Annotated in this window: 52 protein-coding genes and 1 pseudogene (2 of these 53 only partly in view); 30 read left to right on the top strand and 23 right to left on the bottom strand. The window is 69.6% G+C overall.

Annotated features, from left to right (window positions below):
- Nucleotides 1–234, bottom strand: partial view of a hypothetical protein gene (locus OG828_RS34160; RefSeq protein ID WP_328365273.1) — the beginning only. It extends 633 nt beyond the left edge of the window; the window shows 234 of its 867 coding nt (coding positions 1–234); its start codon is at nt 232–234; the stop codon falls past the left edge of the window.
- Nucleotides 235–506: 272 nt separating this feature from the next.
- Here OG828_RS34160 and OG828_RS34155 point away from each other — a divergent pair, with 272 nt between their 5' ends.
- Nucleotides 507–3,074 (top strand): M14 family zinc carboxypeptidase, encoded by a 2,568-nt coding sequence (locus OG828_RS34155; protein ID WP_328440872.1) that lies wholly within the window; start codon nt 507–509, stop codon nt 3,072–3,074.
- Nucleotides 3,071–4,225 (top strand): serine hydrolase domain-containing protein, encoded by a 1,155-nt coding sequence (locus tag OG828_RS34150; RefSeq protein ID WP_328503333.1) that lies wholly within the window; start codon nt 3,071–3,073, stop codon nt 4,223–4,225. The genes OG828_RS34155 and OG828_RS34150 overlap by 4 nt, the downstream gene beginning before the upstream one ends.
- A gap of 173 nt (nt 4,226–4,398) precedes the next feature.
- On the opposite strand, the gene OG828_RS34145 is transcribed toward OG828_RS34150, so the two are convergent.
- Nucleotides 4,399–4,815, bottom strand: coding sequence for an organic hydroperoxide resistance protein (locus OG828_RS34145; protein ID WP_328365266.1), 417 nt, complete (start codon nt 4,813–4,815; stop codon nt 4,399–4,401).
- Nucleotides 4,816–5,006: 191 nt separating this feature from the next.
- Between OG828_RS34145 and OG828_RS34140 the strand changes: the two genes are divergently transcribed.
- Nucleotides 5,007–6,167, top strand: a complete 1,161-nt coding sequence (locus tag OG828_RS34140) for an alpha/beta hydrolase family protein (protein ID WP_328503332.1) — start codon at nt 5,007–5,009, stop codon at nt 6,165–6,167.
- Between the two features lie 71 nt (nt 6,168–6,238).
- Here OG828_RS34140 and OG828_RS34135 read toward each other — a convergent pair whose 3' ends face one another.
- The gene (locus tag OG828_RS34135) at nt 6,239–7,237 is read right to left on the bottom strand and encodes an NADP-dependent oxidoreductase (protein ID WP_328503331.1); all 999 of its coding nucleotides are present in this window, start codon (nt 7,235–7,237) and stop codon (nt 6,239–6,241) included.
- Nucleotides 7,238–7,377: 140 nt separating this feature from the next.
- Between OG828_RS34135 and OG828_RS34130 the strand changes: the two genes are divergently transcribed.
- Nucleotides 7,378–7,830, top strand: coding sequence for a MarR family winged helix-turn-helix transcriptional regulator (locus OG828_RS34130; protein WP_328365258.1), 453 nt, complete (start codon nt 7,378–7,380; stop codon nt 7,828–7,830).
- 119 nt (nt 7,831–7,949) lie between these two features.
- Here the strand turns inward: OG828_RS34130 and OG828_RS49650 are convergent, their stop codons facing one another.
- Nucleotides 7,950–8,921, bottom strand: a complete 972-nt coding sequence (locus OG828_RS49650; protein ID WP_443062457.1) for an SCO2400 family protein — start codon at nt 8,919–8,921, stop codon at nt 7,950–7,952.
- Nucleotides 8,922–9,207: 286 nt separating this feature from the next.
- Between OG828_RS49650 and OG828_RS34115 the strand changes: the two genes are divergently transcribed.
- From OG828_RS34115 to OG828_RS34080, 8 genes are all read left to right on the top strand, one after another.
- Nucleotides 9,208–10,368 carry a mandelate racemase/muconate lactonizing enzyme family protein gene (locus OG828_RS34115; RefSeq protein WP_328440865.1) on the top strand — a complete coding sequence of 387 codons (1,161 nt, stop codon included), beginning with the start codon at nt 9,208–9,210 and terminating at the stop codon, nt 10,366–10,368.
- Nucleotides 10,365–11,369: a zinc-dependent alcohol dehydrogenase gene (locus tag OG828_RS34110; RefSeq protein ID WP_328365246.1), complete on the top strand. Its 1,005-nt coding sequence runs from the start codon at nt 10,365–10,367 to the stop codon at nt 11,367–11,369. Before OG828_RS34115 ends, OG828_RS34110 begins: the two co-directional genes overlap by 4 nt.
- A gap of 111 nt (nt 11,370–11,480) precedes the next feature.
- On the top strand, nt 11,481–12,449 hold the full coding sequence (locus OG828_RS34105; RefSeq protein WP_328365243.1) for a hypothetical protein: 969 nt from the start codon (nt 11,481–11,483) through the stop codon (nt 12,447–12,449).
- A gap of 142 nt (nt 12,450–12,591) precedes the next feature.
- Nucleotides 12,592–13,701 carry a multiple monosaccharide ABC transporter substrate-binding protein gene (chvE, locus tag OG828_RS34100; protein WP_362949667.1) on the top strand — a complete coding sequence of 370 codons (1,110 nt, stop codon included), beginning with the start codon at nt 12,592–12,594 and terminating at the stop codon, nt 13,699–13,701.
- A 36-nt stretch (nt 13,702–13,737) separates the two neighbouring features.
- Nucleotides 13,738–15,288, top strand: coding sequence for a multiple monosaccharide ABC transporter ATP-binding protein (gene mmsA / locus OG828_RS34095; RefSeq protein ID WP_328503329.1), 1,551 nt, complete (start codon nt 13,738–13,740; stop codon nt 15,286–15,288).
- Nucleotides 15,285–16,529 carry a multiple monosaccharide ABC transporter permease gene (gene mmsB, locus OG828_RS34090; protein ID WP_210573987.1) on the top strand — a complete coding sequence of 415 codons (1,245 nt, stop codon included), beginning with the start codon at nt 15,285–15,287 and terminating at the stop codon, nt 16,527–16,529. Before mmsA ends, mmsB begins: the two co-directional genes overlap by 4 nt.
- A 54-nt stretch (nt 16,530–16,583) precedes the next feature.
- Entirely contained in the window at nt 16,584–17,732 is a 1,149-nt protein-coding gene (locus OG828_RS34085; protein WP_328503328.1) for an aldose epimerase family protein, read from the top strand.
- A 162-nt stretch (nt 17,733–17,894) separates the two neighbouring features.
- Nucleotides 17,895–19,535 carry a pyridoxal phosphate-dependent aminotransferase gene (locus tag OG828_RS34080; RefSeq protein WP_328365228.1) on the top strand — a complete coding sequence of 547 codons (1,641 nt, stop codon included), beginning with the start codon at nt 17,895–17,897 and terminating at the stop codon, nt 19,533–19,535.
- 114 nt (nt 19,536–19,649) lie between these two features.
- Here OG828_RS34080 and OG828_RS34075 read toward each other — a convergent pair whose 3' ends face one another.
- Nucleotides 19,650–20,618 (bottom strand): arabinan endo-1,5-alpha-L-arabinosidase, encoded by a 969-nt coding sequence (locus OG828_RS34075; protein WP_328503327.1) that lies wholly within the window; start codon nt 20,616–20,618, stop codon nt 19,650–19,652.
- Nucleotides 20,619–20,681: 63 nt separating this feature from the next.
- Nucleotides 20,682–21,146, bottom strand: a complete 465-nt coding sequence (locus OG828_RS34070; protein WP_328503326.1) for an ATP-binding protein — start codon at nt 21,144–21,146, stop codon at nt 20,682–20,684.
- A gap of 130 nt (nt 21,147–21,276) precedes the next feature.
- On the opposite strand from OG828_RS34070, the gene OG828_RS34065 reads away from it, so the two are divergent.
- Together OG828_RS34065 and OG828_RS34060 are read left to right on the top strand one after the other, a co-directional pair.
- Nucleotides 21,277–22,110 (top strand): helix-turn-helix domain-containing protein, encoded by an 834-nt coding sequence (locus OG828_RS34065; RefSeq protein WP_328503325.1) that lies wholly within the window; start codon nt 21,277–21,279, stop codon nt 22,108–22,110.
- Complete coding sequence (locus OG828_RS34060) at nt 22,107–22,361, top strand: DUF397 domain-containing protein (RefSeq protein WP_328503324.1); 255 nt, start codon at nt 22,107–22,109, stop codon at nt 22,359–22,361. Before OG828_RS34065 ends, OG828_RS34060 begins: the two co-directional genes overlap by 4 nt.
- On the opposite strand, the gene OG828_RS34055 is transcribed toward OG828_RS34060, so the two are convergent.
- From OG828_RS34055 to OG828_RS34035, 5 genes are all read right to left on the bottom strand, one after another.
- Entirely contained in the window at nt 22,338–23,171 is an 834-nt protein-coding gene (locus OG828_RS34055) for an NACHT domain-containing protein (RefSeq protein WP_328503323.1), read from the bottom strand. The genes OG828_RS34060 and OG828_RS34055 overlap by 24 nt on opposite strands.
- A 178-nt stretch (nt 23,172–23,349) precedes the next feature.
- Entirely contained in the window at nt 23,350–24,708 is a 1,359-nt protein-coding gene (locus OG828_RS34050; protein ID WP_328503322.1) for a WD40 repeat domain-containing protein, read from the bottom strand.
- 73 nt (nt 24,709–24,781) lie between these two features.
- A complete protein-coding gene (locus tag OG828_RS34045; protein ID WP_328365210.1) occupies nt 24,782–25,438 on the bottom strand; it encodes a DUF4360 domain-containing protein in 657 nt (218 codons plus the stop codon).
- A gap of 261 nt (nt 25,439–25,699) precedes the next feature.
- Entirely contained in the window at nt 25,700–26,839 is a 1,140-nt protein-coding gene (locus OG828_RS34040; RefSeq protein ID WP_328503321.1) for a hypothetical protein, read from the bottom strand.
- Between the two features lie 132 nt (nt 26,840–26,971).
- On the bottom strand, nt 26,972–27,880 hold the full coding sequence (locus OG828_RS34035) for a LysR family transcriptional regulator (protein WP_328503320.1): 909 nt from the start codon (nt 27,878–27,880) through the stop codon (nt 26,972–26,974).
- Between the two features lie 141 nt (nt 27,881–28,021).
- Here OG828_RS34035 and OG828_RS34030 point away from each other — a divergent pair, with 141 nt between their 5' ends.
- Both OG828_RS34030 and egtA read left to right on the top strand, forming a co-directional pair.
- On the top strand, nt 28,022–28,768 hold the full coding sequence (locus tag OG828_RS34030) for an SDR family NAD(P)-dependent oxidoreductase (protein WP_328503319.1): 747 nt from the start codon (nt 28,022–28,024) through the stop codon (nt 28,766–28,768).
- Between the two features lie 206 nt (nt 28,769–28,974).
- Nucleotides 28,975–30,219: an ergothioneine biosynthesis glutamate--cysteine ligase EgtA gene (gene egtA / locus OG828_RS34025; RefSeq protein ID WP_328503318.1), complete on the top strand. Its 1,245-nt coding sequence runs from the start codon at nt 28,975–28,977 to the stop codon at nt 30,217–30,219.
- A 123-nt stretch (nt 30,220–30,342) separates the two neighbouring features.
- On the opposite strand, the gene OG828_RS34020 is transcribed toward egtA, so the two are convergent.
- The 6 genes from OG828_RS34020 to OG828_RS33995 form a co-directional block, all read right to left on the bottom strand.
- Nucleotides 30,343–30,801 (bottom strand): RrF2 family transcriptional regulator, encoded by a 459-nt coding sequence (locus OG828_RS34020; protein WP_328365206.1) that lies wholly within the window; start codon nt 30,799–30,801, stop codon nt 30,343–30,345.
- A 28-nt stretch (nt 30,802–30,829) separates the two neighbouring features.
- Entirely contained in the window at nt 30,830–32,344 is a 1,515-nt protein-coding gene (arfA, locus tag OG828_RS34015) for an arabinosylfuranosidase ArfA (protein WP_328503317.1), read from the bottom strand.
- Nucleotides 32,345–32,408: 64 nt separating this feature from the next.
- Entirely contained in the window at nt 32,409–33,380 is a 972-nt protein-coding gene (locus OG828_RS34010; protein ID WP_328503316.1) for an arabinan endo-1,5-alpha-L-arabinosidase, read from the bottom strand.
- Nucleotides 33,377–34,231: a carbohydrate ABC transporter permease gene (locus OG828_RS34005; RefSeq protein ID WP_328503315.1), complete on the bottom strand. Its 855-nt coding sequence runs from the start codon at nt 34,229–34,231 to the stop codon at nt 33,377–33,379. The genes OG828_RS34010 and OG828_RS34005 overlap by 4 nt, the downstream gene beginning before the upstream one ends.
- Complete coding sequence (locus tag OG828_RS34000; protein ID WP_328503314.1) at nt 34,228–35,169, bottom strand: carbohydrate ABC transporter permease; 942 nt, start codon at nt 35,167–35,169, stop codon at nt 34,228–34,230. The genes OG828_RS34005 and OG828_RS34000 overlap by 4 nt, the downstream gene beginning before the upstream one ends.
- Nucleotides 35,166–36,524: an extracellular solute-binding protein gene (locus OG828_RS33995; protein ID WP_328503313.1), complete on the bottom strand. Its 1,359-nt coding sequence runs from the start codon at nt 36,522–36,524 to the stop codon at nt 35,166–35,168. Before OG828_RS33995 ends, OG828_RS34000 begins: the two co-directional genes overlap by 4 nt.
- Before the next feature lie 214 nt (nt 36,525–36,738).
- Between OG828_RS33995 and OG828_RS33990 the strand changes: the two genes are divergently transcribed.
- Genes OG828_RS33990 through OG828_RS33980 form a run of 3 tightly spaced genes read left to right on the top strand, consistent with a single transcriptional unit; the run spans nt 36,739 to nt 40,024 of the window.
- The gene (locus OG828_RS33990; RefSeq protein WP_328503312.1) at nt 36,739–37,344 is read left to right on the top strand and encodes a toxin-antitoxin system, toxin component family protein; all 606 of its coding nucleotides are present in this window, start codon (nt 36,739–36,741) and stop codon (nt 37,342–37,344) included.
- Between the two features lie 32 nt (nt 37,345–37,376).
- Nucleotides 37,377–38,615, top strand: coding sequence for an MAB_1171c family putative transporter (locus tag OG828_RS33985; protein ID WP_443060301.1), 1,239 nt, complete (start codon nt 37,377–37,379; stop codon nt 38,613–38,615).
- Nucleotides 38,616–38,671: 56 nt separating this feature from the next.
- Complete coding sequence (locus OG828_RS33980) at nt 38,672–40,024, top strand: NAD(P)/FAD-dependent oxidoreductase (protein ID WP_328503311.1); 1,353 nt, start codon at nt 38,672–38,674, stop codon at nt 40,022–40,024.
- Nucleotides 40,025–40,045: 21 nt separating this feature from the next.
- Here OG828_RS33980 and OG828_RS33975 read toward each other — a convergent pair whose 3' ends face one another.
- The 4 genes from OG828_RS33975 to OG828_RS33960 all read right to left on the bottom strand — a co-directional run bounded on the left by OG828_RS33975 (nt 40,046) and on the right by OG828_RS33960 (nt 43,326).
- Entirely contained in the window at nt 40,046–40,894 is an 849-nt protein-coding gene (locus tag OG828_RS33975) for an SMP-30/gluconolactonase/LRE family protein (protein ID WP_328503310.1), read from the bottom strand.
- Nucleotides 40,891–41,664 (bottom strand): IclR family transcriptional regulator, encoded by a 774-nt coding sequence (locus tag OG828_RS33970; protein ID WP_328365178.1) that lies wholly within the window; start codon nt 41,662–41,664, stop codon nt 40,891–40,893. The genes OG828_RS33975 and OG828_RS33970 overlap by 4 nt, the downstream gene beginning before the upstream one ends.
- A gap of 109 nt (nt 41,665–41,773) precedes the next feature.
- Complete coding sequence (locus OG828_RS33965; protein ID WP_328440853.1) at nt 41,774–43,015, bottom strand: PucR family transcriptional regulator; 1,242 nt, start codon at nt 43,013–43,015, stop codon at nt 41,774–41,776.
- Nucleotides 43,016–43,173: 158 nt separating this feature from the next.
- Complete coding sequence (locus tag OG828_RS33960) at nt 43,174–43,326, bottom strand: hypothetical protein (protein ID WP_210574061.1); 153 nt, start codon at nt 43,324–43,326, stop codon at nt 43,174–43,176.
- Between the two features lie 213 nt (nt 43,327–43,539).
- Here OG828_RS33960 and OG828_RS33955 point away from each other — a divergent pair, with 213 nt between their 5' ends.
- The 10 genes from OG828_RS33955 (at nt 43,540) to OG828_RS33910 (ending at nt 56,046) form a co-directional block, all read left to right on the top strand.
- A complete protein-coding gene (locus OG828_RS33955) occupies nt 43,540–44,529 on the top strand; it encodes a DUF3068 domain-containing protein (protein WP_328503309.1) in 990 nt (329 codons plus the stop codon).
- 278 nt (nt 44,530–44,807) lie between these two features.
- Complete coding sequence (locus OG828_RS33950) at nt 44,808–45,962, top strand: glycosyltransferase family 4 protein (protein WP_328503308.1); 1,155 nt, start codon at nt 44,808–44,810, stop codon at nt 45,960–45,962.
- A gap of 74 nt (nt 45,963–46,036) precedes the next feature.
- Complete coding sequence (locus tag OG828_RS33945; protein ID WP_328503307.1) at nt 46,037–46,762, top strand: class I SAM-dependent methyltransferase; 726 nt, start codon at nt 46,037–46,039, stop codon at nt 46,760–46,762.
- On the top strand, nt 46,759–51,132 hold the full coding sequence (locus tag OG828_RS33940; RefSeq protein WP_328503306.1) for an alpha-(1->3)-arabinofuranosyltransferase: 4,374 nt from the start codon (nt 46,759–46,761) through the stop codon (nt 51,130–51,132). The genes OG828_RS33945 and OG828_RS33940 overlap by 4 nt, the downstream gene beginning before the upstream one ends.
- Complete coding sequence (locus tag OG828_RS33935; RefSeq protein WP_328503305.1) at nt 51,129–52,703, top strand: condensation protein; 1,575 nt, start codon at nt 51,129–51,131, stop codon at nt 52,701–52,703. Before OG828_RS33940 ends, OG828_RS33935 begins: the two co-directional genes overlap by 4 nt.
- Nucleotides 52,700–53,446, top strand: coding sequence for a class I SAM-dependent methyltransferase (locus tag OG828_RS33930; protein ID WP_328365159.1), 747 nt, complete (start codon nt 52,700–52,702; stop codon nt 53,444–53,446). Before OG828_RS33935 ends, OG828_RS33930 begins: the two co-directional genes overlap by 4 nt.
- Before the next feature lie 3 nt (nt 53,447–53,449).
- Complete coding sequence (locus tag OG828_RS33925; RefSeq protein ID WP_328365156.1) at nt 53,450–54,382, top strand: hypothetical protein; 933 nt, start codon at nt 53,450–53,452, stop codon at nt 54,380–54,382.
- Nucleotides 54,379–54,594 (top strand): Trm112 family protein, encoded by a 216-nt coding sequence (locus OG828_RS33920; protein ID WP_328365153.1) that lies wholly within the window; start codon nt 54,379–54,381, stop codon nt 54,592–54,594. The genes OG828_RS33925 and OG828_RS33920 overlap by 4 nt, the downstream gene beginning before the upstream one ends.
- A complete protein-coding gene (locus tag OG828_RS33915) occupies nt 54,591–55,559 on the top strand; it encodes an FkbM family methyltransferase (protein ID WP_328503304.1) in 969 nt (322 codons plus the stop codon). The genes OG828_RS33920 and OG828_RS33915 overlap by 4 nt, the downstream gene beginning before the upstream one ends.
- Nucleotides 55,447–56,046, top strand: a complete 600-nt coding sequence (locus OG828_RS33910; RefSeq protein WP_328365147.1) for a hypothetical protein — start codon at nt 55,447–55,449, stop codon at nt 56,044–56,046. Before OG828_RS33915 ends, OG828_RS33910 begins: the two co-directional genes overlap by 113 nt.
- 85 nt (nt 56,047–56,131) lie before the next feature.
- Here the strand turns inward: OG828_RS33910 and OG828_RS33905 are convergent.
- Nucleotides 56,132–56,346 (bottom strand): annotated as a pseudogene (locus tag OG828_RS33905) (helix-turn-helix domain-containing protein); the annotation flags it as partial.
- Nucleotides 56,347–56,442: 96 nt separating this feature from the next.
- Here OG828_RS33905 and OG828_RS33900 point away from each other — a divergent pair.
- Nucleotides 56,443–56,772 carry a hypothetical protein gene (locus OG828_RS33900; protein WP_328503303.1) on the top strand — a complete coding sequence of 110 codons (330 nt, stop codon included), beginning with the start codon at nt 56,443–56,445 and terminating at the stop codon, nt 56,770–56,772.
- Here OG828_RS33900 and OG828_RS33895 read toward each other — a convergent pair.
- A protein-coding gene (locus OG828_RS33895; RefSeq protein ID WP_328372409.1) for a GNAT family N-acetyltransferase crosses the window boundary here: on the bottom strand, nt 56,763–57,278 show its 3' portion. 6 nt of this gene lie beyond the right edge of the window; only the last 516 of its 522 coding nucleotides appear in the window; its start codon lies off the right edge, out of view; it ends in the stop codon at nt 56,763–56,765. The genes OG828_RS33900 and OG828_RS33895 overlap by 10 nt on opposite strands.

Here is a 57,278-nt window from a genome sequence, read left to right as displayed (position 1 = left end):
GCGGTAGAACGCCTCCTGGGCCTGCGGGGAGGCGCTGGCCTCGGCGAGTTCGGCGGTGGTCTCGCGCAGGACGCGCAGCGCCTCCGCGCCCGAACCGTCGCGTGGGTCGAAGGTGTTGATGGCGATTCTGGTGATGTTCCCGGCCGTGTCCAGGAGTTGGCCGGTGATGTCGGTCGTGCTGCGGGCCATGCGCAGCATCTCGTCCCTGCTGGGGAGCGAAGGGATCGTCGCCATGAACACTCCTCGCGTAGGCGCTCCGCTGGAAGGCCGGTGACTCGGCTGCGGGTCCGTGGGGGCTGGTGCGCAGTTCCCCGCGCCCCTTTGGGGCGCTGCAGAACCGCCAGACCTCTCCCAGGGCACACCGCCGGGCCCCCTCAGCATGCCCCGTTCACCGGGTCGGCGATGCGCCATCCGGGGCATCGGCGACACGGACTCCCCCTTGTTGCCGTTGAGTCGAACAGGTACATCTCGCCGTACCGATCTCAGGAAGCCCGGAGGAGGTACGCGTGCGCACCACGAGAATTACCCCTGCGAGACCCGTCCTGATCACCGTCCTGGCCGTCACCACGGCGGGCTCACTTCTGCTCACCCCCGGCAGCGCCGGGGCCGACACCGAGCCCGTCACCCGCGAGGGCCCCGCCGTCGACCGACAGGCCGCCCTGACCCCGGTGAGCGCGGCCGAACGGGCCCTCGCCACCACCGTCGGCAGAACCGATTCCGCAAGCGGCTATCCCCGCGAGCAGATCCTCACCCCCGACCCCGAGAACCCCGCCGACAAGTCGATCAAGCTGGGCCTCACCCCGTACCACGCGATCGCCCCCAAGCTCAACGCCTTACAGTCCCTGGGCGATCGAGTGAGCGTAGAGGTCGCGGGCCGCTCGGCAGGCGGGCACCGTCTGTACCTCGTCACGGTCACCGCCCCGGAGTCCGCCCGTCAGACCCGAGCCCAGGAGCGGATGCGCGAGCTGATCGAGAAGGCACCCGCAGCAGCCGCCAAATCCCCCGAGATCAAAGCGCGTTACAAGATCCCGCTGTTCGTGAACAACAACATCCACGGCAACGAGTGGGAGGGCACCGACGCCTCCCTCGACCTCATCGAACAACTGGCAACGGCGAACGACACGCGGACCAAGGACCTCCTCTCCCGCTCCCGCCTCTACTTCAACATCACCGCCAACCCGGACGGCCGTATCGCCGGAACCCGCGCCAACGCCAACGGCTTCGACATGAACCGGGACTTCGTCACCGCCTCGCAGCCCGAGGTGCGCGCGATGCGCCAGATCCAGATCGACAAGCAACCCGCCGTCATGCTCGACCTGCACGGCTACGTCAACGGCACGCTCATCGAGCCCACCACTCCCCCGCACGGCGAGAACTACGAGTACGACCTCTTCCTCAAGAACACCTACGCCAACGCCTTGCGCATGGAGTCGGCAGTCAACGGCCTCGGCTACACACCCGCCCAGGACGGCGTGGAGCCCGCCCAAATCCCCTTCCGTGACCAGCAGGAGGGCTGGGACGACTGGCCGCCCATCTTCACCCCGCAGTACGCGGCCTTCCAGGGCACGGTCGCAGCGCACACCATAGAGATCCCGCTCGCAGTGAACAACGAGGAATACGACACCCTCCCGACCACGGAGCTACGCCGTAGGTCCGCGATCAACGTCGACGTAGCGGGCGCCGCCCTCCGCGCCAGCCTCGACTTCACGCGCACCCACCGCGGTTCACTGATCGCCGACCAGATCGAGGTCTTCCGGCGCGGCGCGGCAGGCGAGGCACAGATCCCGGTGTCGGAGGAGACGGTCCCGGGCGTCCCCGGCATCGGCCCCGAGGACGTCTACACCACGGACTTCCCCCGTGCATACGTCATCCCCACCGGGCCGTCCCAGCGCTCGGCGACCGCAGCCGCACGCCTCGTGGACCACCTCCTCGCCAACGACGTCACCGTCACCCGCTCAACGCGCCCCTTCCACCTGGCCGGAAAGACGTACCCCCAGGGCTCCTACGTCATCGACATGCACCAGTCCAAGCGCGGCCTCGCGAACGCCCTCCTCGCCGACGGCACCGACATCAGCGACAAGGTATCGGTGATGTACGACATCTCGGGCTGGAGCCTGGGCCGCCTCTGGGGCGCCACGGTGAAGTCCGCACAGAGGGGCAGCCTGCCGTACGGCGTACTGCGCACCATCGACAGGGCCGCACCCGTCGCCCACGTAGCCCCGTACGGCCCCCTCCGCCTCCGCCTGGACACCCCCCAGGAGATCGCGGCCCTCAACGACCTCCTCCAGCAGGGCATTTCCATACGCCAGGCCCCGGACGGCAGCGCGATCCTCCCGCCCTCGGCACGCAAGGCGGCAGTCACCGCGGCCCGCATCCACGACGTGACCTTCGAGGCAACGCACACGCGCGGCACCACGAAACTGCGCCGACTCCGCCTGTCCGCCGCCGTCACGGCGGGCGAGCTGTTCGCGCTCCGGGAGATGAACTTCGAGGTCACGCCCGTCTCCACGGCCGTACTGAACGCGGGCTTCGACTGGTCGAAGACGGACGCCCTGTTCGTCTCGGCCGGACTGTCCTACGAAGCCCTGAACCCGGCGGCCCGCAACGCACTGGACACCTTCCTCACCACCCACCACGGCGGGCTGGTCGGCCGAGGCGCCACCGGCGCGGACCTCACCTCCGCGACCGGCCTGCTGGCCGCCAAGCCTGTAGAGGGCAACGGTGACGCCAACGGCGTAGTGCAAGTCGTCAACGAAGCCGGGCGGATCACCGGCGGAGCTCCGGACCACAGCTTCGTCTACGCGCCCGTCTGGTTCACCGACCTCGGCCCAGAAGTGCGGGTCGAGCAGTCGTACGCAACCGGTAACCCCCTGCTCTCCGGGCACTGGAGGCCCTTGGAGGACGGCAGTGGCGGTCCGGAGGCGGCGGCCGGACAGGCCTCCGTCATCAGTGGTCCAGGTGCCGTGCTGTTCGGCACCGAGCCCCTCTTCCGGGATCATCCGAAGGGGGAATTCGCGCAGGTGGCGCGGGCATTGTTCACCGTGGCACAGGCGAGTCAGGAGAGTGGTGGATGACGACGAAGGAGATTCACGGCACGGTAGCGGAGGGTTTCGACGCGGTGCGCGACGAATTCGCCGCGTTCGTGGCGAGCGAACGGGACGACTACGAGGGCCAGTTGTGCGCGTACGTCCACGGCCGCAGAGTCGTCGACCTGTGGACCGGCGACGGCGCCGACGCCACATCCCTCTACGGCGTGTACTCGTCCACCAAGGGCGCCGCCCACCTCGTGGTGGCGCTGCTCGTGCAGGACGGCACGCTGGAACTCGACCGCAAAGTGACCTACTACTGGCCGGAGTTCAGCGCCGAGGGCAAGGCCAACCTCACCCTGCGCGACCTGGTGACCCACCGGGCAGGCCTGATCGGCCTCGACACCGGCTTCTCCCTCGACGAGCTGGCCGACGACCGCATGATCGCCGAACGGCTCGCGGACCAACGCCCGTTCTGGCGCCCCGGCACCGCCTTCGGCTACCACGCCCTGGTCATCGGCGCCCTCGCCGGCGAGGTGGCACGCCGCGCGACGGGACGCACTCTCCAGGAACTGTTCGAGGAACGCGTACGCGCCCCGTACGCCCTCGACTTCCACCTAGGGCTCCCCCAGCCACTCGAGCCCCGCTTCCGCTCGGCGCAGCCCATGCTGCCGACCCCGAAGCAACAGGCCGTACTGGACGCAGCCCCGACCGGCCCGCACACCCTCACGTCGATCGCGTTCAACGCCCATGTCCCGAACCCCGGCGAATTCACCGACTTCGCCAACTCCCGCACCGTACGCGCCAAGGGCCAGACCTCAGCGGGCGGCGTGGCATCCGCGCGCGGCCTGGCCGGCATGTACGCGGCGGCGATCAGCGAGATGAACGACCGCCCACCCCTTCTCAAGCCCGACACCGCAGCCGAGGTGGGCCAGATCCACTCCATCGGCTACGACCTGGTCACCCGCACCCACCGCTCCTACGGCCTGGGCTTCCAGGCCACCGCCGACACCTGGTACCCCTTCCTGGGCGCCGGCGCCTTCGGCCACAGCGGCGCCCCAGGCTCCCAGGCCTTCGCCGACCCCCGCAGCGGCCTGGCCTACGGCTACACCCGACGCCGATTCGCCTACCCAGGCGGAGCAGCACCGGAGAACGAGCGCTTCGTAAGGGCGGCCCACAAGGCAACGCTGGCGACCTGACCGCAAACAAGAGCAGAGGGCAAGGGCCCACCAACAACAACTGGTCCGACGCGCTGGCCGCGAGGGAGCCGCAGGGGGCGCGCCGGTGTCGAGAGACCGAGCGCGCGGAGGCGCGCAGCGCCGAGCACGGTCGGTCTCTCGACACCGGCGCGCCCCCGAAGACGACCGAGCAATCAAACGCGCACGGTGATGTTGCCGCGTGTCGCCTTCGAGTAGGGACACACAAGGTGGGCTTTCTCAACGAGAGACCGGGCCGTTTCCCTGTCGACGTTGGGGATGTCCGCCAAGATCTCAACGATGATCCCGAACCCGTCCGAGTTCTTCCCGATCCCCACCTTCGCGGTGACCGTCGACCCAGACACGTCCACATTCTCCTGCCGGGCAACAACCCCCAACGCCCCCTGAAAACAAGCGCTGTACCCAGCGGCGAACAACTGCTCCGGGTTGGTACCGGAGCCGCTGCCGCCCATCTCCTTGGGCGGGTTGACGACGACGTCGAGCTTGCCGTCGTCGGTGGCGACGCGGCCGTCGCGGCCGTTCTCGGCGGTGGCGACGGCGGTGTACAGGACCTCGGACTGCTGGATGGGCATGCGGTTGTCTTCCTCCTCGTCCGCCGCGACTCGCGCCCACGATCGACGGCGGTTTCGGAAAGAAGTTACCGCATCCCGAAAACCAAAGGTAGAGCTCAGGGTTCAGGGATACCCCGTAGATCCTGAGGACTACGGCGGATCACCACGCAGAGTGACGCGGTCTACATTCCCGGACTCCTAGCCTCATCAGCATGAATCGTCTGCCTCGCGGCGCTACGGCCGCGTTACTCGGCCTGTCCTTGACCCTCCTCGGCACAGGCACGGCCGTGGCCGCACCCATCCACACACCCACCCCTGCTCCCACCCAGAACGACCAAGTACGCCTGGAACTCCCCCGCCCCACAGGCCAGTCGGCCATAGGCCGCGACACCCTGCATCTGGTCGACAAGACCCGCCCCGACCCATGGGTCCCGGAGGCGGGCGCCCGAGAGCTGATGGTGTCGCTGTACTACCCGGCCCGCCCCGGACACGGCAGGCCAGCCCCGTACATGACCACCGGCGAGGCGAGAGCCTTTCTGGAGGACCGCGACCTCGCCGACGCCGTACCCGCCGAGACGCTCAGCGGCACCCGCACCCGCACCCACGCCCGCCCGGGCGCCCGCCCTGCCCAGGGGAAGTTCCCGTTGGTCGTGCTGTCGCCCGGGTTCAGCGTCAACCGCTCGACCCTGACGCTGCTCGCCGAGGAGCTGGCGAGCCATGGGTATGTGGTGGCCTCCGTCGACCACGCCTATGAGTCGGTGGGTACGGCGTTCCCCGGCAACCGGCTGCTGACCTGCGTCGCCTGCGAGAAGGCGCCCCAAGTCGGTTACAAGACCGTGGCCACCGGCCGCGCCCAGGACGTCTCCTTCCTGCTCGACCGGCTGACCTCCCGCAATTCGGCCTGGCGCCACGCCGAGTTGATCGACCGCACCAGGATCGGCATGGCCGGTCACTCCATAGGCGGCGCTTCCACCGCGTCCACCATGGTCGGCGACCAGCGGGTCCGGGCCGGGGTCAATCTGGACGGCTCACTGTTCGACCCCGTGCCCGCGAGCGGCCTGGACGGGCGGCCGTTCATGCTGCTGGGCACCGAGGAGGACGACGCCTCCTGGGTGCGCGACTGGCCGCACCTCGACGGCTGGAAACGCTGGCTGGCCGTGAAGGGCTCCGGGCACTTCACCTTCACCGACACACCGGTGCTCGCCGACCAGTTGGGGCTCCTGCCCCCGGAGGAGCCCCTGTCGGGTGAGCAGTCGCAGCGAATAACGCGCCGCTACGTCACGGCCTTCTTCGACCTCCACCTCAAGGGCGCCAGCCGGCCCTTGCTGGACGGCCCGTCACCGGAGTTCCCGGAAGTGCTCTTCCACAAGTGACCTACGGGTGACCGTTCTACACATGACCTACGGTGACCGTCGACAAGTGATCTACAGGCGACGGGCGACCCTCAGAGCTTGACGATCATCTTCCCGGTGTTGTCGCCGCGCAGGACGCCGAGGAAGGCCTCCAGGTTGTTCTCGATGCCCTCGACGACCGTCTCGCGGTACTTGAGCGCACCCGAGGCGACCCAGGGGCCGACCTCCTGGACGAACTGCGGCTGGAGGTCGTAGTGATCGCCGACCAGGAAGCCCTCGATGCGGCCGCGGGTCTGGATGAGGCGGGCGAGGTTGCGCGGGCCGGGGGCAGGCTCGGTGTTGTTGTAGACCGAGATCATTCCGCAGACGGCGATCCGGCCGTCCCGGTTCAGCTGCCCGATCGCCGCTTCCAGGTGATCACCGCCGACGTTGTCGAAGTAGACGTCGATCCCGTCCGGGGCGGCCTCCCGGAGCTGGTCGCTGACCTTGCCGTTCTTGTAGTTGAACGCGGCGTCGAAGCCGTACTCCTCCACGAGCAACTTGACCTTCTCGTCCGAGCCCGCGGACCCGATCACCCGGGAGGCACCCTTCAGCTTGGCGATCTGCCCGACCTGGCTGCCGACAGCCCCGGCCGCACCCGACACGAACACGATGTCGCCCTCCTTGAAGGAGGCGGTGCGCAGCAGACCGGCATAGGCGGTGAGGCCGGTCATGCCGAGCACACCGAGGTACGTGGACAGCGGCGCGGCGTCCGGGTCGACCTTGACGGCGTTCTTCGCGTCCACGGCGGCGTACTCGCGCCAGCCGAGGAAGTGCAGGACGTGGTCGCCGACGGCGATGCCCTCCGCGTTGGAGGCGACGACCTCGCCGACGGCGCCGCCCTGCATGACCTTGCCGAGCTCGAAGGGGGCGACGTAGGACTTGGCCGCCGACATGCGTCCGCGCATGTACGGGTCGACGGAGAGGTACTTGTTCCGGACGAGGACCTGGCCTTCGCCCGGCGTCGGGACCTCACTCTCGACCAGGGCGAAGTCCTCGGGCTTGGGCCAGCCGACGGGGCGGGAGAGGAGGTGCCATTCGCGGTTGATCATGAGGGGAGTGCCTTTCCGAGCGAGCGAGAAAATGCTTCGGTGCCAGTACTTCGACTACTTCGACGTCGATACTTCAGCACCTGAAACAACCATGCTCCTGAATATTTCATGATGTCAAGTAACGGGGTACGCTGAGTCCCATGGCCACTGACCAGAAGACCCGCCGCCCCGACGCCCTCACCATGGAAGTGGTCGAGCTGATCGGTGGCGTCGTGGCCCGCTACCACGAGGACTTCGACGTCGCCGCCGCCGACCACGCCCTGACCGGCGCGCAGGCGCGGCTGCTCAGCCTGCTGTCCCTGGAGCCGCTGCCGATGCGCAAGCTGGCCCAGAAGCTGAAGTGCGAGCCGTCGAATGTGACCGGGATAGTGGACCGGCTGGAGTCCCGGGGGCTGGTGGAGCGCCGCCCTGACCCGAAGGACCGGCGGGTGAAGCTCGCGGCCACGACGGACGAGGGTCGGCGGGTGGCGCGCGGCCTGCGGGAGTCGCTGCGGTTCGCGCGGGAGCCGTTGGCGGGGCTCTCCGAGGATGAGCGATTGGCGTTGCGGGATTTGCTACGGCGCATGCTGAGCGCTTCGCCGGACGGGCCGTGATGCGTTGTCGTTCGGCTGCGGCGCCGTCATGGCTGGTCGCGCCCGCGCGGCGGAGCCGCAAATTGATACAGCCCCGCGCCCCTTTGGGGGCGCTGCCGAGCCGTAGCCGATTGGCCGGGCTAAGCGCACCACCACAAGAAACGCTCGCACGTCTCCGAAGGTGAGGGATCCGGTGTCGGGTCCGAGGTGGGCGGGTTCGCGCTGGGGGCCGGGGTTTCGGCGGGGGACGAGGGGGCGGGGTCCGGGGTGGTCGGGTTCGGTGCCGGGGCCGCTGTCGCGGACTGGGCGTCCTGCTCGGTCTCTTCCTTGGTCGGCTTGTCGTCCTTCGCGGACTTGGACGGCGAGGGGGAGGTGGAGCCGGACGGGCTCGCGGTATCCGTCGATCCGGTGGTGCCCTCCGCGTCGCCTGTCGGCTCGGCCGTCTCGTCCGCCTCCTTCGACGTGCCGCCCTCGGCGGACGCGTCGCCGCCTGCGGCCGCCGGTTTCGAAGGCGAACCCGGGGCGTCTATGCCGAGTTCCGCGAGGCTCAGGCCGGCGGCGGCGAGGATGAAGCCCGCGGATATGAGCACGGTCCGGCGACGGCGGCGACGATGGGCCGCAGCCTTGCGGTCGCGACGACTCACGCCTCCGGCGGCCGGGTCCTCGTCGTCGTCATCGCTGTCACGACCGTCGCCGTACTCGTCATCACTGCCGTCGCCGTACTCGTCATCGCGTCCGGCGTCGTCCACTGCCTCACGATCGTCACCGCGGGCGTCACCCTCACCGGCGTGTGAAGCCTCGTACGCCACACCGGAAGCCTCGTACGCCCCACCGGGCGCCTCGTACCCACCACCGGGCGCCTCGTACCCACCACCGGGCGCCTCGTACGCACCACCGGGCGCCTCATAGAACCCCCCAGAAGCCCCGGGCGCGTCATAGCCTCCCGCTCCCCCATACGCCCCCTGCGGAGCGCCATACGCCCCGCCCGGAGCCTCATACGCCCCCGCGTACGCCGCGCCCGCGCCCGCGCCGAGTGAGTCGGCCGGTGCGCCGCAGCCCGGGCAGGTCAGGGCGCCGTTCAGGTGCCTTTGGCAGGGGTGGCAGTAGTTCATGACGCGAGGAGACTAAGTTCCTCAGACGCAACGTTCATAGTCACAGCTGTGAAAGTTGTGTAGGGAACTTCCGCTTCCGGTATGGCGCGTTGACGCGGGGCATCGAAAGCTCTTCTCGAAACTGTCGAAACTGTTATGTGTTCGACCCATTGACACCCAGACCGCCCCGTCCTTACTGTCACGCCAGCATTTCGAACGAGTGACGAAATATCGAACACGCGAGAACAGCCAGCACAACCAAGCACAACCAAGAACAGAGCCGTCGACGCAGCAAGGGGCAACTGCAGTGCGCATCACCGGAATCAGCACATACGTGGTCGGAACGCCGTGGCGCAATCTGACGTATGTCCAGGTGCACACCGACGAGGGGATCACGGGTGTCGGCGAGACCCGGATGCTGGGCCACACCGACGCGCTGATCGGCTACCTGCGGGAGGCCGAGAACAACCACATTCTCGGCTCCGACCCGTTCGCCACGGAAGACCTCGTGCGCCGGATGAAGTACGGGGACTACGGGCGGGCCGGCGAGATCGTGATGTCCGGGATCGCCGTCATCGAGATGGCCTGCTGGGACATCAAGGGCAAGGCGCTCGGCGTCCCCGTGTGGCAGCTGCTCGGCGGCAAGGTCACCGACAAGGTCAAGGCCTACGCCAATGGCTGGTACACGACGGAGCGGACGCCGGAGGCCTACCACAAGGCCGCCCTGGAGGTCATGGCCCGCGGGTACAAGGCGCTCAAGATCGACCCCTTCGGGACCGGGCACTTCGAGCTGGACCACCAGCAGACCCTGTACGCCGTGTCGCTGATCGAGGCCGTGCGCGACGCCATCGGGCCGGACTCCGAGCTGATGCTGGAGATGCACGGCCGGTTCTCGCCCTCCACCGCCGTCCGTCTCGCGCACGAGCTCGCGCCCTTCAAGCCCGCCTGGCTGGAAGAGCCCGTGCCGCCGGAGAACCTGAAGGCGCTCGAAAAGGTTTCGGCGAAGGTGGACATGCCCGTCGCCACCGGTGAGCGCATTCACGATCGCATCGAGTTCCGTGAGCTGTTCGAGAGCCAGGCCGTCGACATCCTGCAGCCCGATGTCGGCCACATCGGCGGCATCTGGGAGACCCGTAAGCTCGCCGCCACCGCCGAGACCCACTACATGCTGGTAGCGCCGCACAACGTCGGCGGCTCCGTGCTGACCGCCGCCTCCCTCCAAGTCGGCTTCTCCACGCCGAACTTCAAGATCCTGGAGCACTTCAACGACTTCGCCGACGCGGAGATCAAGAAGGTCGTCAAGGGGGCGCCCCAGGTCGTGGACGGGTACTTCGAGATCTCCGACGCGCCCGGTCTCGGCGTCGAGCTCGACACCGACGCGGCGGCCGAATTCCCGCAGCAGCAGGCCCGGTTCGATCTGTGGGCCGAGGGCTGGGAGCAGCGCAAGCCGAAGGGCAGCGAGAAGTGAGCACCGCGGTCGTCATCGAGGCGCCCGGCGAGCACCGGCTCACCGAGCACACGCCACGTGAGCCCGGTCCCGGCGAGGCGCTCGTCGGCGTGCACGCCGTCGGGATCTGCGGCAGCGACCGCGAGGTCTACCAGGGCAACCGGCCCGAGGGGTACGTCCGTTACCCGCTCACCCCGGGTCACGAGTGGTCCGGCACCGTGCACGCCGTCGGCGCCGGTGTGCCGGAGTCGATCGTCGGCCGCAAGGTCGTCGGTGAGGGCTTCCGGAACTGCCAGGTCTGCGACCGCTGCCACGCGGGCGAGACGACCCTGTGCACGGCCGGCTACGAGGAGACCGGGTTCACCCAGCCGGGAGCCATGGCCACCACGCTCACGCTTCCGGCCCGGCTGCTGCACGTCCTGCCGGACGACTGCGACCTCACCGCGGCCGCCCTGCTGGAGCCCGCTGCCTGTATCGCCGCTGCAGCGATCAAGGCAAACGCGCGGCCCGGCGAGCGGGTCGCCGTCGTGGGCACCGGCACGCTCGGCATGTTCGCCGTGCAGTTCCTGAAGGCGGGCTCCCCGGGCGAGCTGCTGGTCGTCGGCACGCGGGGCGACCGCGAGGCGCTGTCGCGCCAGTACGGCGCCACCGACTTCCGTACGAAGGACCAGCCGCTCCCCGACGACTTCGACGTGGTGATCGAGACCGCCGGGTCCGCGTCCGCCGCGCGCACCGCCGCCTCCCTGCTCAGGCGCGGCGGACGCCTGGTCCTGACGGGCATCCCGGCGCCGGGCGCCGAGGGTCTCGACCCGACCGATCTGGTCGTACGGCAGCTGGAGGTGCACACCGTCTTCGGGGCGCCGCCGGACGCCTGGGCGCACACGGTGCGGGTGTTCGCCGCCGGGCTGCTCGATCCGTTGCCGCTCGTCTCGCACGAGCTGCCGCTGGCCGAGTTCGCGCAGGCCATCGAACTGGTGGGGTCCGGTGATCCGAAGGTCGGCAAAGTGCTCCTGCGCCCCTAGTCGTACGCCGGTACGGGGGCAACCTGACGGCTTCCGTACCGGCGTACACCCAAGCCCCCCGCACCCTGAGCCGCGAACCTCGTCCGACATATCGAACAAGAAGGACAGCTTGTGACCGACGCTTCCGATACGGCAGCCCGCCGACCCGGTGAGCAGGCCCTCACCACGCTCGGCCTGGGTGCGCCCGCCCTCGACCCCGCCGACGCCTCGCCGCACTCCTTCCCCGGTGGCGGCGGCTGGCGCACCGAGGTCCCCTCGTGCGAGGGGCCCGAAGCGCTGGCCGTGATCCTCAAGGAGTCCTCACGGCTCGATGTGCCGATCCACCGGATCAGCCAGGGCAGCGGCGTGTGGATGCTGACCGACGCCGAGATCACCGAGATGGTCGACGCGACGAACGCTCGTGACATCGAGCTCTGCCTGTTCACCGGCCCGCGCGGGACCTGGGACATCGGCGGATCCACCCGGACCGACTCGCGCGGCGGCGGTCTGCGCGCCCGCGGCCATGACGCCGTCGCCGGCTGCGTCGAGGACGCCGTCCGGGCGACGGAGCTGGGCGTCAAGTGCCTGCTGGTCGCCGACGAGGGCGTCCTGTGGACCCTGCACCGGGCCCGTACGGCGGGCATCATCCCCGCCGACACCACCCTCAAGGTCTCCGCGCTGATCGGGCCGGTCAACCCGGCTGCGTACGCGGTCTACGAGAATCTGGGCGCCGACTCGATCAATGTGCCCAGCGATCTGACGCTCGACCATCTCACCGAGATCCGGCGGGTCTCCGCCGCACCCATGGACATGTACATCGAGGCCCCCGACGATCTCGGCGGCTATGTGCGCATGTACGAGGTCGCCGAGCTGATCCGGCGCGGCGCACCGATCTACCTCAAATTCGGCCTCTCGAAGGCGCCCGGTATCTACCCGTACGGGCACCATCTGCGCGACCTGACGCTGACCACGGCCCGGGAACGGGTGCGGCGCGGACGGCTCGCTCTGGACCTGCTCGCGCGGCACGGAGCGGACGGCGACATGGCGCCGCTCGGCTCCCGGCTGCCGGGTGCGCTCCGTCGTTTCGAAACACCCTCATAACGTTCCGGCCGTCACCTCTTCACAAAAGAAGACGCAGCCGAACACAATCCCACACACCCTCTCTTCGGTCGTACCGCACCACCCGACGGGGCCTCACCGCACCGCCAGACCGAGTCAGTCACAGACATCAAGGATGATGATCATGCGTACTCGCCGAGCCGCACTCGCCGCGATAGCCACGGCCGCCTCCCTCTCCCTCACCCTCACTGCCTGCGGTCAGAGCGGCGAGGGCGGCAGCGAGGAGGACTCCGGTAGCACCAAGGGCGCCACCATCGGCATCGCGATGCCCACGAAGTCGTCGGAGCGCTGGATCGCCGACGGCAACAACGTCAAGAAGGAACTGGAGTCCAAGGGGTACAAGACCACGCTGGTCTACGGCGAGGACGACCCCGACCAGCAGGTCTCCCAGATCGAGAACCTGATCACGCAGGACGTGAAGGCGCTGATCGTCGCGGCCATCGACAACAAGTCGATGAACAACGTGCTCCAGCAGGCCAAGGAAGCGAACATCCCGGTCATCTCCTACGACCGCCTGATCCTCGGCACCGAGAACGTCGACTACTACGCCTCGTTCGACAACGAGAAGGTCGGCGAGCTCCAGGGCAACTACATCGTCGAGAAGCTCGGCCTGAAGGACGGCTCCGAGAAGGGCCCGTTCAACATCGAGCTGTTCGCCGGCTCCAACGACGACAACAACACCCGCTACTTCTTCGGCGGCGCGATGAAGGTCCTGCAGCCCTACATCGACAAGAAGCAGCTCGTCGTCCGCTCCGGCCAGACCAAGCTGACCCAGGTCACCACCCTGCGCTGGGACGGCGGCACCGCCCAGAAGCGCATGGACGACATCCTGACCGGCTCCTACAAGTCCGAGCGGGTCGACGCGGTCCTCTCGCCGTACGACGGCATCTCCATCGGCATCCTGTCGGCCCTGAAGTCCGACGACTACGGCTCCAAGAGCAAGCCGCTGCCGATCGTCACGGGCCAGGACGCCGAGCTGGCCTCGGTGAAGTCGATCATCGCGGACCAGCAGTCGATGACCGTCTTCAAGGACCTCCGCGAGCTCGCCAAGGTGGCCTCGAACATGGTCGACGCGGCGCTCAACGACAAGGAGCCCGAGGTCAACGACACCAAGACCTACGACAACGGCTCGAAGGTCGTCCCCGCCTACCTGCTGGAGCCGGTGGCCGTCGACAAGGCCAACTACCAGAAGGAACTGATCGACTCCGGCTTCCTCAAGGCAAGCGACCTCTAAGACAACCGCCGCACCTAGGGATTGGAAGGCACGACCATGGCGGGACCCGTCCTGGAAATGCGCTCGATCGTCAAGACCTTTCCCGGCGTCAAGGCGCTGTCGGACGTCACTCTGACCGTCCAGCAGGGCGAGGTCCATGCCATCTGCGGGGAGAACGGCGCCGGCAAGTCGACCCTGATGAAGGTCCTCTCCGGCCTCCATCCGCACGGGACGTACGACGGTGAAGTCCTCTTCGAGGGAGAGATCTGCAAGTTCAAGGACATCAAGGCCAGTGAGCATCACGGCATCGTGATCATTCACCAGGAGCTGGCCCTGATCCCCTACCTCTCCATCGCGGAGAACATCTTCCTCGGCAACGAGCACGCCACCCGCGGGATCATCAGCTGGACCGAGACGCTGCGGCACGCCACCGAGCTGCTGCGGCGGGTCGGTCTCAGCGATCACCCGGACACCCGCGTCGCCGACATCGGCGTGGGCAAGCAGCAGCTCGTGGAGATCGCGAAGGCGCTGTCGAAGAAGGTGAAGCTGCTCATCCTGGATGAGCCGACCGCCGCCCTGAACGACGAGGACAGCGGCAAACTCCTCGATCTCATCCTGGAGTTGAAGAAGCAGGGCATCACCTCGATCATCATCTCCCACAAGCTCAACGAGATCCGCACCGTCGCCGACTCGGTGACGATCCTGCGCGACGGCCGCACCATCGAGACGCTGAACGTGAAGGCCCCGGAGACCACCGAGGACCGGATCATCAGCGGCATGGTCGGCCGGGACCTGGAGCACCGCTTCCCGGAGCGGACGAAGCACGACGCCGAAGTGGGCGCCGCGGCGGCTCTGGAGATCCGCGACTGGACCGTGTTCCACCCCATCGACCAGCAGCGCAAGGTGGTCGACGATGTGTCGCTGTCCGTGCGGCGCGGGGAGATCGTCGGTATCGCGGGCCTGATGGGCGCCGGCCGCACCGAACTGGCGATGAGCGTCTTCGGGCGCACCTACGGCCGGTACGCGGGCGGTTCGGTCTTCAAGGACGGCCGGGAGATCCGTACGAAGACCGTGGCGGAGGCCGTGAAGCACGGCATCGCGTATGTCACCGAGGACCGCAAGCACTACGGCCTCAACCTCATCGACACCATCGGCCGGAACATCTCGCTCAGCGCCCTGGGCAAGGTCTCCAAGCGCGGGGTGGTCGACGAGCACGAGGAGCGGCAGGTCGCCGAGGGCTTCCGCAAGTCCATGAACATCAAGGCGCCGACCGTCTTCGAGCCGGTGGGCAAGCTGTCCGGCGGCAACCAGCAGAAGGTCGTCCTCAGCAAGTGGATCTTCGCGGGTCCGGATGTGCTGATCCTGGACGAGCCGACGCGCGGTATCGACGTCGGCGCCAAGTACGAGATCTACACCGTCATCGACCAACTCGCCGCGCAGGGCAAGGCGGTGGTCTTCATCTCCTCCGAGCTGCCGGAGCTGCTCGGCATGTGCGACCGCATCTACACGATGGCCGCGGGCCGGCTGACCGGTGAGTTCTCGCGGGCCGAGGCCTCGCAGGAAACGCTGATGCGTCAGATGACCAAGGACAAAGAGGTAACCCGATGAGCACGGATGTGACCGCCAAGACGCCGGCCCCCGCGCCGGCCGGAAAGGGCGGTTCGAGCACAGGCGGCGGCCTGTTGCAGCTGATGCTGGACGGCATGCGCCGCAATATGCGGCAGTACGGCATGCTGTTCGCGCTCGGCCTGATCGTGGCGCTGTTCGCCGTGTGGACCGACGGCGACCTGCTGCTGCCGCGCAATGTCTCCAACCTGGTGCTGCAGAACAGCTACATCCTGATCCTCGCGATCGGCATGATGCTCGTCATCATCGCGGGCCATATCGACCTGTCGGTCGGCTCGTTGACGGCGTTCATCGGCTCGATGGCCGCCGTGTTCATGGTGAAGAACGACCTGCCATGGCCGGTCGCGGTGATCCTCTGCCTGGCCATGGGCGCGGTCGCCGGTGCGGCACAAGGGTTCTTCATCGCATACGGCGGCATACCGAGCTTCATCGTCACCCTCGCGGGCATGCTGATCTTCCGCGGTCTCACCGAGATCTTCCTCGAGGGCCAGACGCTGGGCCCGTTCCCGGAGGGGCTGCAGAAGGTCTCCAACGGCTTCATGCCGGAGGTCGGGCCGGAGACCAACTATCACAACATCACGTTGTTGTTGGGCATCGGGCTGATCGCGTTCGTGGTCTTCCAGGAGTTCCGCGACCGCCGCCGGCAGCAGGAGTTCGACCTCGACGTCCTGCCCACCAAGCTGTTCCTGCTGAAGCTGGTCGCGCTGGGCGCCGCCATCCTCACGGTGACTTTGATGCTCGCCAGCTACAAGGGCGCCCCGATCGTGCTGCTCATCCTCGGTGTGCTGCTGGTCGGCTTCGGCTACGTGATGCGCAACGCGATCATCGGCCGCCACATCTACGCGATCGGCGGCAACCTCCCGGCGGCCAAGCTGTCGGGTGTGAGGGACAAGAAGGTCACCTTCCTTGTCTTCGTGAACATGGGCATGCTCGCGGCCCTGGCGGGTCTGGTCTTCGCCGCCCGCTTCAACGCGGCCTCGCCCAAGGCCGGACTGAACTTCGAGCTCGAGGCGATCGCGGCCTCGTTCATCGGCGGCGCGTCGATGAGCGGCGGCGTCGGCACCGTCCTCGGCGCGATCATCGGCGGTCTGGTCCTGGGCGTGCTGAACAACGGTATGAACCTCGTCGGCATCGGCACCGACTGGCAGCAGGTCATCAAGGGCCTGGTCCTGCTGGCGGCGGTCGGCTTCGACGTGTGGAACAAGCGCAAGGTCGGTTCGTAAGTCGTCCCGGGCCCCGCTCACAGAGCGGGGCCCCTCCATTTGCAGGAGCCGCACATGGACATGAACAGACGAACGGTCATCGCCGGAGCAGCGGCGGCGGGCATAGCCGCCACCACGCTCGGCGGCACCGCGCACGCCACGGGAGGCAAGAAGCCGGTGAAGTCGCTCTTCGGCAAGCTCGCCGACGGCACGAAGGTCCACAGCTGGTCGCTGGAGAACGGGGGGACGCGGCTGAAGGTCCTCTCCTACGGCGGCATCGTCCAGTCCCTGGAGATCCCCGACCGGCGCGGGCGCTACACCAACGTGTCGCTGGGCTTCGACAACATCGAGGACTACGTCGCCAACAGCCCGTACTTCGGCGCGCTGATCGGCCGTTACGGCAACCGCATCGCCATGGGCAAGTTCACCCTGGACGGCAAGAGCTACCAGCTCTCCGTCAACGACGGTGAGAACAGCCTGCACGGCGGGACCAAGGGCTTCGACAAGGTCGTCTGGAACGTCGAGCCGTTCACCAAGGGTTCGGACGTCGGCCTGTACCTGTACTACACGAGCGTCGACGGCGAGATGGGCTACCCCGGAACGCTGAAGACCAAGGTGACGTACACCCTCACCCGGCGCGGCGACTGGCGCATCGACTACGAGGCCACCACCGACAAGGCCACCGTCGTCAACCTCACCAGCCACGTCTACTGGAACCTCGCGGGCGAGAGCAGCGGCACCATCTACGACCACGAACTGTCCATCGCCGCCTCCCGCTACACGCCGGTCGACTCGGGGCTGATCCCCACGGGCGAGCTGGCGAGGGTCGGGGGCACCCCCTTCGACTTCCGCTCCACCAAGACCGTCGGCGAGGACATCCGCGTCGCCCACCAGCAGCTGCTGTACGGCAAGGGCATCGACCACAACTGGGCGCTCGACAAGGGCATCACGGCCAGGCCGCAGCACGTCGCCACCCTCCGCGACCCGTCCTCCGGCCGCACGATGAAGATCGCCACGACCGAGCCCGGCCTGCAGTTCTACTCGGGCAATTTCCTCGACGGCAGCTTCGCCGGCACCGGCGGCAGCATCTACCGGCAGGGCGACGCGCTGTGCCTGGAGACACAGCACTTCCCGGACTCGCCGAACCAGCCGTCGTTCCCGTCGACAACGCTGCGACCTGGGCAGACGTACCGTTCGACCACGGTTCACTCCTTCGGTAAGTGACCCTGCTTCACAGTAGCTTCACAAGTTTCCATCGAATCCACAGCGGTTGAACAGCGCCTCATAGGCATCCGTATCTAAGGGCGGCCCGCGCTCCCCCGCGCGGGCCGCCCAAAGACGACGGACCCGGTCGTCCCCACCGGGTCCGCCCCATACGGAGGTTCCATGGCTGAGAACGTCACCTCGCTGTTCCGCAGCACGGCGGCGCACAGCCCGTCGATGGCGGCGCTGACCCGCGAGGGCGGCGACGGAGCCGGTCCGATCGACTTCTGTATCCCGTGCAACCCGTACTTCCCCACGCCCGCGATGTTCGACGACATGGCGGGCCGGTTGCGCGACATCATCACGTACTACCCCAGCAGCGCCGACACCATCACGGCCGAGCTGTGCAACCTCCTCCAACTCCCGCCGCAGGCCGTCGCGATGGGCAACGGCTCGACCGAGCTGATCACCTGGATCGACCACCTGATGGTGCGTGAGTCCCTCGCCATCCCCGTCCCCACCTTCGGCCGCTGGACCGACCAGCCGATGGAGACCGGCAAGCGGGTCGACATGTTCCCGCTCCAGGAGTCCAGCGGTTTCGCCCTCGACCTCGCGCAGTACGCCGAGTTCATCCGGGCCCGCGGCACCCGCGTCGCCGTCATCTGCAACCCGAACAACCCCGACGGCGGCTATCTGCACAAGCACGCGCTGGTGCAGTTCATGGACGCGATGGCCGACCGGGACCTGATCGTCATCGACGAGTCGTTCCTGGAGTTCGCGGACGCCGAGCAGGAGCCGTCGGTCGTCCAGGAGGCGATGCTCCGCCCGAACGTCATCGTCCTGCGCAGCCTCGGCAAGAACTTCGGCCTGCACGGCATACGCTTCGGCTATCTCGTCGCCAATCCGGCGCTCGCGGGCCGGGTCCGCTCGATGCTGCCGAAGTGGAACCTCAACGCCTTCGCCGAGCACGTGGTGTTCATGCTGAAGAACCACGGCCAGGAGTACGCCCAGAGCCTGCACCAGGTGCGCCGCGACCGCCTGGACATGGCCAGCCAGCTCTCCGCCCTGCCCGGCCTCACGGTCTACCCCTCCCAGGGCAACTTCCTCTTCGTGCGCCTTCCCGTGGGCGCGGAAGGCACCGTGGTCCGGGACCGACTGCTCACCGAGCACCGGATCCTGGTCCGCGAGTGCGGCAACAAGATCGGTTCGTCCAGCCGCTTCCTGCGGCTCGTGGTGCGCCCTCAGGTCGACGTACGTCGCCTGGTGTCCGGCCTGGAACAGGTGCTCTACGGGACCAGGAGGGGAGCCGCCGTGCCCGAGCTGAGTACAGGGACCAACTACAGCTCGGGTACGGCGGCAGTGGACCGGCTGATCGGACAGACCAACGGGGCGGGTGTGCAGGGCCTCGCGGCGCAAGCGATGGCGTCCGGCGGCGGTATGCCGCAGCCTCAGCCGGCTGCCGCGCAGACGTACCCGCAGCCTGCCGCCGCGCAGGCCTACCCGCAGCCTGCCGCCGCGCAGACGTATCCGCAGCCGGTGCCTCCGTCGCCGCCGACGCCGGCGCAGATGCCTCAGCCGATTCCGGCACCACAGCCGATTCCGGCGCCGCAGCCCATCCCTGCGCCCCAGCAGCCCGTCCCCGCCCAGTTCCCGGCGGCTGCGGCGTCTGCGGCCCAGCCGACGGGGCCCACGCCGGTGGGGGTTCCGGCGCGGGGTGGGCTCACCGCCGCGCAGGTGCGGGGGACCAATGGGCTGACTCCGGCGCCGGCCACGGGGTGGCCCAATGCGGGGAGTTGGCCCAGTGCGGCGGGGCAGGCGGGGTAGCGCCTGTTCGCCGTAGGGGTGCGGGGGGTTGGCGACTGACGGTTCGTTGTGGCTTGTCGCGCAGTTCCCCGCGCCCCTGTCGGCGTTGCAGTCAGGGCGAGTTCAGGCTCCACGTCAGTAGGCGACGGGCCATCCGCTGGTCCAGTTCAGTAGGTTGATGCCGAGTTTGGGTGTGCCGTTGTCCTGGGCGTCGTAGTAGTGGTAGACGATCAGGTCTCCGTCGGCGTCGTTCATGATCGACTGTCCGCCGGGGCCGATGTAGCGGCCGTGAGACTCGAGGACGGGTGTCCCGCCGTTGTTCATCATCGCGACGCCGTTCTTGTCGTGGTACGGCCCGGTGACGCTGGTGGCGCGGCCGACCTTGACCTTGTACGTGGAGCTGGTGCCGGCGCAGCAGGTGTCGTACGAGGCGAAGAGGTAGTAGTAGCTGCCGCGCTTGACGATGTAGGGCGCTTCGACGGCCTTGGTGCCGGTCGGGCGGGAGGCGAGCGAGTACCGGGTGGTGTTGCCGGCGAGCTGCTTGCCGGTGGACGGGTTGAGCTGGATCATCTTGATGCCGGTCCACCAACTGCCGAACGACAGCCACCACTTGCCGTCGTCGTTCACAAAGAGGTTCGGGTCGATGGCGTTGTAGTCGGTCGACGAACTCGAGGTGTAGACGATGCCCTGGTCGCTCCAGCTGCCCGGCCGGCCGGTGCTGGAGGTGGCGAGCCCGATGGCCGAGGTGTTCGAGCCGAACTTCGAGACGGAGTAGTACAGCAGGTACTTGCCGCCGTGGTACGAGATGTCCGGCGCCCAGGCCTCCGGCACGGAGGAGTACGTCGACCACCAGCCCGGGCGGGAGGAGAAGGCGTCGGCGCCCGCGTCGAAGGCGATGCGGTTGCCGGACGTCTTGCTGGCGATGCCGCCGCCGGTGGCGTACAGCAGGTACTGGCCGGACGAGGTGCGGATCATCGTCGGGTCGTGGGTGACGAGGGAGCCGGTGACGGTACCGGGGTTGGGGTAGGCCGACGCGCTGGACGGGACGAGGGCCAGCAGGGCGGCGGCGGGGAGGGCGAGAAGAGCGGTTCTGGTGCGGCTCACGTGAACGCTCCTGTTCTGTATTTCGAACAACGATCGTCACTTCGGACGGAACGTAGAATCGAATCACTTGCGCGTCAATGACCCGCGCGGAAGGTCCACCTCCGCGAGGACGGTCTTGCCGGGAGGGTCCCGATCCAGCACCTCCCACCGGTCGGCCAGCGCCTCCACGAGGACGAGTCCACGGCCGTGTTCGTCGAGGAGACCCGGAGGCGGTACGTCGCCCGGCTTCGGGACGCCGGCTTCGGCACGGGTGTCACTGACCTCGACCCGGATGCTCCCCGTCGGCAGCGACAGCCGCAGCTCGAAGTCCCGTCCGGGGACCCGGCCGTGAGTCACGGCATTGGCTGCCAGCTCGGCGACGATCGCAGCGACGGCGTCAGAGACGGCACTGCCGTACGGGATGCCCCATTCGTGGAGCTGGTTCAGGGCGAGATGCCGGGCGAGACGGGCGCCGCGTGGGGTGGCGCTGAGGCGCAGGGTGAACATACGTACGGTAACCGGGGGTTGGGGGGTGAGCGGTGCGTGCATGTGCTCAATCTGGCGGCTTCGGCGGGCAGTTCACCAGGTCGGCGGCGCGTACGGTGCGGGAGCGTACGCGGTTACGGGGTGGACAGTACGCGTGACTGGCCGTGACCATGTGTGCGGGAGGTGACCGACAGTGGTCGATGCGGCGGTGGGTGGCGGTGAGCCGGAGGCGTCCGACAGTCTGCGGACGTTCGGAGCGGTGGTTCAGGCGTTGCGTGAGCACGCGGGGCTGAGCCGGGAGGAGTTCGGGGAGCGGGTGGGGCTGTCCAAACACACCGTGGCTTCGGTGGAGTTGGGGCGGCGGATGCCGGATCCGACGTTCGCGGAACGGTCTGAGGGGGTGCTGGGAAATACGGGGGCCGTGCGGAACGCGGCCAAGCATCTGGCTCGGCAGCCGGGGTTGGCGGCGTGGTTCCGGCGGTGGGCGCAGCTTGAGGCCACGGCGATCACGCTGTACACGTACGAATGCCGGTTGATTCCAGGGCTGTTGCAGACGGAGGCGTATGCGCGGACCCTGTTCACGAACCAGTTGCCTCCGCTCAGCGACGAGCAGATCGAGGCGCAGTGGGTAGCACGGGCGGAACGGCAACGACTGCTGCGGGAGCGGCCGAACACGGCGTTCGCCTTCATCCTGGAGGAGCACCTGTTCCGGCGGCGAACGGGCGGTGCGGAGGTCACGCGGGAGCCGATCGACCACGTGCTGGAGATCTCCGAACTGCGGAACGTGGAGATCCAGATCATGCCGACGGAGCAGGAGACCCACGCGGGACTGGACGGTCCCATGCGACTGCTGGAGACACCGGAGAACAAGTGGTTCGCCTACTGCGAGGGGCAGGAAAGCGGCCAGTTCATCGCCGACCCAAAGGTGGTCAGCATGCTTCAGATGCGGTATGCCAGGATGCGCTCACAGGCTCTCACTCTCAAAGACTCCATGAGCCTGTTGCAGCGGATGCGAGGAGACCAATGAGCACGTCCGACCTGGCCTGGTTCAAGAGCAGTTACAGCGGAGGCTCCGGCGACGACTGCGTCGAGGTCGCCCTCTCCTGGCACAAGTCCAGCTACAGCAGCGGCGGTGACGGGGACTGCGTAGAGGTCGCCCTCACCCCCGCCACCATCCACATCCGCGACTCCAAGGACAAGCAGGGCCCTCAGCTCACCCTCTCCCCCACCGCCTGGGCCGGATTCCTCGCCGGATCAGTCGGGGCTGAGCGCCCCTGACGCCCAGGGTCGGTCGCCGAAGGCCTCCGCTCCGATGATTCGGGCCGGGACGTCGCCCCAGAAGTCCAGATCCAGGTCGGGCTTCTCGCCCAGGTCACGTAGATCGAGCGCCCGGGAGCCGTCGCCCACCAGGCCCGCAGCCAGCTTTCTGAGGCGGGGGAAGGTGCGGCGCAGCAGTCCCATGTGGGTGTAGTCGCGCAGGCCGGTGATCCTGAGGTATTCGATGCGAGGGTTCGGGGTGAGGGCTGCCAGGTCGTCTAGGGAGTCGATGCCCAGGACGAGACCGGTGAGCCGGGGTGCGCGCAGGGCGGCCCGGAGGACTCCCAGCAGGGGGGTGCGGGCGAGGTCGCGCAGCGCGGTGTTCTGTTCCAGCTGCTGCAGCAGGTCCCCTTCCAGGGAGGCGAGGAGCTCCTTCTCCTCACCGCCGCGGCGGGTGTCGTAGAACTGCTCGCATTCGACGCGGGCGGCCTTGTGCCAGGTGCGGACGAAGGCGCGGATGTCCTCGTCGCTCATGGGCAGCAAGGTGAGTTCGACGAAGCGGTCCGTGCGGAGCCAGTCCTTGTCGACCGCGTTGGGGCGGACGGTCGCCAGGCACCGGGTCTGCGGGTAGCGGTCGAGGAGGGTGGAGAGCCAGCGCCGGGCCTCTTCCCGCTCCGCCGCGGGCACTTCGTCGAGTCCGTCCACCAGGAGCAGACCCCGTCCGGTCTCCATGACGCGGCGGCACCGGCCGTCGGGCGGGTCGTCGGTGATGGACCGCCGGCGGAGAACAGCCTCCGCGGCACCGAGCACCGTTACCGGCGGTCCGCTCACCCTTGCCGAACTCTCACGGCGTCCCTGCCGCGCGCTCGACGACGAGGACCTCCGTTCCACCGAGCTGCCCATCTTCACCGACCCGGTCGTGGACCCCCCGGGCCCGGACGGCCCCACGCCGGCCACTGATTTCGCGAAGGCGATCCTGGCGCACCTCCGGTGAGAGCCTCGGGCCAGGTCATGCCTCGCGGGCCTCCCCGGGCGCGAGGTGGCGCCCGAACATGACGAACGCGCCGCCACGGTCGTCGTAGGTGTTGGGCACCACCCGGTGCTCCACGCCGAGCAGATGCCCGAGATCCTGCCCGAACAGGAGCGCTTCGATCAGCCCCCGGTCGCGGGCACTTCCGGTGTCGGCGAACCACAGGCCGACGATCTCGCCGTCGCTCGCGCGCACCTTCGCGTAGTTGCCGTCGTCGCGTCGCGCCGGGGCCGGCCCGGGACGCTGACCGGCGACCAGGTCGTCCTCGTCGAGCGGAGCCGAGATGAGCACGCTGCCGTCGTTGGCGGCGCTGGCCACCCGGGTCGTGCCGTCCGGGCAGGCGATGGCGACGACGTCGTTGATCCTCGCGCTGCCGAAGGAAGGGTCGCCGAATGCCGGGCCGTGTTGGTTGAAGGGCGCGCTGAGGGTGGTCGGGTGCCGCGGGTCCCAGAGTTGGACCCCACACTCGCCGTACTCGCGAAAGGCCCCCGCGATCACCGTCCGCCCGCCCAACGGCACCGGTGCGAGCCGCTCGTAGGGGATGTCCAGGTCGCCCCGCGCGGTGCGCTCGCCGGTCTTCAGGTCCCATACGTCGATGCCGCGGCGGGCCGGGATCGCAAGACGGGTGCCGTACGCCGTGAAGTCGCCGGCGCCAAGCGCCATGAGCGAGAAGGGCCCTTGGTGCCAGCCGCGCCCGCCCGGCGCCCAGACCTCCAGCCCGCCGCCGTACCGGGCCGCGGCGAAGCCCGCCGTGTCGTCGTCCAGGCGGACGCCGACCAGCCGGTGGACCTGATCGCCCACGTGCCCCTTCGGATGCGGCGGCTGACGGAAGTCGAACACCTGCCGCCCGCTCGCCGGGTCCATCACCCTGACCGCCTTGGCGTCGGCGAGCACGATGAGGTGCGGCTCGCCCGGGATGACCGCCAGCGCCGCCGCGCGGGTGTCGAGGAGCCGCCGTGGTTCGTAGTCCGGCCGGCCCATCCGGAGCGGGTCCCACAGCGTGACGCCGTCGGAGCCGGTGCACGCCAGCGCCCAGCCGTCGGCGCCGAGGTCGACCGCGGCGAGGTCCGCCACATGGACGCTGTCGACGGTGACCGGTCCGGCGACGTGCGCACCGGTGCCGGCGTCCCACAGCAGTACGCCGCCCTCGGTGTCGCCGCTGGCCAGCAGCAGGCCGTCGGCGGTCGGCACGGTGGCCAGGCGATACACGATCGAGCTGTGCCCGCGCAGCTCGTGCTCGCCGCCGGGGCGGGTCGTGCTGCTCGGCTCAGGGCGTTGCGGCGGTTGCCGAGCTGCCGTCGAAGGCCTGCGCCGCCGGAACGGGTTGGGTAGCTTCATGCCCGCTTCTTAGCAATGCTTCGACGGGACCGGTCCCGGCGGCCCCGAGGGTCACGTGGGGCCGCCGGCAACCTCACTTACCCGGGCACTCCTTCCAGGCCAAGTGGTAGGTCGTGCTGATGTCGCCGTCGGTCGAGTCCATCGTCATGAAGCTGGAGCTGCCCGGTGTCGACGTGCCCGCGCTCACGCGCAGCTCCGTGTTGATGTTGAAGTTGCGCTCGACCCCGCAGGGCGACCAGACGATCTGGGCGTACTCCGTCTGGTCCGTGGCCTGCCAGTTGTCGTTGTACAGGCCGCTGAAGTTGTGGGTCTTGGACGCCGTGTTCGACGAGCCCTGGAAGTAGTACGAGGCCTTCTGCATGCCGGTCGCGCCGCGCTGGAGCGAGGCGAAGCCCCGGTAGTCCGCGCTGGCGATGCCGTAGGTGAAGCCGCCGGGGACGTGGACGATCAGGTTGAGCTGGCAGTTCTTGCGGAACGCCGTCGGGTCGGCGTTGCCGCCGACCTTGGCGAGGTAGTCGCTGTAGGTGACGGTGAAGGCGGTGTTGTCCGGGGAGACGGCCACGGCAGCCGTGCCCAGCGGGCAGCCCGAGCCGTTCACGGTGGCGATCTTGATGACGACCTTGTCCGCGGGCGGGTCGTCGAACGAGGAGGTCGGGGCGGCGTGCGCGGGGAGCGTGGCCGTGAGGAGAGCGGCCAGCGCGCCGCCGCTCAGCAGGAGTCCACGAGACATGGTCTCTCCAAAGAGTCGGGGGGTGGCTGTGTGCCTCAAGTCTTCGTTGACTTTTGAAGAAACTGTGAGGTTTCTGTGAAGACGAGAGGCGTTCGCATCGTACGAGCCGCGCGCACGGCCGTCATGGGCGAACTCCAGCCATTTACAACCCAGTTGAGCGAGCAACGCAGCCCGTACAGCGAAGTGCTCAGCCCGCACGCAAACGCCCGGCTGGGAAAGCCCCAGCCGGGCGACGGTCCCTGGCCCGGGCCAGGGGCGGGTTCAGCGGGTCGAACGCTGGATCAGTTCGTACTGGGCGGAGGTGGACTCTCCGGTGATGAGTCCGTAATTGCCGACGGACCAGAACTGTCCGGTGCGGCCGGTGGGCGCGAGGGCATCGATGTCGTACGCCTGGGTCTGGCCGCCGGGGACGGCGTCGCCCTCGACGGAGGTCCAGACGCCGCCGCGCAGGCGCCAGTAGAGGGCGGTGCCCTCGTAGCCGTAGCGGTCGCCCGAGACCCAGACGGTGCCCTTGCCGTCGCCGGTGATGGCACTGGCCCACAGCCCGTCGACCGGCCCGGTGACGTCGCGCCAGCTGCGGCCGTCCCAGTGCAGCACCTTGCTCTGCTGCGGTTCGTCCTCGGTGTACGGGCTGAGTGCGGTGACCCAGACGCTGCGGGCGGACTCCTGGTACACGGACGTGACCGTGAGATCGCTGCCGGCCGGCGCGACGTCGGTCCACGAACTGCCGTCCCAGTGCATGAGCACGGACCGCCCCGGCTGGCCGACGTGCGCGAACTGCCCGACCGCCCAGGCGTCGCGGGAGTTCCGCGCCTCGATGGCGTTGATGAAGACGCCGCTCTGGAGGGGTGTGCTCTGCCAGACACCGTTGGCGTAGGAGTTGATTGCGGTGTCGCTCACCAGCCAGACCTTGCCGGGGACGGCGGCGAGCTTCGCGAAGCCGTAGCCCTTCTCCGCGGGCAGCGGCATCTGCGTCCACCGCTTGCCGTCGTAGTGGGCCAGGGTCTCGCCGTCCTGGCCCCAGCCGTACGCCCAGACGTCGTGCGCCGACACCGCGTCCACGGCGTACCACACACCGGTCCCCGGCACACCGGGGGTGGACTGCTGCTGCCAGGTCCTGCCGTTCCAGCGCAGGATGACGCCCTTGCCGATGCCGTCGATGTACTGGTGTCCCACGGCCCAGGCGGCGTTCGGACCGGCCGACGCGATGTCGGACAGCGCGGAGTTGTCCGAGAGCGTCCCCGCCAAGGAGGTGCGCCAGGCCGGAGCCGAGGCCTGGCCCGGGGCCGACGCGGCGGGAGCCGCACGGTCCGCCGCCGATACCGCGGCCGGGGCGACGGCCACGGTGGCCGCCGTTAACGCCGTGACGATCGCGATCTTGAGATACGTGCCTGTCTTCATGACTGCTCCCCGTTGTCTGCCGGCTACGGGGGTGCCCCGTGGATCCTGCGACTTCGCCCCCCGTGGTCAGTTGCTCACTCATGAGACCGCTCGCCCGGCCGGACGGTTGTGCCCATCACGGGTCAGGCCGGCTCAATCAGTTGTGGGCCGGCCGAGGAGGCTTGTACCGCACCAGTTCTGCTGGTGGAGATGGTCGAGCATGGCCGTTTCCGCCGAACCCGGATTGCGCCGGACGCCGACGAGGACGGGCTCGGTCAGGGAGGGCAGTAGTGGGCAGGCCAGTTCTTCGAAGCCTTCGGGGATGGCCGAGGCCGGGACCACGGTGACGCCCAAGCCCTGCGCCACGAGCCGCACCGCGGTGGAGATCTGTGACGCTCGGGCCACCGTGTGTGGGCTGAGGCCCGCGTCGGCGAGCAGGCGGGCGAGGTAGTCGTCGAGCAGGCTGGCGCGCCGGAACCGGATCCACCCCTCTGAAGCCAGGTCTTCCAGGCTCAGGGCCGCGCCGTCCGAGAGAAGCGGGTGCCCCTTCGGCAGGACGGCGACGTAGGCTTCCTCGCCCAGCGGGTGAGTGTCGAAGGTGCACCCGGCGGGGATGCGGTGCACGAGGAGCATGTCGAGGGTTCCCTGGCGGACCAGTCGTTCCAGGTCCGCGGGATCGGGTTCCTCGTGGAGAGTCACCTGCAGCTTCGGGTGGCGATTGCGCAGCTGCCCCAATACCTGGGGCAACTGGCGTGATCCCAGGCCCATGTGGACAGCCATGATGAGTTCGCCTGCCAGTTCCCCGTCGGCGGCGCGGGCGGCCGTGATGGCACGCCGGGACGCGGTCGTCGCGATCTCCGCCTCCGCGAGGAAGGCCCGCCCTGCCACCGTCACCGTCACCCCGCTCGGGGTGCGGGTGAACAGCTGCACCCCGAGGTGCTTCTCCAAGGCGCCGATCTGCTGCGACAGAGAGGGCTGAGTGACCCCGAGACGTTCTGCTGCCGCTGTCATGGAGCCCTCCTCGGCGACGGCCAGGGCGTATTCGTATTGGCGCAGGTTCATTCGAAATCCAACCCTCGACATGACATAGGCGATGTCAATGCAGGATATACGTTGCCACTATTTGCCTCTATGTCAGGCCGGTCCTACCGTGGTGCGCACCCGGCGCGCTGCCAGGCATCTTTTCTTTTCGAGGAGCACACCATGGATTTCGCGGGCAAGAGCGTTCTGATCACGGGTGCGGGGTCGCGAGGAGGTATCGGCGCCGCGACGGCGCACGCGTTCGCACGCGACGGAGCGTCGGTGGTGATCACCGGCCGCGACGCCGAGCGCGGGGCCGAGGTGGTGGACGACATCACCGCCGACGGAGGAAAGGCCCGGTTCATCCTCGCCGATCTGAGTGATCTCGCCGACGTCGAGCGGCTGGCCGAGGAGGCGGGTGAGGTCGACGTGCTGGTCAACAACGCGGCAAGCTACAGGGCCAGCATCAAGCCGACCCTCGACCAGGACATCGAAGCGAACGCGGAGTCGTGGGACACCAACGTGCGCGCCACCTTCGTCCTCAGCACACGACTCGTCCGGGGGATGATCGAGCGGGGCCGCGGCACCATCGTCAACATCAGCAGTATCGCCGCCGCGATCGCCATGCCGCACATGGCGACGTATGGAGCGCAGAAGGCGGCCGTCGAATCCTTCACCCGCAATTGGGCCGCGGAGTGGGGCCGTTACGGCATACGCGTCAACGCGGTGGCTCCTGGGAACGTGAACAGCGACAACGTGGTGGACTTCATCGGCGCCGACCAGTTCACGGCGTGGTCCGAGGTCAACCCGCTCAAGCGCAACGCCACGCCCGAGGAACTCGCCGAGGTCATCGCGTTCGTCGCGAGCGAGCGCGCGAGCTTCGTCACCGGCCAGGTGATCGTGGCCGACGGTGGTCGCCTCGCCGTCTGAACGACGCGGCGACCACCGCCACCGCGAAGATCTCCGGCCGCCCGTCCGTGTGCGGCCGGAGACCGAGCCGGGTCACGACGCCGACCACCAGCCGGGCCGACGACGCATCCGCCGCAGTGCCTGAGGTTTTCGAGAACTCAGCCACCCCTGCGCCCGGCCCGACACCCACCTGACCCGCACCGGATTGTGCGAGAGGAGGGACAGAAATGACCGAACTCACCCTTGAAGAGGCGGAAGCGTATGTGCTCGGCGAGTGTTTCAAGACGGGCCCCCCTGAGCGGATCGGTGTGGAGACGGAGTGGCTGGTCCAGGACCGCCACAACCCTCTGCTACCGATATCCGTCGACCGGCTGAACGCCGCCCTCGCGCCGATCGAGGTGACCGGCGCCCTGCCCGGGGGCAGCAGGCTCACCCGTGAACCGGGCGGCCAGCTGGAGCTGAGTTCCCCGCCGGCCCTCTCGCTCGGCGCGTGCGTCGAGATGATGGCCGCGGATCTCGCCGTACTGCGCACGGCAGTCGAGCAGGCCGATCTGGCACTCGTCGGCCGGGGCCTCGACCCCTATCGTGAACCGCCTCGCGTGCTCGACCACCCCCGCTACCGGGCCATGGAGAGCTTCTTCGACCGCGAGGGCCCCTGGGGTCGCGACATGATGCGCCGCACCGCATCCGTACAGATCAACCTGGACTCCGGCGAGGACTCCCGCGGCGTGGGCGGCTACCGCTCCCGCTGGGAACTCGCCCACCGTATCGGTCCCGTGCTCGTCGCCGCCTTCGCCAACTCCCCGATCCAGGACGGGTGGCCCACCGGGTGGCTGTCCAGCCGGCAGGACGTCTGGTCCCGGATGGATCCCGGTCGTACCCGCCCGCCCCGCCACCACTGCGATCCACGTGTGGCCTGGACCCGCTATGCGCTCGACGCGCAGGTGATGTGCATACCGGGCGACCTCGACGGGGACTGGTCCGCGCCCTCCGGCTTGACCTTCCGCGCCTGGCTGCGAGGCGTACCCGAACTGCGGCCGCCGACCCTGGCCGACCTGGACTACCACCTCAGCACTCTGTTCCCGCCGGTCAGACCGCGCGGCTGGCTGGAGTTGCGGATGACCGACGCTCAGGACGGCGACGACTGGGTCGTGCCGACTGTGCTGGCCGCGACGCTCCTGAACGACGCGGTGGCGGCCGATGCCGCCTACGCGGCAACCGAGCCACTCTGCCCAAACTCGCAGCACCCCGTCCCCACCCACGACGTCTGGCTGCGGGCGGCCCGCAGCGGCCTCGACGACCAGGACCTCGCCAAGGCCGCCCGCGTCTGCTTTGCCGCGGCAGACAGCGCCCTCGCCGTTCCCGGCACCCCGGCGGTCCTGCGGCATGTCCTGACCAATTTCGCCGAGCGCTACACAGAGCGCGGCCGTTCCCCGGCCCATGACCATCTGGACGCGCTCCGCCGCACCTGACCCCCGCCTGCCCTACTGAAACACCTCCCGTATGAGTACGGCCTCTCCGTGAGGCTTGGTGATGTCGCGCCGTGCGCCGGGCTGGGCCCTGCGGCGACCGAGGACGAGCCGATCCCGTGAGCGCTACGGGTTCTCCCATGCCGCCGGTTCCGCCGCCAGCTCCTTCACCGCCACCGGCAGGGCGTCCGCCGCGACGTCCGCGATCGTGACGCCCTCCAGGATCCGGCGGACGTTGGCGCGCAGCGCGATCCACAGCGGCAGCAGCGGCTCGGCCGACCCGGCGTAGGACAGGCCCGTCGGGCGGACCCCGCGCACGGAGACGATGGGGCCGTCGACGGCCCGGATCACATCGGCGACGGTGATCGCCGCCGCGTCCCGGGCCAGCCGGTAGCCGCCGTTGCCGCCGCGCCGGCTCTCGACCAGCCCGGCGCGGCGGAGGTCGCCGAGGATACCCTCCAGGAACTTGTGCGGGATGTCCTGGACCGTGGCGATGGTCTCCGCCTTCACCGGACCGTCGCCATGGCGCACGGCCAGCTCCAGTACCGCCCGTACCGCGTAGTCCGCCCGTGCCGAGATCCTCATACGACCATTGTCACCGGTCCTGCCCGCCTCAGCGCAGCCGGATCACGTTCCAGGACAGCGGTTCCAGTACGGCGGTGAGGGTGCCGTCAGTGAGTGCCGTGCCCTCGACGGGGTGCGGGGTGACGCGCTCGGGGTCGTCGAGGGTGTTGCGGGCGTCCGGATCGGCGTCCGCGAGGGCGCTGTGCTCGACGACCGACGTCAAGTCCAGGGCGTTCAGGGCGACTTCGAGCGGGAGCGCTTCGGTGCGGCTGCGGTTCACCGCGAACACGGTGACCGAGCCGTCGTCGGCGCGTACGGCGGTGGCGTGCAGCAGGTCCGCCTCGCCGTACTTCTTCGTCTCGTACGTCGGTGAGTCCGCCCGTACGTCCAGGACCTGCCCGCGTCCGTACTTCGACGCCTGCGCGAACGGGAAGAACGTCGTCTGCCGCCAGGCCGCGCCGCCCGGCTCCGTCATGATCGGCGCGATGACGTTGACGAGCTGGGCGAGGCAGGCGACGGTGACGCGGTCCGCGTGGCGGAGCAGGGCGATGAGGAGCGAGCCGAAGACCACGGCGTCGGTGACGCTGTAGTTGTCCTCCAGGAGACGGGGTGCCTCGGGCCAGTCGTCCTGCTCGAACGCCTTCGCCCGCGCCTCCCACTCGGGCAGGTACCAGACGTTCCACTCGTCGAAGGACAGGTTGATCTTCTTTTTCGACTTGAGCTGTGCTCCCACGTGGTCGGCTGTCGCGACGACGTTGTCGATGAAGGACTCCATGTCGACGGCGGAGGCGAGGAAGGAGTCGATGTCGCCGTTCTCGGGCCAGTAGTAGGCGTGCAGCGAGACGTAGTCGACAAGGTCGTACGTCTCCTTGAGGACCGTCGCCTCCCACTGTGCGAAGGTCGGCATGGACTGGCTGGAGGAACCGCAGGCGACGAGTTCCACGGTGGGGTCCAGCTGGCGCATGGCACGGGCCGTTTCGGCGGCGACGCGGCCGTATTCCTCGGCCGTCTTGTGGCCCGTCTGCCAGGGGCCGTCCATCTCGTTGCCGAGGCACCAGAGCTTGATGCCGAAGGGGTCCTTGTCGCCGTGGGCGATGCGCTTCTCTGCGAGGGCGGTGCCGGAGGTGTGGTTGGCGTATTCCTGGAGCTCCAGGGCTTCCGCCACGCCTCGGGTGCCGAGGTTGACCGCCATCATGGGTTCGGACTGGGGGCCGATCTTGCGGAGGAAGTCGATGTACTCGGAGAGGCCGAATCGGTTGGTCTCGGTGGAGTGCCAGGCGAGGTCGAGGCGGCGGGGGCGGGTTTCGGCGGGGCCTACCGAGTCCTCCCACTTGTAGCCCGAGACGAAGTTTCCTCCGGGGTAGCGGATGGCTGTTACGCCGAGTTCGCGGACCAGGTTGAGGACGTCTTGGCGGAGGCCTGCGTCGTCTGCGGTGGGGTGGTCCGGTTCGAAGATTCCTGTGTAGACGCAGCGGCCGAGGTGTTCTACGAAGGAGCCGAAGAGGCGGGGGTTTACCTGGCCGATGGTGAATGCGGGGTCCAGGGTGAAGCGGGCGGTGCGCATGGGGTCCTTTCGGTTGTGAGTATGTGCGGGTGCGTGGGGGCTGGTCGCGCAGTTCCCCGCGCCCCTAAAAAGCCTGGGGCCAGCCGTTTCTTGTCCAGTTCAGTTTGTTCAGGCCCAGCTTGGGCGTGCCCTCGTCCTCTGCGTCGTAGTAGTGATACGCCAGCCAGTCCTTACCCCTGTCCCTGAACACCGACTGGCCTCCCGTGCCGATGTACCTGCCATGTCCCTCCAGCAGCAGGTCGCCGCCGCCCTCCAGCATCGGCTTGCCTGTGCTGTCGGTGTATGGGCCCGTGATCTTCGTGGCGCGGCCTACCTTGATCTTGTATGTCGAGTTCACGCCTGCGCAGCAGGTGTCGTAGGAGGCGAAGAGGTAGTAGTGGCGGCCGTGTTTGACGATGTACGGGCCTTCTACCGCGTACGGCGCGTCGGGGCGGGTCGCCAGGTGGTGGACCGGGGTGTTCGGTGCCGCCTTGCCGGTCCTCTCGTCGATCTCGATCATGCGGATGCCTGTCCAGTACGAGCCGAAGGACATCCAGAGTTTGCCGTCCGCCCTGGTCGGGGCGGGGTCGATCGCGTTCCAGTGGTCGGTTGTCCCGGAGGTGAAGGCCTTGCCGTGGTCGGTCCAGGTGCCGGGGAGGCCGGAGGGGGAGGTGGCGACGCCGATGGCGGAGTGGTTGGTGCCCCAGCTCGATACGGCGTAGTAGAGCCAGTAGCGGCCGGCGCGGTAGGAGATGTCGGGGGCCCACGGGTCGCCGGTGTCGTTGTACTCGTACCACCAACTCGGGGGCTCGGCGAAGGCGTTGCCCGCGTCCGTCCAGTGGGTGCGGTCCTTGGAGACGCGGGCGCCGAGCACGCCGCCGGTCGAATAGGCGACGTAGCCGCCCTTCTTGAGGCGGATGACGGTCGGGTCGTGGATGATCTGCTGGCCGGTGATCGGCTGAGGGTCGGGGTAACTCCCGGCTGCTTGGGCCGTGTTGGGGAGGAGAGTCAGGAGAACCGCCGTCAGTACGGCCGTCACCGCTCTGTGCGCTCTCACTGTCCCGCCAATCCCGTGTGGGCGACGCCCGCGACGATCTGCCGTTGGAAGAAGACGAAGACGATGATCAGGGGCAGGCCGGCCATCAACCCGCCCGCCATCAGCTGCGCCCACTGGATGCCGTAGGAGTTCATGACCGTCGCGATGCCGTTCGGCATCGTCATCAGGTCGGGGTTGTTGGTCACCATGTACGGCCACAGGAAGTTGTTCCATGAGGCGATGAAGGTGAAGATGCCGACCGCCGCGAGGGAGGGGCGGGCGAGGGGGACGACGATGGTGAAGAAGACGCGCCAGCGGCCCGCGCCGTCGATGAAGGCGGCTTCCTCCAGTTCGCGCGGGATGCCCTGGAAGAACTTGTAGAGGATGTAGACCATGGCGGCGGGAGCGCACTGCGGCAGGATCATGCCCCAGTACGTGTCGACCATCCCCATCTGCTGGACCGTGGTGAAGAGGGGCACGCCGAGGACCGCGGGGGAGATCATCAGGCCCGTCATGACGACGGCCATGAGAACGCCCTTGCCGCGGAACTCCGTGCGGGCGAAGCCGTATCCGGCCAATGCGCTCACCAGCAGTACCACTGACGTCACGCAGACCGAGACGACCAGGGAGTTCACGAACCAGTTGGTGATGTTGCCGGTCTCGAAGAGGGCCGTCCATGCCTGGCCGGTCCAGTCCTCCGGGAGCCAGTGCGGGGGTACCTCGACCGCCTCGGTCTCCGACTTGAGGGAGGTGAACAGGCCCCAGGCGAGCGGCGCGAGGAAGACGACGGAGACGGCCGTGCCGAGGAGGGTGAGGATGATCTGGCTGGGGGTCCACGCCTTGCGCGGCTTCATCGGTACGGCGGTCGTCATCGGACGGCGCCCTCCTCACGGTTGCGCAGCAGCCACATCCGGGCGAGGGCGACGGCCGCGATGATCACGAAGAAGATGATGGAGATGGCGGAGGCGTAGCCCACGCGGTAGCTGGTGAAGCCCTCTTCCAGGGTGTACTGGACGAAGGTGCGGGTCGCGCCCTCGGGGCCGGGAGTGAAGTCCATCATCACGACCGCCTGGTCGAAGACCTGGAGCGAGGCCAGGATCTGGAGCGCGATGACGAGGCCGGTGATGTTGCGGAGCATGGGGAGCGTGATGTGGATCATCCGGTGCCACGCGTTCGCGCCGTCCAGCTTCGCCGCCTCGTAGAGGTGATCCGGGATGGACTGGAGCGCGGCGAGGTAGAGCAGGAAGCTGAAGCCGACCGTCCACCACAGGGTGGCGATGACGATGGCGAGCAGGGCGTACGACTTGTCGGTCAGCCAGGGTGTCTCGATGCCGAAGACGTGGTTCATCATGCCGGTGCCGGGGTTGAACAGCCACTGCCACAGGTTGCCCGCGACGGTGGAGGGCAGGAGGAAGGGCGCGAAGAAGCACAGGCGCCACAGCCACTTGGCGCGTTCGATGTGGTGGGCGAGCATCGCGAGGAGGAAGGCGAGGACCGTGATGCAGGGCACGACCAGGAGCGTGAAATACGCGCTGTGGCCGAGGGTGTCCCACATCAGGGGGTCCTGGAGGGCCTCGCGGTAGTTGTCGAGGCCGACGAAGTTCGCGCTGTCGCCGGAGATGTTGGCGTCGGTGAAGCTGAGGTAGAGGCCGCGGAGAAGTGGCCAGATGACGAAGAGGGCGAACAGGACCAGGAACGGGGCCACGAACCAGCCGCCGTGCTGGAAGCCCTGCCTGCGGCGGACGGTGGCGCTGTCGGCGGCGGTCTTCGCCCGCGCCGGTGCGAGCACGGTCTGAGCGCTGGTGGTCATGCGACCGCACCTCCCTGCGCGGCGGTCCTGCCGTCCATGGGGTTCTTCGTCGCCAGCAGCCTGGTGAGCTCGCTCTTCATCCGGCGGGCGGCGGCGTCCGGCTTGGCGGAGCCCGTCGTCGAGGAGACGACGATCGGGCCGATGTCCTGGGCGAGGATGCCGGTCGAGCCCGCGAACCACACCTTGGGCTCGGTGGCCTGGTGGTCCATGGCGGAGACGTACTCGTTCTGCGGGGTCATCTTTTTGTACGCGGCTGTGGACAGGATCGGCCGGTAGGCGGGGATGTGGCCGCCGAGCGCCCACTGCCGGGCGTCCTTGACGATGTAGGCGGCGAGTTGGTGTGCGGCCTCGTTGGCGGGGCCGCCGCGGTCGGACTGGTGCGGCAGGACGAAGGCGTGCGACTCGGCGTGGGTGGCCTGCTTGCCGAAGACGGGCGGCAGCGGGGTGGCGCCGTAGTCGACTTTCGCGGCGTCGAAGACCGGTACCGACCAGTTGCCCTCCCAGACGAACGGGGAGCCGTTGACGAACTGTTCGGCGCCCGCGCCGCCCCCGAAGTTCGGGTCGGCGTATCCGTCGGTGATGTGCCGGCGCAGGAACTCCAGGACCTGGGTGGCCTTGTCGGTGTCGAAGGTGACCTCGGTGCCGGCGTCGTTGAACCAGGTGCCGCCGAGCTGGGTGTAGAAGGCGACGAAGAACCACCACTGGAAGTTCTGGTCGCTGTGCCAGAAGCCGAAGGTCTGCAGGCCCTTCTTCGTGGCCCTCTTGGCCTCCTTCAGCACGTCGAACCACTCGTCGGCGGAGGTGACCGGGACCATCCGGCCGTCGTCGCCGAGCAGCCCCGCCTTCTTCAGTACGTCCCTGCGGTAGAAGCAGAGCTGGACGTGGATGTCGAGCGGGACGGCGTAGAGCTCGCCGTCGATGACGCCGCGGTTCCACAGCTGGGGGTTGAAGTCCTGCTGCCGCACGCCGTACTTGGCGAGCAGGTCGACGTCCCAGGCGTCCAGGAGGCGGCCGGGCGAGAACCCGGTGACCCGGCCCATGTGCATGACGCCGAGGTCGGGTGCGCGGCTGCCCGCGGCCGCCATGGCGAGCTTGGTGTAGAAGGGGCTGCCCCACTGGAGGGTGGAGTCCTTCACCGCGATGTCCGGGTTGTCCTTACGGAAGGCGTCCAGCATCGCGATCATGTTGTAGCCGTCGCCGCCGCTGAAGAGGTTCCAGTAGCGCACCCGGGTGTCCGCGCCGGAGGCGAGCGCGTCGGCGCCCGTGCCGAGTGCGGCGAAGCCGAAGCTGCCCGCGACCGCCAATCCGCCTGCCGCGGCCAGAAGTTGCCTGCGATTCAGGCCGGGTTGTCCCATGTGCCCTGCCCTCACTGTTCGACATTTCGGATTATGCTCGTAACTTCGAACGGGACCGTAAAATGTAAGCGCTTGCACGTCAATGAGTTGCACAGGACTTTCGGTCGGCGCCGGTCGTTTCCCGTTGCACAACGGTCGGCCGATCGCATGACGTGGACAGTTCCGGGCGCGTAATCTCGGACGGGCTGCCGAACGGCGGTGAGAAGGGGGTCCGATGGGCATCGCGGGCGCGCGCAACAGTGCGGGGCGGGTCGCCACAGCACTGCGGCGCGCGAGAACCAGCTCCGTGATGCGCGAACTCGCCGGCGAACTCGGCGCCGCGGTACGGGCCAGGCCCCATCCACCTTCCGGGGTGCACGAGGTGTGCCGGGCGCTGTGCGAGGAGATGAGCGTGCGCCGCGGCGGACGGCCCGTCGAGCTGCGCTTCGAGCGGTTCCCCGAGGAGATCGAAGTCACCGGTCTGTGGGTGGAGTTCCAGGACTTCGACCTGGTCATCGTGGAGGAGCGGGCCGAGGCGGTGCAGCAACTGGTCATCCTGGGCCACGAGTTGTGGCACCTGCACGCCGGGCACCGCCACCACCACGGCATCGGCACGGCCGCCGCCCATGCCCTGGCCGGACCCCGCGGCTGGGACGACCTCGCCCTGACGGTCGCTGCCCGCAACGGCTCCCGGCAGACGGACGAGGCGGAGGCGGACGACTTCGGGCACCGGCTGGCGGCGGCGTTCCGGCCGTATCTGTCGGGCCAGGGCGGCAGGCCGTCCCTCGACCCGCTGGAGCGGTCCATGGGCTACCGCGGGCGCAGAGGCACGAAGCGGTGACGTACGTCTTCTCCGCTCCGGCGGGCGCCGGCCTGGCGGCGGGAAACGTCCTCAGCGACCTGCACATCTCCTACTGGCTCCCGACCGCCGTGCTGACCGCCGCCCTGGCGATCAAACTGCCCAGCATCCTCAAGCTGTGGCGGGACCCGCTGCTGCGCGCCGTCGGCGGACTGCTCCTGTTCGCCTGCGCGGTGTTCGTCTTCGCGGCCCCCAGCACCATCGCCTGGACCAACCGGGTCACCGGCGTCCCCAACATCGCGGCCCCCTGGGTGTACTCCCTGCTCACCGCGCTCTCCGCGTCCTGGCTGCTGCTGGTCGTCCACTGGCGCAACGGCCGTACCGAGCGCCATGCGCAGACCCGGCGCGCGACCCGGTGGGTGGTCTCCGTCTACGCGGGTGTGGTCGTCGCGCTGTGGGTGCTGTTCGCGCTCGCGGACGTACCCGTGGAACAGATCCGGGACCTGGACACCTACTACGCCAACACGCCCTTCATGCGCGAGGAGATCCTCCTCTACCTCATCGCGCACACCGTGGCCTGCTCGATCACGGCCCGGCTCGTCTGGAACTGGATCCGCACCGACGGCCTGGACGGCTGGCTGCGCTGGGGACTCAGGTTCCTCGGGGTCGGCTATGCGACGAACCTGCTCTTCAGCGCCGCCAAGCTCACGGCCGTCGTCGCCCGGTGGACCGGCCACGACCTGGACTGGCTGAACACCAACATCGCACCGTCGGCCGCCTGCATCGCGGCCACCCTGGTGGCGACCGGCTTCATCGTCCCGCATGCCGGCCAGTACCTGCAGGAACGCTGGCTGGTGCGCCACCGCCACCGCAGCCTGAAACCCCTGGCCCGCCTGATGCGGACGGTCTCGGGCCGCCGCGAGCCCTTCGCCCTGCGCGCGACCCCCGAGATGCGCCTGATCCGCCGCGAGACGTTCATCCGCGACGCGCTTCTCCAGCTCTCCCGGCACCTCGACGAGGACCTGCGTGGACGGTCCTACGACGCGGCCCTCACCCTCGGTTTCGAACCCGGCCGGGCCCATGCCCTGGCCGCCGCCGTGACGATCCTGGACGCCATGGAGACCGAGCGGCGCTCCCCGGACGGCGACGGCACGAGCACCCCCGACACCACATATCTGCTGCAGGAGATCCAGGCCGTGTCCGAGGCCCTGCGCAAACCCGAGGAGATCAAGGCGGTACGCGCCCGCGCGGCCGTCCCGGCAGAAAAGCAGGTCGGCAAGGATGACCGCCGTGACATCGCGAGGCAAGCTTGAGTGAACGTCCCTCCCCCGCCAGAGTCGCCGTTGTCCTGGGGGGATCCCACACAGGCATGCTCGCGGCCCGGGCCCTGGCCGGCCTCGCCGACCGGGTCGTGGTCGTGGAACGCGACGAGCTGCCCGAGGAGTCCGCGCCCCGCAAGGGGCTGCCGCAGGCGCGCCATGCCCACATGCTGTGGTCGGGCGGCGTCCGGGCGCTGGAGGGGCTGGTGCCGGGCGTCACCGGTGCGCTCCGGGAAGCCGGGGCGCGGAGGGCGCCGGTCACCACGGACTTCGTCGCCCTGTCGGCGCACGGCTGGTTCCGCCGCTGGCCGGAGTCCCACCACGTCATCCTGGCCGGGCGGGACCTCCTCGACGCGACGATCCGGGCCCGGGTCCTCGCGGACGAGCGGATCGAGGTGCTCGGCGGCACGGAAGTGCTGGGGCTCCTGGGCGGCCCGGCGGCCGTCACCGGGGTCCGGGTACGCGGGCACGACGGCCGGGAACGCACCGTCGAGGCCGGCCTGGTCGTCGACGCCACCGGCCGGGGCTCCGGGGCGCCCCGCTGGCTGACGGCGCTCGGGCTGCCCGCACCGCGGCGGCGCGAGGTCGACTCCGGCCTGGCGTACGCCAGCCGGCTCTACCTCGCTCCCGAACAGGCCCGCGGCGGCTTCCCCGTCATCAACGTGCAGCCCGACCCCCGGGACGGCGGCCCCGGCCGGGCGGGCTTCCTCCTGCCCATCGAGAACGGCCGCTGGATCGTCACCCTGAACGGCACCCGCGGCGGCGAACCCACCCCCGCGAACGCCTCCTCCGACGACTTCGTCCGCTTCGCCCGCGAGGAACTGCGGCATCCGCTCATCGGCGACCTGATCGCACGGGCCGAGCCGCTGTCCGACGTGGCGTTCACCCGCACCACCGTCAACCGGCGCTACTTCTACGAGCGGATGCCGGCCTGGCCCGAGAACTTCCTGGTCCTCGGCGACGCGCTGGCCGCGTACAACCCGGTCTACGGCCACGGGCTCGCCGTCGGAGCCCAAAGCGCCCTGATCCTGCGCGATATGACCCGCCGTCACGGATGGGGCGCACCCGGGCTGTCCCGTCGTATCCAGAAGGCGGTGGCCCGGCCGGTCGCGGCGGCGTGGGATCTGGCGACCGGGCAGGACGTGTTCTACCCGGGAGCGACGGAGAACGGGCCGACGCTGCGGGACCGCGTGCTGACCGCGTATGTCAACCGGCTCATGCACACGGCCACCGGCAACGGCCGGATCGCCCGCCGCGTGACCGACGTGACGTCGCTGGAGCGGCGGGCGGAGGTGTTGCTCACGCCGTCGGTTCTGCTGGCGGCGGCGGTGGGGCCGTTGAAGCCACCGCTGAGCGAACCGCCGTTGACCGGGGACGAGTTGAAGCGGGCGGGCCTGCGGTGAACCCGCGCGCGACGACGGGCGTCAGCCGGCGAACGCCGGCTGTGCCAGCCCCTTTCCGGCCCCCGGCACCACCAGCAGCGAACCCGCCACCGGGTGCGGGGACTCCAGGCCCACCCGCGCCGTCGTGACGTAGAGGTCGGTCAGGTCCGCTCCCCCGAACGCGCACGCCGTGACCCGCGGGGTCGGAAGGGTGACCACCCGGTCCAGCTCGCCGTCCGGCGTGTAGCGGCGTACCGCCCCGCCGTCCCACAGCGCCACCCACACACAGCCGTCGGCGTCGACGGTGAGGCCGTCGGGGAAGCCCGCGCCCTCCTCGATCGCGGCGAACGGGCGGCGCCCGGAGATCCGCCCCGCCTCGTGGTCGAGGACGTCGACGCGGCGGGTCGGCGAGTCGATGTAGTACATGCGGCGTCCGTCGGGGCTCCACCCGGTGCCGTTGCTGACGGCCACGTCGTCGAGGACGACCTCGACGGATCCGTCACCGGTGACACGGGACAGGGTGCCGCCGCCCGGCGCCTCGTCGTACCGCATGGTGCCCGTCCAGAGCGACCCGTCGGGCGCGACGGCGGCGTCGTTGGCGCGGCGGCCGGGGACGCGTTCGCGGTGCAGCCAGCGGAAGCCTCCGTCCGCGTCCAGGAGGCCCACGCCGTCCACGAGATTGAGGACGAGCCCTCCGCCGGCGCGCGGCTTGGCGGCGCCCACGTGCTGGTCGACGACCCGGAGCGTTCGCCGGCCGGTCGCGGGCTCGTACGTGTGCACCCGCCCCCCGAGGATGTCGACCCAGATCAGCCGCCCGGCCGCCGCGTCCCAGGTCGGGCCCTCGCCGAGGGTCGCCTCGGCCCGTACCGCGACTTCGTACCTGTACGTCATCCCACGCTCCGGTGACCGAGCCGCTCGGACAGTTCGGCCGCGCCCTTGGCGGCCAGCTGCTCCAGCTCACCACGCCGCTCGTCGCTCCAGCGGATCATCGGCACGGAGATGGACAGCGCGGCGACGACCTTCCCGGTGCGGTCCCGGACGGGCGCGGCGACGCAGGAGACGTCGGGGTTGGACTCCCGGCTCTCGACGGCGATCCCCCGCTCCCGGATCTCGTCGAGGGTCTCGCGCAGGGCGGCCGGGTCGGTGATGCTGTTCGGGGTCATCGCGACCAGCTCGGCGTCCTCCGGGATGCGCGCGGTGAGTTCCGTCTCGGGAAGGGAGGCCAGCAGCATCTTGCCGACGGAAGTGCAGTGCGCGGGCAGCCGGCGTCCGGCGGCGGAGACCATCCGCACGGCGTGCGTCGAGTCGACCTTGGCGATGTAGATGACGTCGGTGCCCTCGAGGATCGCCACATGCACGGTCTCGTCGCAGGTCTCGGCGACGGACCGGGCGACCTGCTGTCCCTCGGCGGCGAGGTCCAGCTGCTCGGCGTACCGGCTGCCGAGCTGGTACGGCCGCACACCGAGCCGGTACCGACCCGGCTGGCCCGGGACCTGGACGATGTACGACCGGGCGGCGAGCGTGGTGACCAGCTCGTGCACGGTGGTGCGCGGCAGCTGCAGCTTGCGCACGATGTCGGGGGCGGAGAGCGTGCCGTCCCCGTCGAGGAAGAGCTCGAGAATATCGAGAGCCCGGGTCACGGCAGGTACGAGACGTCCCACGTCCGGCCCCCTCCCTTGGTATGTGTTCGAGATTTCAACAGGCGATCGGAATAACGAACACAGGCTACTCAAGGTCTGTTTGCCTGGGCAATGGGCAGGCACCCACCCGTCAGCCCTGCACTTCCCCCAGCCTCCCCCGCAACCGCTGCGCCCGCAGCACCAGCTCCAGCTCGAAGCGGCGGTCCGGGTCGTCGATCTCGTCGCCCCAGAGTTCGCGGATCTGGCGCAGGCGGTAGCGGACGGTCTGCGGGTGGACGCCGAGGCGGGCCGCCACCTCGGGGGCTCCGCCGCGGGTCTCCAGCCAGGCCAGCAGGGTCTGGGCGAGCCGGCGGCCGTGGGTGGGGCCGCAGTGGGCGAGGGGGGCGAGGCAGCGCAGGGCCAGGTCGTCGAGGAGTTCCTCGGGCTGGAGCAGGACCAGCGCCTCGGTGTGCTCGGTGCAGTAGAGGACGTCGCCGGCGGGGAGCAGCCCGCGTTCCATCAGGCGTACGGCCGCCTCCGCCCAGCGCAGTGACTTCGCGGCGTCCGCCAGGGGGACCGGGGGGCCGATGGCGCCGGACCAGCCGGTCAGGGCGCGGTGCAGCAGTTCGGGGCGGCCGGCGGCGTCCGGTTCGGGGACGACCATGCGGGGCTGCTCGTACTCCATGTCGAGGAGGACGCCCTGGCCCACCGCGGGGGCGACGGCCTCCCGGGCGGGGCGCAGCAGTACGCCCACCGCGACCTTCTCGGGCAGCGGCCAGCCGATCCGGGCGGCCCGTTCGGAGAGCGCGTCGGCCGGGTCGCCGCGGTGGTGCTCGGCGAGCAGGAGTTCCATCAGGCGGCGTTGCAGTCTCAGCCGTTCCCCGGCCTGCCGCGCCGCCGCCTCCGCATAGCCCCGTACCGACTGGTCGACCAGGCCGTCGAGGTACTCGTAGCCCGCGTCGACCAGCTCGTACATCGCCGGAGGCGGGATGTCCACGCGCTGGCCGATGTCGGCGAAACGGCGCCAGGCCAGCCGTACGCCCATCCGGTAGATCGCCTGCAGCGAGTCCAGGCTGCGGCCGTTGAGGCCCTCGCCGCGGCCGAACTCCTGGAAGACGCCCGGCGGTACGGTCGGGCGGCCCTCCGCGGTCTCCAGGTGCTGGACGAAGACCTCGATGGCGCGGCGGATGCCGACCAGGGCCATCGGCTCGCCGGACTCGTCGAGGACGACCGGCAGATGGGGATACTCACGGCGGATCTCGCGCAGGATCTCCTCGGCCAGGTCGGGCGCCTCGGACATGGCGATCGCGGCGAACCGGCGGACCTGGAGCCGCGGGACGTCGAGCCAGGCCGACCGGGTGGACACTGCCGGGGAGCGGGCAGGCTGCTTCATTTGCTTCGCCTCCGGGGCGCTACAGCCGGTGTCGAGAGGGCGACCGTGCTCAGCCCCTCCTTCGTCGGGGTCTCCGCGCTCCCCCACTCTCGGCTTCGCTCGAGCGGGGGGACCCCCATGCCCTCTCGACACCGGCGCGCCCCTGCGGCTACGCACGGTCAACTCCCCTGGCCGGCTTGCTCGTAGGTGATCAGGGGGGTGTTCGGTTGGTCGGGGGTCGCCTCCAGGAGCGCGACGATGCCGAGGGCGGCTCCTACGGCCAGTGCGGCGGCGGCCGCCACCGTGAGCGCTGCGGCGAGCAGTCTGGACATCTCGGGTCAGCCTTTCCGGACATTTCTAGACGTATCTGGACACATCTAGAGGTACTCGAAAGGTCGCCCTCACCCTTGCGCCGGCCCCGTCCGGCAAAGGTTCAGTCTTGACTTTCCATTGACACTCCGTCAAGGGTGCGCCTACGGTTCCCGGCGCAGACGGGTTCGCGCGCACTGTTCCCCCAGCACGTCCCAAGCCTTTGGAGTGCCAGGATGCGCCGTACTGCCTCACCGCTGTCCCTGATTCTGCTCGGCCTCGGCACGTTCCTGCTGGTGCTGGCGCCCCTGCTGGCCTGGTACGTGGAGCCGAGGGCCGCCGTGAATCCGATCGACATCGACCAGACCGCCGTCTACCAGGGCACGGGTTCCGTCTTCGACGTGGAGCAGGTCGAGACCGTCCCCGACCAGGCCATCACCATCACCCAGCGCGTCCGCGGCGACGTCGCCGAGAGCGAGCGCAGCGGACGGGCCGCGGTCTGGGACGTGACGACCACCGTCGACACGGACAAGTCCCTGCCGGCGGCCGATCCGCACGACGCGCTGGACTTCGTACCGCACCGCTGGGTCAGCGACCGCCGGACCAACCGGCCGGTGCACTGCTGCGGTGAGACGCCGTACATCGAGGGCGAGGCATATCTGAAGTTCCCCTTCGACGTGCAGAAACGCGACTACCAGTGGTGGGACAACACCGGCGAGCGCACAGTCACGCTGCGGTACCGGGGCGAGAAGAAGATCCAGGGGTACGAGGGCTACCGGTTCACCGGGACCGTTCCGGCCACCAAGACCGGAACGCGACTCGTGCCCGGCGCCATCATCGACCAGCCCGAGCGCTCCCAGGTCTTCGCCGAGGAGTGGTACGCCAACCACGGCATCGAGCTGGTCGTCGACCAGGCCACCGGCCGGGTGCTCTACGCCCAGACCGGCCCGCGCCGGACGCTGCGCGCGCCGGGCGGGGACGAGGACGCGGCGGTGCTCCTGGACAGCCGGAAGATCTCGTTCACGGACGAGACACAGGAGTTCGCGGTCGAGCGGGCCAAGGAGGACAGCGGGCAGCTGCGCCTCGTGGGGCGGACCCTGCCGGTGGGGGCGGCCGTGGCCGGATTCGTACTCGCGGCGGTGGGTGGCGTTCTGGTGATACGTGGGCGGAAACGTCCGGAAAATGGCGAGGAATCCGAACAATACCCACCGACCCTCACGATGTGATGTGGCGTCAGCTCCACAAAGCCCGGAAATTGTCACGCCGGTGAGTAGCAGCTTCGAACCACTGGGCGAAAACTGTCCACCCCCACAACTGAACACAGTGCGCCCACACCCTGTTCACAGGACAGTCCGCCCCATTCACAGAAGGAGTCCACGCCCTCACAGGCGTCCTCACAGGCGCCCCAACAGGCGAAAACCACCCCACGCCCACATGCACACCCCCCACCCCACGTGCCACTCCCCCCACTGAGTTCCGCACCCTGAGACGAGTTGGAGCACCAATGCCCCAGCACGTGCCTTCCCAGCTGCGCGCCGCACTCCCCCGGGCGCCGCAGCACCCCCCGGCGCACCCCCCACCTCCGCGCCGAATCGTTTTCCTCGCCCATCGGGACCTGGGCAATCCTGCCGCCGGCGGTTCCGAGCTGCTTGTCGACCGGCTGGCCGACGGACTGACCGGCCTGGGCCACCAGGTGACCCTGCTGTGCGGCGGCCCGGCCTCCTTCCGTGACTACCGGGTCGTGTCGGCCGGCGGTGAGTACGGCCATTTCCTGCGCGCCCGTTCCGCCTTCGCCCGGCAGGTCGGCGACTGCGATCTGCTGGTCGAGGTGTGCAACGGCATGCCGTACTTCGCACCGATGTGGCATCGCGGGCCGACGATGTGCCTGGTCAACCATGTCCACACGGATCTCTGGAAGATGCGGTTCGGCGGCGGGCCACTGGCGCCGGCCGCCCGGATCGGACGAAGACTCGAACAGTGGGCGCTGACCGGTGCACAGCACCGCAGTCTGATGGTCGCCGTCTCCCCCTCGACGGCGCACGCCCTGCGCGGGATCGGCGTCGAACGGGACCGGATCCGTGTCGTCCACAACGGGGTCGAGGACCCCGGCCCACGCGCCGACCGCTCGCCCGAGCCGCTGTTCGTGGCGGTGGGGCGGCTCGTCGAGTACAAGCGGATCGATCTGCTGCTGCGGCTGTGGGAGCGGGTGCGGCCGGTGACGGGCGGGCGGCTGGTGATCGTCGGCGACGGGCCCGAACGCGCGCGGCTGGAGCAACTCGCCGGTGCGGGCGTGGAGTTCGCCGGGCATGTCAGCGAGGCCGAGAAACACCGGCTGCTGTGTGCGGCGTGGCTGCTCGTGCATCCCTCCGCGGTGGAGGGGTGGGGGCTGGTCGTCACGGAGGCGGCGACTCGTGAGACACCGGCGATCGCCTTCGATGTGCCGGGGCTTCGGGACTCCGTCGTGGACGGGGAGACCGGGGTTCTCGCGCACGGTGAGTCCTCGTTCGCGGCGGCGTGGTGCACGCTGGCGCTCTCGGAGCATCGGCGGGAGCTGATGGGGAAGGCGGCGCGGGACCGGGCGGCGCGGTATCGCTGGGATCGGACGGTTCGGCAGTTCCGGGCGGTGGCCTCTGAGGCGGTGCGGGGCTGGACGCCGTGACCGGGCTGCGGGTTCGTCGTGGCTGGTCGCGCAGTTCCCCGCGCCCCTATCGGGGCGCTCCGCTGGACCGGCGTTTGAAGGATCCGTCCTTTCGGCGGTCCCTTGCCCTCTTCCGTGCGTTTCTGCATGAGCAGGACGATCCCGACGCCTGCTACTCGCTGCTTGCCCGGGATGCCGTCGATCAGGTCGAGGCCTACGGCGGTCCTGTCGGCGGGCGTACCGTCGTCGATGTCGGTGGGGGCAGCGGGTACGTCACCGAGGAGTTTCGGCGGCGTGGTGCGCACGCGTTTCTCTTCGAGCCCGATGTACGGGAGTTGGGGGAGAAGCCTCCCGACGCGGCAGTGATCGCGGACGGGTATCTGCTTCCCCTGTACGACTCGGTCGCCGACGTCGCCTTCTCGTCCAATGTGCTCGAGCATGTCGACGATCCGCAGACGTTCCTGAGTGAGCTGGTGCGGGTGACCCGGCCCGGTGGGCTGATCTATGTGTCGTTCACCAACTGGCTGTCCCCGTGGGGCGGTCACGAGTGGGCGCCCTGGCACTACTTCGGTGCGGAGTGGGCCCGGGCCCGCTATCGGCGCCGTACCGGGAAGCCCGCGAAGCACACCCTCGGCGAGAACCTGTTCACCGTGCACATCGGCCCGACCCTGCGGCAGGTGCGTGCCCGGGACGACGTCACCGTCGTCTCGGCGCGTTCCCGCTACTGGCCCTTCCTCGCGGAGACCGTCGTCAAGGCGCCGGGCATCCGTGAGGTGGCCACCTGGAATCTCCTCCTCGTCCTCCGGCGGTGTCCTCCATGACGACCACGGTCCAGGCTCCTCCTCCGGCAGCCGTCCCCACCACCACGACCGCGTCGGGCCCGCCGCACGGCCCCCGGTCGCGGCGCTGGCTGCTGGGGTTCTGGGCCGTGGTCTTCGTGCTGCTGCTCGCGGTGCGACCGGGGCGGCAGACCTTCGACACGAAGCTGGGCGTCACCGTCGACCCCGGTCAATTCCTCGCCGATCTGGGCCAGTTGTGGCACGACCGGGGCTCCTTCGGCGGGATCTCGGACCAGTACGTCGGCTACCTGTGGCCGATGCTGCCGTACTACTGGCTGTGCGATCTGGTGCGGCTGCCGGTGTGGCTGGCGGAACGGCTGTGGCTGTCGCTGATCGTGTCCGTCGCCTTCTGGGGCGCACTGCGGCTGGCCGAGCGGCTGGGGATCGGCAGCGGCGGCTCCCGGCTGGTCGGGGCCGTCGCGTATGCGCTGTGGCCGACCTTCACGATCGTCGTCGGGTCCACGTCGGCGGCGGCGCTGCCCGGTGCGTTCCTGCCGTGGGTGCTGCTGCCGCTGACGAACGAGCGGTACGCCGCACGGGTCGCCGCCCTCCGCTCGGCGCTGATCGTGCCGTTCATGGGCGGGGTCAACGCGGCGGCGACGCTGGCGTCCCTGTTGCCGGTGGGTCTCTACCTTCTGTCCCGCCCACCGGGACCACGGCAGCGCAAGCTGATCGCCTGGTGGGTGCCCGGCGTGATCCTGGCGACCGCCTGGTGGTGGATCCCGCTGCTGCTGCTTGGCTTCTACGGCGAGAACTTCCTTCCGTACGTGGAGACTTCGCAGACCACGACGGACACGATGGCGGCGACGGAGGCACTGCGCGGCGCCGGGAACTGGGTCGCCTATCTGCACTTCGGTGAGGCGTGGCTGCCCGCCGGGTGGACCGTCGTGTCCTCGGTGGTCGTGGTCGTCTGCTCGACGCTGGCGGCGGGGCTCGGCCTCGCGGGACTGGCCCGGCGTGATCTGCCGGAGCGGCGCTGGCTGGTGCTGACCGTGCTGACGGTGGCGCTGATCGTGCTCGCCGGGTACGGCGGGGCCTTCGGGGCGCCCTTCCACGGGGTGGTGCAGGACTGGCTGAACGGCTCTCTGGCCCCCTTCCGCAACATCTACAAGTTCCTGCCGGGCCTCGCCCTCGCGCTCGTCCTGGGCCTGGCCCATCTGGTGGGCGTGGCCGCCGAGCAGCGCGGCGCCCGCCCGGTCCGGGGCCGTCGTCTCGCGCCGCTGATCGCGGCGGTGCTGGTGCTGCCGGGGCTGATGTGGCCGTACCTCAACGGGTCGATCCTGAACCCGGGTTCCTTCCAGGAGATCCCCAAGTACTGGACGGCGACGGCGGATTGGCTGGAGGAGTACTCGCCGGATTCGCGCGCCCTGGTGGTCCCGGCGACCGCGCACGGCATCTACACCTGGGGCTCGACGATCGACCAGCCGCTGGATGTGGTGGCCGAGTCGCGCTGGGCCCAACGGGATTACGTGCCGATGGGCACGCCCGGCAACCGGCGCGCGATGGACGCCGTGGAGCAGGCGCTGATGTCGGGCGGTGAAGTCCCAGGCCTTGCCGACTACTTGAGCCGGGCCGGCATCCATTACGTCGTCGTCCGCAACGACCTCGACCCCGACCAGATCGGCCACGTACCGACCACGACGGTCAAGCGCACCCTTGAGCAGTCCGGGTACGAGCGGGTGAAGGGCCTGGGCCCGGTCATGACGGGCGGCCGGATCGCCGAGGGCACCCCGCTGGAGATCGAGGGCATCTATCCGAGGCAGCGGGCGGTGGAGATCTACCAGCCGCCGGGGAACGAGGGGGTACCGCGTCCCGGGCAGGCTTCTCTGCTGCCGGTGTCCGACACGGCCGTGGTCTCCGGCGGCCCGGAGGCGCTACTGCCGCTTGCTTCCGAACTCCGGGGCCGAGCAACGGTGTTGACCGGGGACAACCATCCCGGGCTCGGCACGCCGCCCGTGCAGGTGGTGGGCGACGGACTGCGTCGCGCGGACACCCGGTTCGGGCTGGTCAACGCCAACACGTCGTACACGTACACCCGCGACGAACGCAACGCGCCGGACGCCGCCCAGGACGCCGGCGAGAAACCCCACCAGATCCTGCCGACCGAGGGCCTCGGCCATCAGACGGTCGCCGAACTGCGCGGCGCCCGCTCGGTCACGGCCTCCTCGTACGGCAACTGGCTCTTCCACCTCCCACAGTACGACCCGGTGAATGCCTTCGACGGCAACCCGGACACCGCCTGGGCCGAGGGCTCGGCGGGCTCGGCGGACCGGCAGTGGCTGCGGATCGGGTTCAGCGAGGCGTACGACATGCCGTCGTCGTTCAGGGTGTCGCCGTTGCCGCAGGAGAGTGTGCGGTCGGCGGCGACGCGGGTGCGAGTGGAGACGGAGAAGGGGGTGCGGACCAGCGTCCTGCGCCCGGACGGGACGGCGCAGAGCATCAAGGCGCCTTCGGGTGAGACGAGTTGGATGCGGCTGACGATCGTCGACTCGGTGGCGCGGCACACGGGTCTGACGGGCGCGGGCTTCTCCGAGATCTCGCTGCCTGACGTGCAGGTCACGCGCATGCTGCGGCTGCCGACGGACGCGCGGGATGCCGGTGCCGCCGCCGAGATCGTCTCGCTGCACCGCACGGCCGACCCGACCGGCCTCTCCGCGACGGGCACGGAGGCGGGCCTGCACCGCCGCTTCTCCACGGGCACGGCGGGGACGTACGAGGTGACGGCGAGCGCGGTGCCGGTACCCGGCGCGGAACTCGACCGGCTGCTGTACGACGTCGCCCCCGACCAGCAGAGCCGCATCGTCGCCACCGCCGACTCCACGGCACGGCTCGGCGCGGGCCTGGCGGCGCGCAACCTCACCGACGGTGACCTGACCACGGCCTGGATCGCGGGCGACCGCCCCACCATCCACCTCCGCTGGGACGGCGAACAGTCCGTCGGCGAACTGGTCCTGGCCCCCGCGGGCGGCCTCTCCACCCGCCCCACCGAGGTGCAGATCAGCTCCCCGGAAGGCGCCGCCCTCGCGGGCGTCGACGAGAACGGCTGGGTCCGCTTCCCGCCGATCACCACGGACCGCCTCGACATCACGGTCACGGCGACGGCTCCGCTGACCCTCCACAACCCGGTCGTCGACGAGGACCTGCGCCTTCCGGTGGGCCTCACGGAGGCGTACATCCCGGCCCTCGACGCCTACCGCACGCCCCAGCCGGCGGCCACGCGCGCCTTCTCGCTGCCATGCGGGCAGGGGCCGGTGATGGCGGTGGACGGGGAGTTGTACGAGACGAGCGTGCGGGGGACGGTACGGGACCTGACGGAACGGCGACCTGTGCAGGTGACGCTCTGTCAGGAGGGGCGAGCGAACGCCGAGTTGGACCTGTCCTCCGGCCGGCACCGGGTCGAGGGCGGGGACGCCGGGCCGCTGACGCTCACAGATGTCACGCTGACACGCGGCGGGGCGCTCGCTGAGCCAACGTCCGCGGACCGCAACCTTGAGATCCGTGACTGGCTCGGCGACCAGCGCCAGGTGACGGTCGGGTCGGGCGCGGCCACGTACCTGACGACGTACCAGAACTACAACGACGGCTGGAAAGCCACGCTGAACGGGGACGAGTTGTCCCCGGTCCGCCTCGACGGCTGGCAGCAGGGCTGGCGGATCCCGGCCGGGGCGGGCGGCGGGGTCAAGCTGTCGTACGAGCCCGCGACGACGTACGACGCCGCGCTGATCGGCGGGGGTGTAGCGGTGGCGGCCCTGGTGGGACTTGTCCTCTGGCGCCGGCGCTCCCCGAACCCCGACGACCCGCAGCCGGTGCCCCCGCCGCCGGGCCTGTGGCTGGGGACGGTGGCGCTGACGCTGGTGGGCGCGGTGATCGCCGGGTGGTTCGCGCTGCTGGTACCGGCGTTGGCGCTCCTGGCCCACCGACGGCACGCACTGCTCGTACCGATCGCGTTCGTCGCGCTCGCGGGGGCGGGGATCGCGGCGGCGGTGGGGGCCGGGGAGCCGGCGGGCGCGGAGGAGGGTGCCTTCGGTCCGGCGGCTCAACTCCTGGCGCTGATCGGGTTGTTCGCGGGGTTGGTGAGTGTGCGGGAGCGGGACCCAATGGCGGTGCCGCCACCGTCCGGGGGGTCGCCGGCCTCGGAAGCCCCGACGCAGCAGTTGCCGCAACGGGAGCGGGGCGCGAGTCCTCTCGGTGCCGAGCCCCCGCCGCCTGCCCGCCCGGACTCCGGCCCGACCGTCTCGGCACGGGGTCCCGGCGCCCCGCCGCCCGACCCGCCCACCGTGCGCTTCGCGTTCCGCAAGCCGAGGCTCAGGGCGACACCACCCGAGGCCGACCTGAGGGGGGACAGCGCATGACGACGCTGGAGCACCGCGCCGAGGGCCCCGTACGGCCTCCCGAGCGCATCCCGTTCCCCGTGGTGGACGAGATCGCCCGCCACTGCCTCCAGGAGGAGGAACCGGAAACCGTCCACATCGAGGTCCACCTCCCGGGCCACCTGGACCGCGACCGCCTGCGCTCCGCCTTCACCGAGGCCCTCCGCCGCCACCCCCGCATCCTCATGCGGGAGGCGGCGGGTCGGTGGTACCGGCGCCGCTACGAGTGGGAACTGACGGCGGACCCGGATGTGGAGGTCGTGACCTTCCTGCCACCGGGCCCGGACGCGCTGCGAGGCGCGCGGACACGTGCACTGGTGGAGGCCCCGCCGTTGACGGCTTCGCCGCCGGTACGGCTGGAGGTGGTGGAGGGGGCGGGACCGGTGGAGGGGAGCGAGGCGACGGATGCGGTGGGGAAGCCCGCTGCCGATCCTGTACCCGCCGCCGCTGCGGTCAGCGGTGCGGGCTGGGGCGACGCCAACCCCAGCAGCGGCGCCGACGCCAACGCCGCCGCTGCACCCGCCGCCGCTGACGCTGCCGCACGCCCCGCCGCTGCGGGCAGTCGTGCCGCTGGGGCGGCACGGGTGGGCGCAGCGGCACCCGGCCAGCGCCGGCAAGCGATACCCACCCCGAGCAGCAACGCCAGTCACGGCAAAGGCACCGGCACCGTCCTCTTCCTCACCATCAACCACACCGCCCTCGACGGCCCCGCCTGCCTCCGCGTCCTCGCCACCGCCGCAGAGCTGTACAGCGGCCGGGACAACTCCCCCGCAGCCTCCCCCACCCGCCCTACGCAACCCCCACCCCACCCCGAAGAAACCCCCTCCAACTGGTCACCCCCCGCCCGAGTAGCCCCCGGCACCCCCGAACCCTCCCCCGGCAACGGCATGCTCGTCACCGAACTCCCCCTCCCCCACCGCCCCAAAGGCTCCCCGTACACGGTGAACGACCAGCTCATGGTCACCACAGCCCTGATGATCACCCACTGGAACAGAGAACACGGCGAACACCCCCGCCCCCTCCGCATCACGATGCCCGTGGACGACCGCCCCAGGGACACGACGATGCCGATAGGCAACGGCACTCGCCTGGTCGAAGTCCCCTTCACCCCGGACGAGTTGAACCCGGCGGACATGCCCGCACTCCTCAGCCGTACGGCACTCCGCACCCTCGCCCTCAAGTCCCTCCCCCGCCCCCAACTCGGCCACGGAGCCACCCTCCTCACCGCCCCCATCACCCCCGTGTCCTGGCGAGCCGCCCTCACCAGAACCCTCCGCCGAGCAGCCGCCCCCTGGACCTCGACGACGCTCCTCAGCAACATCGGCCGCGTCCCGTACCCCCTGGACTTCGGCGAGGAGGCAGGCCGCGCGCACGCCGTCTGGTTCTCGGCGCCCGCGAGAATGCCCCGCGGCCTCACCGTCACCACCGCCTCCACCGCCGGCCGCCTGCACCTGGCCCTGCGCTGGTCCCGAGCCCTGCTCAGCCACGGCGACGGCGCGCACCTACGCGACCTCTTCGAGCACTATCTGCACACCACGGAGGTGGCCCCATGACGACCACGTCCACGACCACCACCCCACCCCGCACGGAACTCCGCGACTTCTACGAGAACCCGGCGGTCCCCGTAGCCTCCGGCACCCCCCGCACCCTCCGCCAGGCCCACCTCCTGGCCACCGCCCTGGGCCCGCCCACACCATCCGGCCACACCCGCACGATCCTCGACATCGGCTGCGGCGACGGCACGGCGGCAGCCACCACCGCACCGCTCCTCCCCGGCCACCGCATCATCGGCGTCGACTGGTCCCAGGACGCCCTGAAACGCGCCCACACCAGAATCCCGTACACCCTCCGCGCAGAACTCAACTCCCTCCCCTTCAGGGACGGTTCAGCGGACGCCGTGCTGTTCAGCGAGGTGATCGAACACCTAGTGGACCCGGACTCCGCCCTGGACGAGATCCGCCGGGTGCTGCGCCCGGGCGGCCATCTGATGCTGTCCACCCCGAACCTGGCCGCCTGGTACAACCGCGCCCTCCTCCTCGCGGGCGTGCAGCCCGTCTTCTCGGAGGTCAGCCTGCGCGCGATCCACGGCCGGCCGGGGCGGGAGGTCGTAGGACATCTGCGGCTCTACACGGCCCGCGCCCTCCGCGAGTACGTCACCGCGGCAGGCTTCGAAGTCGTACGACTCAAAGGGGCCCCTTTCCACGGCGTACCGCGTCCCCTGCGCCCGCTCGACCGGCTCGCCTGCTCCAGAGCACCACTCGCCTCGATCCTCCTCCTGCACGCGCGAAGGACGTAGCCGATGTGGTGGGGAGTAGCCGCGGCGTTGCTGGCGAACGTCCTGTACAGCACCGGTTTCGTCCTGGAGAAACGGGCGCTCGCGGCCCTGCCCCAGGTGACCGTGCGCGAACCCGCGAAGCTCCTGAGACTGGTCCTGGGCAGCCCGCTGTGGATCGGCGGATCACTGTCCCTCGCCGCCGGTTTCGCCGCGCAGCTGGTCGTCTACCGCACGCTCCCGATCGCCGCCGCGCAGGGCATCTTCGTCTCCGGCCTGGTCCTGCTGGTGCTGCTGTCGGCGCGGCTGCTCGGCGAGGAGACCACCGGCCGCGAGCGGTACGCCCTCGGCGCGATCCTCGCCGCGCTGCTGATGGTCGTGCTGTCGCTGCGGGAGGACTCGGACACCGTGGGCGGCGAGGCGCCGTACCCCCTGATCCTCCTCGTCTGCGTGCCCTCGCTCGCCGCGGGCGTCTGGCTGTACGGCTCCGCCGAGCGCCGCGCCCGCCACCGGCACCGGCTGCCGACGACCGGCGTCGAATACGGCGTGGCGGTGGGCGTGCTGTACGGCGTCAGCTCGCTGGCGATCAAAGGCGTCTCCAACTACCTCACGGACCTCACGGCAAGCGGAATCGGCGAGGCGCTGCTCGATGTCCTCCGCTCCCCGTATCCGTATCTCCTGCTGTTCACCGGCGCGTTCGGGCTGGTCATGTCGCAGGCGGCGCTGCAACGCTGCCGGGCCTCGCTGATCGTGCCGGTGTGTACGACGGTGACCTGCCTCTATACGGCGGTGCTCGGCACGCTGTCGTTCGGCGAGGCGCTGCCGCAGGAGCCGTTGCGGCTGGCGCTGCGGCTCGCGGGCACGGCGCTGGCGATCACCGTACTGCTGACCATGCCCAAGCACGACCGGCAGGCAGCGGCCCAACCCTCCCTCGGTGCCAAGGAGTTGACACCACCGTGAAACCCGACGACCCCCTGCTCCAGATCCTGGCGTGTCCACTCGACAAGGGCCCGCTGCACCTGTTCACGGCCGATGACGAGGAGGTGCTCTACAACCCACGCCTGCGCCGCCGCTACCCGATCGTCGACGGCATCCCGCAGCTGCTGCCCTCGTCCGGGGAGCAGGTCACGGACGACGAACACGAGGAACTCCTCAAACGGATGACCCCATGACCAAGCCCCCGCGAACCCTCGCGGCCCGCGTGGCACCCCTGCTCCCGACCCGCCTGGTCGCGGCAGCCGCCCGGGCCGTCTACCCCCGCTTCGAACCGGAACTGGCCCGGCTCGGCGAGCTGTGCCCGCCGGACTGCGGCACGGCGGTGGACATCGGCGGCTGGTACGGCCCCTGGACGCGCCGCCTGGCGAAGCGAGCCCGCGAGGTGGTGACCGTAGAACCGGTCCCCCACCTTGCACGCCTCCTCACTGCCACGGCCCCACCGAACGTCCGCGTGATCCGCGCCGCCGCCTCCGACGGCCCCGGGGTGGCCCGCCTCTGGCTCCCGGCGGACGACCCCGGCGACAGGGGCGTGTCCTCCCTGATCCGCCGCGACATCCACAGCCGTGCGCTGGACGTCGGCTGCGTAGCCCTGGACGACCTGGGGCTCCGGAACGTCGACTTCATCAAGATCGACGTGGACGGCGGCGAACTGGCGGTGCTGCGCGGGTCGACGGGCATCCTGTCCCGCGACCGCCCGGCCTTGTTCGTCGAGCTGGAGTCCCGCATCCAGCCGATCGCCCGAGTAGTCACGTACCTCACCCTACTCCGCTACGACGGCTGGGTCCTGCCCGGCGACACCTGGGTCCCGCTCACCTCCTTCCCCCTGGAGGCCCACCAGGCCGAGGCCGCCCACGTCGTCACCCAGGGCCTGCTCCCCCGAGTCCTCCCCTTCCGCCACCGCCCCCGCTACGTCAACTCCGTCCTGTTCCTTCCTGACGGCCGCCGTCCGGGCGGTCGCGTGGAGAGCGACGAGGTGAGAGACGAGGTGAGCGATGTGGTGAGTGACGAGGTGAGCGACGATGGGAGGCATGCCGTCCGCAACGCGCCCCCAAGGCCCCTTCACTCCCCTCGACTTCCAACTGGTCCTGCTGCGCCGCATGGCCGACCACAATCCGGACCTGGTGGCGGACGCACGAACTGAACTCGGCGCCTCCATCGCGGACATGCGCGAGGCGAACAAGCGCTGGCAGGCAATGCTCCACTCACCGCGGGCGCGAGCGGCGGCTTCCCGCTACCGCTCGATCCTGGGCGCCCCCGAGTCGGCGGTGATGCGCACTATCGGCGACCTGAAGTGCGAAGCCTTGCAGTGGCCGCTCCCCCTCTGGTCCGACCTGCGCTTCGAGGTACTCGTCGCCCCGAATGGAGCGGTATGGAACGAGTGGCTGGTACGCGCGCCGGATGCCGAGAGCCCGGAGCTGCGGTCTTTGGACGACCTCACGCCCTGGTCCTGCACGGTCGACGAAGCGGCCCGCGCATTCGCCCCGGCCCGTCCACTGGAGGGTTCGGCGCCGACTCGGTGGGGGTTGGCGTTCAGGGCGCCGGATGGGGAGGGGAGGTCGCGGGAGGTCATTGCGGAGTTCACTTGGGGGTTGTTGCAGCGGACGGCGGTCGGCGACGTGGCGGTGTAGCCCGTGGCTCTGCCGTCAGCCGCCCACGCCCCAGGGAATTCCGGGAATGGGAAGGCTCCTCGGGCCGCCGGTTACGCCGGATCGATCAAGCCGCCTTGTGGTGCGGCGTGAGCTCGATGGTCAGGTCGGCATCGAGGGCGCGTGCCAGGCGTCGCAGGAGCGGGATGGTGGGAACGGTGCCGCCGCCTTCGATCCGGGAGATCTGGGCTGCTTCATTCCGCAACGTTCGGCGAGTTCGGTCTGGGACAGGCCCAGGGCGGTACGCCGGTCATAGACCAGCTGGCCGAGGTCAGCGTTCAGGTCACTGTCGAGCTGCATGCGCAGCGCCCCGAGGTGACTGCGGACTGGGAAGAGATCGCTGAGATCTCGTGCAACTCCCCTTCCGGGGAAGCGCTGGTGACGTATTTCATGGACGACCCCGCGGAACTGCCCTCGCTGGGGTCCCAAGGGCCAGGCCACTACCGGCTGCGTATTCATGCGCGCGGCCGGGACCGGGCCGTCGACCAGACACTCGTGGACGATGTCGTGGAGTCCTACCTGATCCAAAGCTGGCCCGCCGCACACCAGGATGCTCTCCTGATCAAGGCGACCGACGCCTACGCAGCTCAGGTACGTGCCCAGCCGGCCGACGACACCATCGTCATCGACCACGAGGACTCACTCGACACCCAGACCGGCCGGGAGCGCGACATCCTGCACCGGGCCGAACGCGGCGACTACGCCTGATCCACAGACATCTCGAAGACCCGCACGCGCCGACCACAGCCGGGATCGACGGTCTCGCAGAAAAGATGCATCCCCAGCTTGACCATGACCCGTTCGGAAGCGGCATTGCCCGCCTGAGCGATGCTGACGATCCGCTCAAGCCCTCGTTCCTCGATTCCGAACCGGACAGCGGCGGTTGCGGCCTCGGTGGCCAGGCCCTGTCCCCAATGGGCACGTCCCAGCCGCCAGCCGACCTCGACCGCCGGCAGCACCTCCGGAAGGAAGTCGGGAATCGAAAGGCCGGTGAAGCCGGCCAGTTCGCCGGTGGCACGGATCTCCACGGCGAACAGACCGAAGCCCCGTGCCTCCCACTTGCGTTCCATCGTTTCAATCCCGCTGCGGGTCTGCTGTTCGTTACGGACGCTGCCGTCACCGATCCAGCGCATGACCTCTGGGTCGGCGTTGATGGCGGTCAGTGGCGCAACATCCTCCGGGCGCCAGCGACGAAGGAGCAGACGGGGAGTCTC

It is taken from the genome of Streptomyces sp. NBC_00457 (assembly GCF_036014015.1).
Classification (GTDB): domain Bacteria; phylum Actinomycetota; class Actinomycetes; order Streptomycetales; family Streptomycetaceae; genus Streptomyces.
The sequence above is the reverse complement of the archived record's forward strand: the minus strand, read 5'-3'. Positions and strand labels throughout refer to the sequence as shown.

Coding starts and splice junctions, on each gene's coding strand:
- OG828_RS33925 (WP_328365156.1), top strand. CDS start 53,450: ATGTGGTGGGGAGTAGCCGCGGCGTTGCTGGCGAACGTCCTGTACAGC.
- OG828_RS33980 (WP_328503311.1), top strand. CDS start 38,672: ATGCTCGCGGCCCGGGCCCTGGCCGGCCTCGCCGACCGGGTCGTGGTC.
- OG828_RS33990 (WP_328503312.1), top strand. CDS start 36,739: ATGGGCATCGCGGGCGCGCGCAACAGTGCGGGGCGGGTCGCCACAGCA.
- mmsB (WP_210573987.1), top strand. CDS start 15,285: ATGAGCACGGATGTGACCGCCAAGACGCCGGCCCCCGCGCCGGCCGGA.
- OG828_RS34020 (WP_328365206.1), bottom strand. CDS start 30,801: ATGAGGATCTCGGCACGGGCGGACTACGCGGTACGGGCGGTACTGGAG.
- OG828_RS34035 (WP_328503320.1), bottom strand. CDS start 27,880: ATGAACCTGCGCCAATACGAATACGCCCTGGCCGTCGCCGAGGAGGGC.
- mmsA (WP_328503329.1), top strand. CDS start 13,738: ATGGCGGGACCCGTCCTGGAAATGCGCTCGATCGTCAAGACCTTTCCC.
- OG828_RS34130 (WP_328365258.1), top strand. CDS start 7,378: ATGGCCACTGACCAGAAGACCCGCCGCCCCGACGCCCTCACCATGGAA.
- OG828_RS33935 (WP_328503305.1), top strand. CDS start 51,129: ATGACGACGCTGGAGCACCGCGCCGAGGGCCCCGTACGGCCTCCCGAG.
- OG828_RS33955 (WP_328503309.1), top strand. CDS start 43,540: ATGCGCCGTACTGCCTCACCGCTGTCCCTGATTCTGCTCGGCCTCGGC.
- OG828_RS34000 (WP_328503314.1), bottom strand. CDS start 35,169: ATGACCACCAGCGCTCAGACCGTGCTCGCACCGGCGCGGGCGAAGACC.
- OG828_RS33910 (WP_328365147.1), top strand. CDS start 55,447: ATGCCGTCCGCAACGCGCCCCCAAGGCCCCTTCACTCCCCTCGACTTC.
- egtA (WP_328503318.1), top strand. CDS start 28,975: ATGACCGAACTCACCCTTGAAGAGGCGGAAGCGTATGTGCTCGGCGAG.
- OG828_RS34080 (WP_328365228.1), top strand. CDS start 17,895: ATGGCTGAGAACGTCACCTCGCTGTTCCGCAGCACGGCGGCGCACAGC.
- OG828_RS34050 (WP_328503322.1), bottom strand. CDS start 24,708: ATGAAGCTACCCAACCCGTTCCGGCGGCGCAGGCCTTCGACGGCAGCT.
- OG828_RS33965 (WP_328440853.1), bottom strand. CDS start 43,015: ATGAAGCAGCCTGCCCGCTCCCCGGCAGTGTCCACCCGGTCGGCCTGG.
- OG828_RS34030 (WP_328503319.1), top strand. CDS start 28,022: ATGGATTTCGCGGGCAAGAGCGTTCTGATCACGGGTGCGGGGTCGCGA.
- OG828_RS34135 (WP_328503331.1), bottom strand. CDS start 7,237: ATGATCAACCGCGAATGGCACCTCCTCTCCCGCCCCGTCGGCTGGCCC.
- OG828_RS49650 (WP_443062457.1), bottom strand. CDS start 8,921: ATGAACTACTGCCACCCCTGCCAAAGGCACCTGAACGGCGCCCTGACC.
- OG828_RS34040 (WP_328503321.1), bottom strand. CDS start 26,839: ATGAAGACAGGCACGTATCTCAAGATCGCGATCGTCACGGCGTTAACG.
- OG828_RS33975 (WP_328503310.1), bottom strand. CDS start 40,894: ATGACGTACAGGTACGAAGTCGCGGTACGGGCCGAGGCGACCCTCGGC.
- OG828_RS34145 (WP_328365266.1), bottom strand. CDS start 4,815: ATGCCCATCCAGCAGTCCGAGGTCCTGTACACCGCCGTCGCCACCGCC.
- OG828_RS34005 (WP_328503315.1), bottom strand. CDS start 34,231: ATGACGACCGCCGTACCGATGAAGCCGCGCAAGGCGTGGACCCCCAGC.
- chvE (WP_362949667.1), top strand. CDS start 12,592: ATGCGTACTCGCCGAGCCGCACTCGCCGCGATAGCCACGGCCGCCTCC.
- OG828_RS34150 (WP_328503333.1), top strand. CDS start 3,071: ATGACGACGAAGGAGATTCACGGCACGGTAGCGGAGGGTTTCGACGCG.
- OG828_RS34140 (WP_328503332.1), top strand. CDS start 5,007: ATGAATCGTCTGCCTCGCGGCGCTACGGCCGCGTTACTCGGCCTGTCC.
- OG828_RS33960 (WP_210574061.1), bottom strand. CDS start 43,326: ATGTCCAGACTGCTCGCCGCAGCGCTCACGGTGGCGGCCGCCGCCGCA.
- OG828_RS33995 (WP_328503313.1), bottom strand. CDS start 36,524: ATGGGACAACCCGGCCTGAATCGCAGGCAACTTCTGGCCGCGGCAGGC.
- OG828_RS33930 (WP_328365159.1), top strand. CDS start 52,700: ATGACGACCACGTCCACGACCACCACCCCACCCCGCACGGAACTCCGC.
- OG828_RS34085 (WP_328503328.1), top strand. CDS start 16,584: ATGGACATGAACAGACGAACGGTCATCGCCGGAGCAGCGGCGGCGGGC.
- OG828_RS34070 (WP_328503326.1), bottom strand. CDS start 21,146: ATGCACGCACCGCTCACCCCCCAACCCCCGGTTACCGTACGTATGTTC.
- OG828_RS33950 (WP_328503308.1), top strand. CDS start 44,808: ATGCCCCAGCACGTGCCTTCCCAGCTGCGCGCCGCACTCCCCCGGGCG.
- OG828_RS34045 (WP_328365210.1), bottom strand. CDS start 25,438: ATGTCTCGTGGACTCCTGCTGAGCGGCGGCGCGCTGGCCGCTCTCCTC.
- arfA (WP_328503317.1), bottom strand. CDS start 32,344: ATGCGCACCGCCCGCTTCACCCTGGACCCCGCATTCACCATCGGCCAG.
- OG828_RS33915 (WP_328503304.1), top strand. CDS start 54,591: ATGACCAAGCCCCCGCGAACCCTCGCGGCCCGCGTGGCACCCCTGCTC.
- OG828_RS34060 (WP_328503324.1), top strand. CDS start 22,107: ATGAGCACGTCCGACCTGGCCTGGTTCAAGAGCAGTTACAGCGGAGGC.
- OG828_RS33940 (WP_328503306.1), top strand. CDS start 46,759: ATGACGACCACGGTCCAGGCTCCTCCTCCGGCAGCCGTCCCCACCACC.